The organism is Verrucomicrobiota bacterium (assembly GCA_016200005.1).
In the GTDB taxonomy this organism is placed as follows: Bacteria; Verrucomicrobiota; Verrucomicrobiia; order Limisphaerales; family PALSA-1396; genus PALSA-1396.
In genome coordinates this window covers 1-49129 of record JACQFP010000035.1, presented here as the reverse complement: position 1 = coordinate 49129, position 49129 = coordinate 1, and the positions used below count along the sequence as shown (strand labels likewise).

The window sequence follows — 49129 nt, the reverse complement described above, 5'->3', positions numbered from 1 at the left end:
CGCGTTAGCGAGTTGTCGGCGAGTTACTTCAGTTTCACTCGAATGGTGACGGAGTTCGTCACTCACTGAAGAATCCACTGAAACTCGACCGTTTTTCCTCCAAAATCCCAGCAAAAGGGCTGGAGGCGAGGGTCGGAATCGAACCGACGAATACAGCTTTTGCAGAGCCGTGCCTTACCACTTGGCTACCCCGCCATTCACACGCAGAGCTTAATTAACTCCATCGACGGTGCAAGTCCAAGTTTCAACTCACGCACAGCTCATCCGCCGGCGCCTAAGGCGCGCCGTCTTTGCCAAAGGTCTGCCGGTTTGAAGATCCCTGCCGGTGTGATGATGCCGGTGATGAGCTCAGCAGGCGTGACATCGAAACCGGCGTTGAACGCGCGGCTGCCAGGATTGGCCACGCGCACGTAGGCGCGCCTGCCCGATTTCGGATTTCGAATTTCAGATTTCGGATTTGTCACCACGCCCCACGCGCCGAGCACTTCGCTTTCGTCGCGTTGTTCAATGGGGATGTCGAACCCGGATTTTAAATTCCAATCGATGGTCGAAAGGGGAATCGCCACATAAAAGGGAATCCCGTGACGCCTGGCCAAGACCGCCTTGGTGTAAGTCCCGATTTTGTTGGCTACTTCGCCCGTTCGTCCCAACGTGCGGTCGCTACCAACGATGACAAGATCGATCTCACCACGCTGCATGAGATGACCCGCCGCGCTGTCAGCGATAATCTGGTGGGAAATATTCTGTTGCGCCAGTTCCCACGCGGTCAACGTGGCGCCTTGGGAACGCGGTCGTGTTTCGTCGCAAAAGACATGAAACCTCTTTCCCTGCGCCTGCGCGGCATACATTGGCGCGGTGGCCGAGCCAATATCGACAAATGCCAGCCAGCCGGCGTTGCAATGCGTCAGCAGTCGCATGCCGTTGCGAATCAGTTTTGCCCCGTGCCGGCCAATCGCTGCGCAATGCGCGACGTCCTGATGCGCGAACTCCTCCGCCGCGGCTAACGCCAGCACCTGTCGTTCTTCAACGGTTTTGCCCGCGCGCATCCCCAGGCGCACTTCGTTCATCGCGTTGACGGGATCGATGGCGGTCGGCCGCGCGGCTTTGAGGGTTTGATAGACGGTGGCAAGGTGTTGGGAAAACTGGCTCAGATGTTTTCCGCGGAACGCTCGCGCACCCTGGGCCAGACCGTAAGCCGCCGTGGCACCAATCGCGCCCGCCCCGCGCACGACCATTTCCTTGATTGCCCGCGCTGTCTCACGATAATCCCGCGTAGCGACGACTTGAAATTTGTGCGGAAGCAAACGCTGCTCGATCAACAAAACCGCGTTGCGCTGGCTGTCGAAGGCGACGGTGCGATGATGGCGCGTTCGACCACAGACGGTAACGTTCATGAAATGAAACTAAACGCGGCGTTCGCAAAAACAAACGAAGAATTTCAAACGGACTTGGATCGCAGGCGACGGACTTTGGCTTGAATGCGTTCGTAAAGCGGATGCTCGCGCAACTTTTCGAGGTCGGGGTCTTTGGAAAGCCACTTGAAATCGCGGTAACCAAGACCCAGCGCTTTTTCCAGCGCCGCCACCGCCTGCTGAAATTGGTCGGTGAGCGAATAACTGCACGCCAGGTTGTAGTACACGAGCGAATCATCCGGCCGGAGTTCGGCCAGGCGTTCATCTACCTTGAGACCGGCGACATATTTTCCGCGCCGCGTGTAATCGTCGCCTAGGACCTGCAAGGCTTCGACGTATTGCGGGTCGCGCTTGACGATCCCCTCCAAAAAATTGATTTCGATGTCCAAATCCCGCTGCTTTTGCGTGGCCACCTTTTTCCTGCTACTGCTTTTTTGCTGCATATAACGGGCGCGGTATATCGTTGCGCTCTGTTGAAGTCAAGTGCGCTCGAGCGGCAGGTTCACTCCAATTGTAGCACCCAAGCTAAGGAGGCTTTGTTTAATTTCGGATTTCGAGCTTCAGTGTTCAACAGCCAATCCACGTCGCCGGAGCGTGGACAGCCTTGTCAGCGTGTTTCGTTCACAGTTTCGCGAACTTGCGGACAAGGCTCTCCGCGCTCCGCAGAGACGCGAGCACGAAGCCCGGCAACAAACCGTGGAGTTCTCCTCACGTCGGTGGCTACAAGGTGGGAATTTATTTGAACTGCTCCGGTGAAGAAGGACAATCGGAAGGTATGAACTGTTTCGTCACTGGCGCATCGGGTTTCATCGGCGCGAACCTCGTCCACGAACTCGTAGCGCGCGGACACCAGGTGAAGGCGCTATTGCGACCACAAAGTGATCTGCGCGGATTGCAAGGCGCGGAGTTCGAACGTGTCGAAGGCGACGTGAGCGATTCCGACAAACTGAAGCTTGCTTGTCAGGGCTGTGATTGGTGTTTTCACGTTGCCGCCAGTTACCATCTCTGGCTGCGCGATTACGCGCCGATGTATGCCGCCAACGTCGAGGGAACTCGCAACGCACTCGAAGCGGCGACGAACGCCGGTTGTTCGCGCATCGTTTATACCAGCACCGTCGGCTGCATCGGTTTGCCTAAAGAAATCGAAGGAAAGATTGTTCCCACCGACGAAACTGCGCCTGTTTCAGAAGCGCAGATGAGCAATCACTACAAACTTTCCAAATGGCAGGCGGAACAAGTGGCGCGCGAGCTCGCGGCCAAAGGCGCGCCGGTGATCATCGTGAATCCCACTGCGCCCGTCGGCCCGCGTGATGTGAAGCCAACTCCGACGGGGCAAGTCATCGTCGATTTTCTAAATCGGAAGATGCCCGCGTATCTCGACACGGGTTTGAACTGGGTGCATGTCCGCGACGTTGCCACCGGGCACATCCTTGCTGCTGAGAAAGGCCGCATCGGCGAGCGCTACATTCTCGGCCACGCCGACGGCAACTGGACGATGAAGGAAGTGTTTGCCGTTTTGCAGAAGATCACGGGCATCGCCGCGCCGCGCTTCCAAATCCCCTACTCCATCGCGTTGATCGCCGCGCACGTTGACGAAACCATTTCCCGGTTCACCGGCAAACCGCCGAAAGCGCCGTTGGCCGGCGTACGCATGGCCAAGTACAAAATGTTTTTCAATCCCGCCAAAGCCATCCGCGAACTCGGCCTGCCGCAGACGCCGCCGACGCAGGCGCTCGCTGATGCGGTCGAGTGGTTTCGGGCGAATGGTTACGTGCGAATGAGCCAGTGAAATATATTTGCGCCGGCGGATTCACAATGAGTAATTTGATCGTGCCGAAGTCAGCAACAATTTCAAAAGCCGGATCATTCTCACTTGAAGAGCACTGTGAAGCCTGCCTGCTCGAAATGATGATCCTCCGTGAGCGCGTGGGTCACTCCGCGTTCGCGCATGACCACAAATGACACGCAATCGGTCAGGGTCCATTCCTTGTCTGTGTGCTGGTCATACAACTTCACCGCCCGGTCGAGCAATTCGCGCGACGCTGGAATCACTTCGCAGCCGGGAGCCTGGCGCAGGTGCAGAATAAAATCTCGAATCCTGGAACGACATTCGGATCGGGCCAGAGCATCGGCGACTTCCATCAAGACCCAGTCGGTGGTGAGGATGCGGGAGCGACATTCGCGCGAAAAGGCTACGACACGTTCATGATGTTGATGGGACCGATTGAGCCGCGCAACGAAATAAAACGCATCAGCCAGGACGAGGCTCATTTGCGCGGATGACCGTGAACGTAATGGTCCAGATTCGTGGAGAGATCGGCGGGGAGGTCCTCGGCCATGCCATCAAAATCCTTGAGCGCCTCCCAAAGCGTGGCAGTCTGATCTTCCACCGGTTCAATACGCACCACGGTCCCCGTAGCCCACGGCACATCCTTGGGCAACTTGATCAATCCTTTCTCAACGACGCCGGTTATGCTCATGGCGGAACCATAAACTCACGGCGCGGCAGACGCAAACTTCAGTTTCCATGGCTCAATTTGAAATCAGCCGAAAGATTTGCTGCGGGGCGGTGAGGAGTTTCGCGTAAGGACTCGTCTCGACGGGAAGGTTGGTGAACGGGTCGGTGAGGGCAGACTAGCGTTTGCCGTTCTTCTTCATTCGCGCGTCGTCTAGCGAGACGATGTGCAGCGGGTCAATGCTTACCCCATAGCCGTCGTGATCAATTACGAACACGACGTGTTTGCCAAGCGCGATGAAATCCTGATGCGGAATTGGAAATTTCCGGCCGTCGGAGAGCCGGATGACAAACCGGCCTGCGGTCTTCATGCAGCCGCTTGCGAATGTTTTCCACGTTCATACTCGCTTCTTGCCTTGAAATGGCTCGCTCGTCAAGCCGCCAGAGCAGAGCGAAAGGCAAGTAATCGCGTTCTTGCCTTTGTGCGCTGGGTCAGGAAAAATCCGCGGCCTTATGGGACACGTTAAATTACACATTCCGGGACCGGTCGAGGTGAGCGAGAAAACCTTCAAGGCGTTTTGTTCGCCGATGATCGGCCATCGCGGCCAAGGCTTCAAAGACCTGTACGCGAAGATTCAACCGCAGTTGCAGCAGTTGCTCGCCACCAAACAACTCGTCTACCTCTCCACCTCCAGCGCCTGGGGCGTGATGGAGGGCGCGATTCGCAATCTCGTCACGAAAAAAGTCCTCAACTGCATGTGCGGCGCGTTTTCGGATAAATGGTTTGATGTGTCGAAACGTTGCGGCAAGGACGCCGAGGCGTTGCAAGTGCCGTGGGGTTCGCCCATCCGCGCCGACGCCGTGGATAAAAAACTCGCGACCGGCCAATTCGATGCGCTCACGCTCATCCACAATGAAACGTCCACCGGCACGATGAGTCCGCTGGCGGAAATCGCCGCGCTCAAGAAAAAGTATCCCGACGTGATGTTCATCGTGGACTCGGTTAGCTCGATGACCGCGTTGCCGATCAAGTTCGACGAACTGGGCATCGACGTTTTACTCGCCGGCACGCAAAAGGCTTTTGCCATGCCACCGGGGTTCGCGGCGTTTGTCTGTTCGCCTGCCGCGCTCGCGAAGGCGGCAACCGCGAAGGATCGCGGTTACTATTTTGACTTCGTCGAGTTTCAGAAGAACGCCGAGCAGAACATGACGCCGAGCACGCCGAGCATTTCGCACACTTATGCGCTCAGCTCGAAGCTGGACGAATTCTTTGCCGAAGGTTTGGAGAATCGTTACGCCCGCCATCGCAAAACGAACCAGATGACGCGCGACTGGGCGGCGAAGCACGGCTTCAATCTGTTTCCCGAGGCGGGCTTTGAATCCATCACGCTAACCTGCGTCAACAACGGCGCAAAGCCCGGCGGACGCACGGTGGACGTGGTGAAGTTGCAGAAGCTCACGAAAGACCAAGGTTTCCTCATTGATGGCGGCTACGGAAAAATCAAAGGCACGACCTTTCGCATTTCGAACATGGGCGACGAGACAGAGGCAACGATGAATCAGTTGTTCGCCGCGCTGGACAAGAGCATGGGGCAGCTTTAGAAGCTCCAAACTCCAAGCACCAAGCACCAGAGAAACTTCAAACTCCAAATCTCAAGCAGTGGTCGTACGGCATGGGACTGGAGGGTGAAAATTGCTGCTTCACTGGAACTTGGAGGTTGGTGCTTGGAGCTTTTTTCATCGCTGTTATCCTGCCACCGTGGAAGCAGGTGGCTACAAAATCGTCAGGCTCGCCAATGGCGTGCACAGCGTTCATTCGTTGGCGCATCGCCAGACGTTCCATCCGGTCATCGGCCCGGTCGCTGAGGCCGAGGCGCTTTATGTCAGACAACTGCGGCTCGTGGAACGCTTGCGAGGGCATACCGGTGAATTCGTAATCTGGGACGTGGGACTGGGCGCGGCTGCCAATGCGCTCACGGTGTTGCGCGCCACGAAGGAAATCCCGTCGCTCATCCGGCTGGTCAGTTTTGACGAGACGATTGAGCCGCTTTGCTTTGCGCTCGCACATACCGACGCACTCGGTTATTTCGACGACTATCATAACTGCGCGCAGCACTTGATTCCTCATCAGCGTGTGTCGTTTGTCAACGGCGCACAAACCGTGGAGTGGGAATTGCACCTGGCTCATTTCCCGACGCTGCTCCGAAGTTGGAGTTCACGCTTTAGCGTGTCAGAGCCGAACAAGCTGAAGCTTGGACTCCAACGCGCTCCACACGTCATCATGTTCGACGCCTATTCACCGGCAAAGAATCCGGCGATGTGGACGCTGCCGCTGTTCACCAACCTTTTTCGCCTGCTCGATCCGGCGCGGCCCTGCGCGCTGCCGACGTATTCACGCAGCACGATGCTCCGGGTGACGCTGTTGCTGGCGGGATTCTTTGTCGGCGTCGGCCACGCCACGGGCGAAAAAGAGGAAACCACCATTGCTGCCAACACGCTCGATTTGATTGCTGAGCCGTTGGATTGCCGTTGGCTCAAGCGCGCCTGCAAGTCCACCAGCGCGGAGCCGTTGCGACAGCCGGTGTATCGACAATCCCCGTTGTCACCCGCAACGCGGAACAGGCTGGAACAACATCCGCAATTCAGATGACGCCGCTGGAGTTGATGATTGGAATCACGACTACCAACGCCTCTTTTCCTGGCGGGGTCCCCAATGCGAGCGCCGTTTGCTGAAGCGCGCGATTCAGATTGCCCGTTTCCGGCGGCTCGGTTGAGCGGCGTCGCGGAATGGGATTTGAATTGAGGAGGCAAATCTGATCTTGGGGCGGAACGCTGTCGATTTCAGGAAGCGGATCGCAACGAACCGGGTGCTGATTCCTGCTTGGCGACCGACCCCTGCCGGTCGGTCGTTAGCCTCGAACGTGCAAACGTCCAGGCGAAGGCGGACTTGGTCAAATCCGGCAAGGCCGTGCTGTGAAACAATCTTTTTCATGGGGAGTTCTCCGCTTAAGTATCGGTTTTCCGGGTTTGCATCGGTGAACAAGCTCTCGAAGTGTTTCGGCAACCTTTTGGAACTCGGTGGCTTTTTGAAAAAAGTAGTCGGCGCCCTTTTTCAAGCAGTGCTGCCGGTACACCGCCTCCGAATGATTCGTCAGCATGATGACTGCGCACGATTGTGCTTCGCACTTGATGCGCTCGAGGACCTTGATGCCACTGCCACCCGGCATCTGAATGTCGAGAATCACGGCATCGGGCCGGTTCGCTTCGAACAGCGCCAACGCTTCGTTGGGGTCTCGCGCCAAGCCGACGATCTCCACGCGCTCCACTTCGGAAAGAAGCTCAATCAGATGCGCCCGGATCAGGGTCGAATCATCTACGATCAGGACTTTCAAGCATCTCGGTGCTTTCATAAAAGCGCCCCCAGCTTAGGAGAACGGGTTTGGCCAACAATCGGTCGCCGTCTGATTTTCTTGTAAGGAGTCAGCCGCAGCCGTTGCCGGGTTTAATCCTACATCATGCGTGCTCGGGAAGGCCTGCCAATCGGGAAAAGTTGCAACCGCCTGCGGCTTCCGGCTAGGGTGTGGTCGTGAGTGAAAGCGAACAGTTTCAGAAACTGCTTGAGCGGCCAGAGCCGATTCTCGCGCTCGCTCCCATGCAGGACGTGACCGATCTGCCATTTTGGAAATTGATGGCGGCTTATGGCGGTGCGGACGTTTATTTCACGGAGTATTTTCGCGTCCACGCGACGTCTCACCTGGAGAAATGGATTCTGAAATCGATCACCGAGAATCCCACGGGGCGGCCTGCCATCGCCCAGATGATCGGCAACGACATTTCGTCCCTGGTACGCGCGGCGCAGGAGTTGCAGCAGTATCCGGTCGCCGCGATCGATTTGAATCTCGGTTGTCCGGCGCCCGTCGTTTATCGCAAATGCGCTGGCGGCGGTTTGCTGCGCGAGCCGCAAAAAGTCGATGCGATCCTTGGCGCGTTGCGGGATGCGGTAAAAATCAAGTTCACCGTCAAGACCCGCCTAGGCTTTGATTCGCCAGCCGTGTTTGACGAACTGCTGCCAATCTTTGCCAGACATTCCATCGATCTGCTGACGGTGCATGGACGCACAGTGAAGGAAATGTATCGCAGTGAAGTGCATTACGATTACATCGCGCGCACGGTAGCAGAACTCCCCTGCCCTATCCTGGCCAATGGCAATGTTTATTCCGCGCAAAAGGCCCGGGAGGTTCTGGCGTTGACCGGCGCGCGCGGATTGATGATCGGGCGCGGCCTCATTCGCAATCCGTGGTTGTTTCATCAGATCCGGCAACAGCAGCGCGGCGAACCGCTCTTCCTGCCTACCGGTCACGATGTGCTGAAATATTTGCGCGCGTTATACGAAGCCGTGCGTCCGCCTGAAATCAAAGAAGCCGCCCATGTCCAGAAGATGAAAAAATATCTGAACTACATCGGCCTCGGCATCGAACCGACCGGACAATTTTTACATCAAATCCGCCGCGTTACGACGGAGGTCGAGTTTTTCCGTGTTTGCGAAGAGTTCCTGAACCACGATCAGCCGATGCCATTGGAGCCCTTCTCGCTGGCGTTGAAGGAAACCGATGTGATGGCCGGAGCGCAGTCGTGATGCTATCCGTAGCGATACGGCTTGGACATCGCAAATGTGTTCGGCAGATGGCGCACTTCGCTGACTTCGCCGTCCGCCAGTAACACCTCCACAATATCGAATCGGATTTTGACGGGTGGATTCTTGAGCAACCGCAGATAATCCAATGCGGTTTGCGAAAGCAACCGGCGCTTGCGCGCGTTCACCGCGGCAGCGGGGCGCGTCCATGCCTCCGACGAACGGGTTTTGACTTCCACGAACACCAGGCAATCGCTGTCGCGAAACACCAGATCAATTTCGCCACGCGGCGAACGGAAGTTGGCCGTCAGAAATTTCAGGCCGAGGTTTTGCAGGTGTTTCTTGGCCGCGCGCTCACCGACTTCACCGCGCCGCAAGTGGACAGGTTTGTCATCTTTCGCACGCCACGCTTTGATGCGTTCCAACAAGTTCATTGTTGATCACAACAGTTCTTGTTGCTGCGGCTTCATCGGTGCGAAGCTCCGACGATGAATGGGACAAGGCCCGTGCGCGCTCAACGCCGCCAGATGTTGCGCCGTTCCATAGCCCTTGTGCCCGGCAAAACCGTAAGCGGGCCATTGCCGGTCGTACTCCGCCATCAAGCGGTCACGCGTGACTTTCGCGAGCACGCTGGCCGCGGCGATGGAGTAGCTGCGCGCGTCGCCTTTGACGATGGGTGTTTGCGGAAAACACAGCGAGGGAACGCGCCAGCCATCCACCAACACGTGTTCGGGCGGCGGGCGGAGTTGCGCCAGCGCGGCATTCATCGCCCGATGCGTGGCCTGCAGAATGTTGATCTCGTCGATCTGCGGAGCCTCGACTTGGGCGATGGCGAACCGAATGTCAGCGAGTGACATCACCGCCGCGTAAAAACGTTCTCGCAGGTCAGCGGTGAGTTGCTTGGAATCGTTCAAACCGTTTAGTTCAACCGGCAAACCGGTGAGCAACCATTGCGGCGGAAGGATCACCGCGGCGGCCACCACGGGGCCGGCTAACGGTCCGCGCCCGGCTTCATCCACGCCAGCGACCAGCGTCGCGCCACGCGACCACAGCGGGCGCTCGAACTCGAAGCGGTCAATAAGTGGAGCAGCCATCCACGATCCTTAATTGCCCCGTAGCAGCCGAGGTAACGAGGCTCTCATCCGATTCCGTATTCCGCGTCCCGAATTTAGAAGTGAGCCTCGTTACCTCGTCTCCTACGAGAAGTGTTTCAATGCATCTCGACGGCGCACATGCCGATACCTTTGCGATAGAAATTGAATTGCACGTTCGGGTGATCCGCGAGTAACGACATCGGCACGGAAACGTCCGGAATCTTTTTTGCGATCATCAAGGTGGTCAAGCGTTGGCCGAACGGATTGTCGTGCGTGCCGGCCTGCCAGATGGAAACCTTGTCGGCCTTCCAGGTTTCCACCGGCCCGACCGTGATGGCCTTGGTCGGCACGAGCGTGATGTTGCCGCCGCCGGACGTGCGCGCATTTTGCGCGATGGTGATGGGATGAAGTTCGACCACACGCGTCGTCAACTTCCGATATTCACGCGGCGCAGGCGGATTGAACCGGTATTTCCCCTCGCGTCGCGGCGGGTCATTGAACGCCCAATGTTTGATGTCGCCCTGCCCACCTTGCATGACCGCGCAACGGACGCCGTCCCAGCTCTTGCGATAGATGGCTGTGTCGGCTTTGGGGAAATGGAGATTCTCGTCCGGCATTGCGAGTTCCGGCTTGATGCGATTGAAACACAATTCGCGATCAGCTCTCTCGAACGACAGCGGATGATCCGGCGGCGCTTCCCGGCCGTCGAGATACCATTCGTCCATTCCCCAGAAGTGCGCGGACTTGAGCGAGAGACCGAGTTCGTTCACCAATCGCGCGACCAACGGCAACTGCTCTGTCGGGCCGATCGGCCCGCAAATGCCGACGGGATTGTCCGGCGTCGATTGTTTCCACGCGGTGACGTATTCGAGTGCTTCGGCAAGGTACAAATCTTCCAGCGTGTCATACATGACGACCTTGAAGCCGGGGCGAGATAGTTTGAGCATCGCGTCGGGCGTCAACGCCGCCGCGTCTCGGATGATTTCGTCATCGAGCGTGGTGTAATCCCACCAGTCGGGCGCAATGGAACTGAGTTTGCGGGGCATAGCTTTGATAGTTGACTCGTTAAACGGGTTGAATGGTTAAAAGGTGAAATGGTCTGTGCAACATGGTGGGAGTTTCAACGCGCAGCGAAAGAACTCAATAAGAAATTGAAGCCGTTGTCGCGAAATACTCACCTTGCCTTCCATCGGCTTCGAGGACATAGTGTAACCATGACTGCAGAAAGCCTGACATTACCGTTGGCATCCGATGTCGTCGGACACATGGAAAAGAGGCTCATGAACGAACTCGGCGCCGCAGCGGATGAGTGGAGCGAATGTGCCACTGCCTTGACGCGCTGGGAGGACGAACAATTGCTGGACAATCCTGGCGCGGACTTGCTTCAACGCCACAAAGCCACGACTGAGCGTCTTCTTCGCGTCGGCAAGACCCTCTCCTTGGCCGTGGCTCATCCAGATTTCCCGGACAAAAAACTGGCTGCCATGGTTTCTGCGACTGAACGAATGCTCCAGGACAAGCTCACGATGTGGCATGGGAAAATGAATTCCAAACGGCGTGAGGAGATTCTTCAAACCGCGTTTCATGAGTCCTGAATTGGAGCGACTCTTGACCGCGCTTTACGAGCGCGACACTTGCGAGCCGGGCCAACGCGCCCACTGGGAAGCCACTCTGCAACGACTGATTGCAGACTCGTTGGCCAAACAACCTCTTGTGAGTCGCGACGAATTCATGGAAGCCATTCACGCGCGCTATGTAGAATTCCGTCGCACCAGACGCAAGCCGAGCACCCTTCCACCCAAAGCGTAGTTCACGAACGACCAATTTGCCGGACAGCGCTATACGTCAGGTCCGGCGCGGCCAATTCTGCTCGAGCTGGCCGACGCTGGGCGAGCGGACCAGCAAACGGAAACATTGCCGCCGGTTCGCAGGCTACGAGGGTTTTATGCCTCCGAGCAACGTCGCGGAGGGGCATGCGCCGAGTTAAGTTTCACGCTTTTGAAACCTCTCTGCATATTGCTCCAAGAATTGTAACTGCGGCGCGGTCTCAATCGCGACTTTCTCCGCCGCGCGCACGAGCCAGATAGCTGTCTCGGCGGTCTCACCCTGCGAGATTAAATAGGCCGCGAGCATCGTGCCCGTTCTGCCGAGACCAGCCTCGCAGTGTACTGCAACCGGACGGTGCGCTGCCCGCTGTTCGGTAACGAAACAAACGAATTCAGTTGCTTGCGCTGTCGTAGGTGCGCTGCCATGCGGCACTGGCAGACATTGAAATGTGAAACCCGCGGACTCGTAAACGGGCGCATCACTCGGGATGTTGAGTTGAGAAACGACAGTGCACACTCCCGCTGCGTGGAGTGCGCGCAGTTCATATTCGAACGCTGTCAATGCGCCCCCACCAGCCAAACGCCGCTCCGGGTGGACGAATGGCATGGGCATACCAGCCAGAACGCCGGGAATGACCCACCAAAGCAGATTATCTTTTATTGGTGTGGTCACGTTCAGATTGCATCGAAAGTCAACGAGGTCTCAACAAGCTCGACTTAGACTCCCGTTCGTAAGTCTTGTTCACCAGGTAATTCTTTCCCAGTACTTCGCGCAGTGGATCAACCTCCGTAGCGCTGAAACCGTAATGCAAATGCCGCCGCCAGCCTTCGGCGAACTTGAATTTCTTCGAGAGCTTGCCAACCGCGAGTGCCATCTCGTCGATCTTGTCGCCTATAGAATTCAGTCCCTGGCTCACGTCGAGCCAGTTTTGCTGGCTTTTGTGTTCAGCGAGCGCGGCCCGTTTGATTTCTTGCACAGACGCCGTGTTCACAAACGCGCCCGGCACAACGAGCCGGCGTAGCGGGTCGCGCAGGCTGTGCGGCATGGCGTGATAAACCGTCACATCGTATTCGGCGGTCGGGCGCGGCGGCGCTGAACGAAAATTCGGCATGGCGTGCGCAAACGCGGCGGTGGCGGCCAACCGGCTCGTGTTGGTGTGGTCTTCCATGTAGTCCACCGGCGAGTGCGTGAGGACAATGTTCGGCTTCACCTCGCGGATGACGGCGGCGAGCCGGCGCACGAGTTTCAGATCGTAAAGGATTTCGAGGTCGTTGCAGAAGCTCTCATGGAAGTGTGCGCCTAGGACTTTCGCAGCGTTTTTCGCTTCGGCGCGGCGGACGATGCGGGTCTTCCGGGCGTCATACTGCACGCTGCCGCAACAGCCGTTGGCGACGTTCAAATAATGCGTCGCCCAGCCCGCGCGCTGGAGCAACACGAGCGTCCCGGCCATGTAAAACTCGATGTCGTCCGGGTGAGCGCCAACAGCCAGGGCGACCTGCGAAATGCGATTTGTGATTTGCGATTTTGCAGACACGACCGTTACCTTTGGGCGCTGCGTTTCATCACTTCGGGTGCTTTTTCTGTGCGTGCAGAGCGGCAGAGCGGTCGGCGGCAAAGAGGACGTCGTGTGAATACAAAGCGTCGGTCAGACTCGTCAGCGACATTTCCTTTCCCTTATCGAGGGCCTGAAAGAACGTCTCGAATTGCGTCTGATATGGATGGTCGGAGACATCGCCGGAATCCAGCAGCTTCATCGGCAGTTCGGTCCACTTCGCTTTATCGAGGCCGGGCTGACGCGTTGAATAGAATTTATTGTCGAGCAAACTGCCTTCGCTGCCCACCAGATGAACATGAAAATAATACGGCTGCAAACAGTCGATGACCGATGCGACCTTGCCGACCCGGCCGTCCTTGAATTTCAAAATGGTCACGCTGGTGGTCGGATACTCATAGGCCGCGAAGTCCTTGTTCGACGACGAAGTTGAATAGCTGCTCACGGTCTCGACGTCGTTGCCCATGCAGAGCAGCAGCGCATCGAGCGCGTGGCAGCCGGCCGACAATAAGCTGCTTCCTCCCGCGTTCTTCTTCGTGTTCCAACGATACTGTCCATACCACGGCCCGATGCCGTGATAATAATCCACCTCGCCGTAATGAATCCGGCCAAGCAGGCCGCGATCGATCACGTCTTTGATGGTTTGGAACTGGCTGGAGAAACGGCACTCAAAGCAGACGCAGGCCTTGACCCCGGCGCTTTTCACCGCCGCTTGAACGGCGAGACAATCTTCCCAACTCAATGCCAGCGGCTTTTCAATGATCAGATGCTTGCCCGCCGCCGCTGCGGCCATCGCGTGGGTGGCGTGGTCGTACGGATAGCTGCAAATTGAAACGACGTGTATGTCAGGATTGGCGAGCATCCTTTTGAGATCGGTGTAGCAGGTAATCTTGCCGCCGTGCTGCTTGAGTTGGGCGGCATCGAGTTTCCGCGAGGAACAAACGGCGGTGACCTTGGCGCAGGACGTGGCGTTGATGGCTGCGATATGCGCACCCGCCACCCAACCGTAACCGATGATGCCAACGTTGTATTTCTTCATGTGACTTTTTTTTGCTTTGCGATGCGCGTCATGCCACAACCTTTGTGCAACGTTGTCAAAGCAAAAGGCATTTGGTGAAAGGGGCCAACATCCAGAAAAGCGCCAAACTCCAAGTCTCAAGACTTGGAGGCGAGGTGAGCTGTGGATTTGCCTTATGCTCTTGTTGCTTCTCGCAACCCCTCATCTCAGATAAAAGCTCGCTCGCCTCGACCGTCAACGGCCATTGGGATTTAGTCGTTGTCATTATCAACGGCTTTTTCGTTGCGTTTGAAGGATTACGCCCTCCAATAAGCCGGCGAACTGGTCGCGCCTTTCATCGTACCTGCCGTGAATTCCGCCGGACACACGAACCTGGCGTTTGATGCGGGCGCGATTCGTTTCTGGTTCACGCCGTATTGGTCTTCAGCGTCCGATGTCACCCGATGGGGAAGCGCCAACGGGTCGGTTTTGAAAGCCACATGGATGGTGTCGTCGCTTGACGGCTCGCCTTGTATGGAGCAGTAATCATCCATGCGAACTGCCGAAGCAGACGGGCTTGACTGTTATGAGTGCCAATAAGCCAAACGGAACAGCCGCCCACCGGAGAAAGTTTCAGGGGAGGCTTGACCCGCGCTATGCCCGTCTTGTCCGGCCGCTGCTCTGGGCGCTCGTCATTACCCTGCTCCTGTACGGTCTCGCTGAAATCGTGGAGCGGACCTGGTTGACGGGCGTGGACATGGAGGTGCGGCATGTGGTGCATACGGTGCGGGGGATTTTCTTTTCGCTGCTGGTGGCTGGCGTGGTGGGTTGGATGATTCTGCGGACGTCGCCGGGTTTTCTGGCGGTCGGGCCGGTTGGGGAGGAGTGGGTCCAGCACCCGTGGTTGAGCGAGGCAGACCGGGCCAAGACCTACGCCCAATGGTTTATTGCCATGCGGTGGATCGCGGTGTTGGTCGCCGGGCTGCTCGTGGTCGTCACCGTCAAAATCATGAAATGGCTTCCGGCGGAGGTGTGGTGGCCGCTGGTGCTGACGGTGGTCGCGCTCGCGGTCATCAACGTTCTCTATGTGCTGCTAATTCGGTGGGAGCGCGGCGTCCCCGTTGTCTTGATCGCCCAGGCCTATATCGATTTGGTGATCCTGACCGTGCTCCTGCAATTTTCGGGCGGGGTCGAGAACGCGCTTTCGACGATGATGGTTTTCCACGTCATCATTGGTGGCATTCTCCTCTCGCGGCGCCAGTGTTACGGCATTGCGGCCACCGGCAGCCTGCTGTTCGCGCTGCTGATCTGGGCGGAATGGGCGGAGGTGGTGGGACACTACACGCTGGAGCTTTATCCACATTCTCCTGCGGGGCGGTTCCATCCTGCGCACCACACCCTCTACGTCGTCAGTTCCGGGATCTTCCAGTTTGTGATCCTCTTTTTGACAGCCTATTTCGTCACCACGTTGGCCGAACGCCTGCGTGAGAATGAGCGGCGGCTCGAAGCGATGGCCGGCCGCGCCCTGGCCGACCGCCAGCTTTTGGAACGGTCGCTGGAAACCACCGGCACCGGCCTGCGTGTGCTCGATCCCGATTCGCGACCGCGCTGGGCCAGCAATCGCTGGCAAGAGTGGTTTGTCTCCCAGGAAAGCGTGGTCTGCCCCGGATGCGAACTCCTGGATCGAGAAGATTCCCCGGCGCGCCAGTGTTTGCAGGATGGCCGCATCCGTGTGACGGAATTGACCCTCGATGCGGGGAATTGTCCGTCCAAGTTTTTCCAGCCGGACACCAAGCAGCATGTCTTTCAGATCACCTCCGCGCCGCTTGTGGATGCGGCAGGAAAGGTGCATCAGGTCGTTGAACTGGCACAAGACATCACGCAACAGAAGCAGACCCAGACGCAAATGATGCGGGCCGGGAAATTGGCGGCAGTGGGCGAACTGGCCGGGCAGGTCGCGCACGAAGTCAACAACCCGATCGCGATCATCAGCGCCAAGGCGCGGCTGCTGCTTAGCGATCATCGTGAGGAGATGTCGCCCAAGATCGCGCAAGAGTTGGGCAAAATCACTGACCTGTCGAATCGTGTCGCGCGCATCGCGCAAGGGTTGCTTTCGTATTGCCGGCCCTCGCCGGCGACCCGCGCCCGGCTTGATCTTCGCCAGCCCATTCGCAAGTCTCTGGCGATGGTCGAACAACACGCGCGCGAGATCGGCGTGGCCGTTCAGGACGAACTTCCGGAAACGCTGCCGCCGGTGAAGGCCAACGCGTCGGAGTTGGAACAAGTGTTTTTGAATCTCTTCCTCAACGCGCTCGATGCGATGCCCCAAGGCGGTCGCTTGAAAGTCTCGGCCGCCAGCGATGCTTTGCAGGACGGCCAAGCGGCCGTGGCCGTGGCGGTGGAAGACACGGGCGTCGGCATTCCCGAAACGATTCGCGATCGGATTTTTGAGCCGTTTTTCACCACGAAACAGGAAGGGCGCGGGACGGGTTTGGGCCTTTCGATTTGCCTGGGACTCGTGCGTAGCCATGGCGGGGGAATCGAAGTCAAGAGCGAGCTGGGGCGAGGCTCGCGTTTCACGATCAAGCTGCCGGTGGAGGCGGTCGCCAGGAAGGAGCCACTGCATGGCTAAGGCGCGCATTCTGGTGGTGGACGATGAAGAAGGCATGCTCGAAGTGTGCGCCGACACGCTCAAGAAATTGCCCGACACCGAAATCGTGTTGGAACAGCAAAGCCGGCGCGCGGCGGAACGGGTGGCGAGCGAGAGCTTCGATCTTTTGATCACGGACATCTGCATGCCGGGCGTGGACGGCGTGGCGCTGTTGCGCCTGGCCCGCCAACACGACCCGCAGATGGCGGCGCTGATGATCACCGCCTTTCCCACCGTCGAGACGGCGGTCGAGAGCATGAAGCTCGGCGCGGCGGATTACATCGCCAAGCCATTTCTGCCCGAAGACTTGCTGGCCACGGTGCAACGTCTGCTCGAAGGCAAGTGGCTGCGCGAGGAAAACCGTTTGCTGCGGCGACAGGTCGAGCGCACCTATGCCTTCGGCGAAATCATCGGCAAGAGTCTGGCGATGCAGAAAGTCTTTCAGAACATCCAGCGCGTGGCCGAGACCGATTTCGATGTGCTCATCATCGGCGAAACCGGCACGGGCAAGGAACTGGTTGCCCGCGCGATTCATCAGCGCAGCCGGCGGAAGGAGGGGCCGTTCGTGCCTGTGGACTGCGGCGCGATTCCGGATGCGCTGATGGAGAGCGAATTCTTCGGGCACGAACGCGGCGCGTTCACGGGCGCGCAAACGCGCAGCCTGGGGTTGCTCGAGTTCGCCAACAAGGGAACTTTCTTTCTCGACGAAGTCAGCCAGCTTCCGCCGCGGCTGCAAGCCAAGTTGCTGCGCGTGTTGCAGGAGCGGAAAATCCGCCGCGTCGGCAGCACGAAGGAAACGGATCTCGATTTGCGCGTCATCGCCGCTTCCTCGCTCGGCCTCGAGAACGAAGTCCGCCAGGGCCATTTCCGGATGGACTTCTATCACCGCATCAACGTCACGCGCATTGAATTGCCAGCGTTGCGCGAACGGACGGAGGATATTCCGCTGCTGGTGGATCATTTCCTCCATCGCTACGTGAAGGAACTGGAGAAAGCGCCCGTGGACCTCAGCCCGGAAGTGCTGGAGGTGCTGACGAGCTACTCCTGGCCCGGCAACGTGCGCGAATTGCAGAACGTCCTGAAGCGCGCGCTGGCGATGGGCAACAAACCCGTGATCGCGCTGGAAGATTTGCCCGACGAGATCGTTGCGCGCGCCGGCGAATCCCGCGCCAAGGAAGGCAGCGGATTTTTCCAGCTCCGCGAGCGGAGATTGGTGGCCTTCGAGAAAGAATACTTGCGCAATCTTCTGAGCGCCTGTCGTGGCGACGCCACCTGCGCCTCTCGCGAGGCGCAATTGCCGCGCGGCACGCTGTATCGGCTGCTGAAGAAACATGAGTTGAACCCGGCGGACTTTCGCGCAGGAGAGATCAAAGCCGCCATTTGAAGGGACATCGTCCGCACAGTGCTCGATTCAATCACGCGGTTTCTGACCTGCGTCCTCAGCATGATGTAGGCTAAATGTAGGCTAAAACCGTGTCACATCGACATGAATCTGCCGCCGGCGCTGTCACGCCGATGTGACTACCCACGATTCGGCTTTGCCGCGGGGATTTTCTCGCCAACCGCGATCTCCAGAAAGCGCCCTAGGGCCACAACCGGCTTCCCGCCTGTCACGTCCTCGTGACAAAACCCCAACCCTTACGACGATTCCAGTCCGTGCAGCAGTCGTGCGGTTCATTTTAACTTCTCGTTGGAACACCTTGATTCATTGCCAGTTGTGCCTACCTCCTCGCTTCGCTTCGCTGCGTTCACGGAAACCTTTTGGCTCGCGGGTCAAACGGCATGGTCCGTGCAAGGAGTACTTTATGAATGTGCAAAACAAATCGTTCCAATATATGAAGCTGGCGGTGAGTGTTGTAGCGATTGTGGTGGCCAGCTTGGTTCTCACGACCGCTTCGGCGCAAGATGCTTTGAAAACAGCCACGAACACGTGGACCGCCCCGGCCCGGGCGGCACGCAAAGTGAATCCTATCCCCGCCAATGAACAAACGGTAGCGCAGGGAAAGCAACTTTTCATTGCGGCATGTCTGGCGTGCCATGGTCCGGCGGGAAAAGGGGATGGTCCCGCAGCCGTCTCCCTGGAGCGTAATGGCGTGAAGATCCGGCCCGGCAACCTGTCAGACCCCCGAATGCGGCAGCAGCCCGACGGGGCAATTTTTTGGAAGATATCCGAGGGCAACAGTCCGATGCCCACTTTCGGGGAAGCATTGACTGAGGAACAGCGTTGGCTGGTTGTGACGTATGTTCGCACGCTGGCTCCGCAAACGATGGCGACGGCTAAAGCCGAATAACAATAAAAGCTGGACGGCGGGGCAATTCTTTGGGAATATCTCGAAGCAAACAGTCCGATGCCAGCCTTTCAGGAGGCATACACGGAAGACCAGCGGTGGCGGACTATCAATTACGTCCGCACGCTAGCGTCGGGAGAGGCCACAACAATCGAAGTGGCAAAAACTAACGAACTAGCGCAAACAAACCAAGTCGCAAAAACCGGAGACAACCAATGATGAAAATGACGATGGGTGGAATTGGCATATTAATTCTGGTAGCGGCAATCAGTGGGGCTTACGCCCAGGATCAAAACGCAAACAAGGAGGTCATCACCATTCCCAAGGAGCAGTATCAAAAGATGCTCGACGAGCACCAGAAGCTCCTTGAAGAGATGAAGGAGATGAAAGCTTTCAAAGCCAAAGTCGAGGAGTCATTGAAAAAAGATTCAGCACAGCAAACCGAAACCGACCAGGCGTTGGATGATATCGACAAGCGATTGAAGGACGTTAAGCAAATGGCCAAAGATTCTTTTCCGGGCTCGACCAAACTCCTTTTGGCTGGGTACGGCACTGCTGGATTCACTGCCCAGAATAACGGTGGCAATAACTTTTTCTCGGCAACCTTCAATCCCATCTTCCTTTGGAAACTGAGCGACCGGCTCCTCTTTGAAGGAGAATTTGAAGCCGAACTGGAAGGTCACGACACTAGCCTGGCCTTGGAGATGGCGCAGATTTCTTATCTGTTGAACGATTACATGACGATCGGCGCCGGAAAATTTCTAAACCCGATGGATTACTTCGTTGAGCGCCAACACATGGGCTGGGTCAACAAGTTTCCCGACAAACCGCTTGCCGTCTATGACGGGTTGCTTCCAGAAGCCGAAGTGGGGTTGCAAATTCGCGGTGGGATTCCTGTGGGACCCACTAAGTTTGGTTATGCGATTTATGCTGCCAATGCTCCGGAGCTTAACGTGGACCCGACCAGCATCAGCGCAACCGACCTCGGGACGCTTGAATATGACAACTTCGACAACGTTGGAAAGCATGTTGCCGTCGGCGGGCGGATCGGATTTTTCCCGATTCCAGAATTGGAAATCGGTTACGGACTTCAGTTCTCGGACGTGTCGCCGCCGGGTAGTGGCGGGACCGTTAATGCTTTCCTTCAATCTGTGGATCTGAGCTATGTTCGCGAGTCGGTGGCGCTCAAAGGTATCGTAAACTTGAAAGCGCAATGGGTCTGGTCTCACATTGACCGTTTCACCTATGACCCCGCCGGCACCATTGGCGGCCCGTTCCGCTTCAACAACAACCGCGATGGGGGTTATGTTCAACTGGCTTTTCGTCCGTCGCGATTCGAAAACAACATCCTCAAGAACTTGGAACCGGTTCTTCGCTATGACATGTTGAACCAGGCCAAAACACCAACCGGCGTCGATGAACAACGCTTGAGCATGGGGTTGGATTATTGGCTCGGGCCAAGTACTGTGGTCAAAGTGGCGTACGAGCTTGACCATCAAAACGGCTCCAACGCTGAACGTCACGACGCCATACTGCTGCAATTTGCCACCGGATTTTAGGGAAAGGAAAAATGAATATGAAATCGAAATTGGGCTGGTTACTCATCACCATATCCTCAATTGTCTTCACGGCAATCGGTTTGATCACCACAGGTTGCAAGACAACCACACCGCGCACTGAGGCAGGCCCGGCGACCGCGGACAAATCGCCAGCGGGCAAGGACCCGGCTGCGAAGCAGGGTGGCGCGCAACTTTGGGCGCTCAACTGCGGCCACTGCCACAACATCAGGTCGCCAAATTCGTACAGCGATGCCCAATGGGACGTCGTCATGCTGCACATGCGCGTGCGGGCCAATTTGACAGCGGACGAACACACGAAGATTCTAGCATTCCTGAAATCGGCGCACTAACTGGCCCGTGACAAGCAAAGTGGGATTGAGGTTTTAAATAATTCAGAATCCTTACCCGACGGTTGAAAAAGTAGCCGCTGACGGGAGGAGAACTCCACAGGTTGTTGCCGGGCATCGTGCTCTCGTCGCTGTGGATTCCCCCAAGCAAGTCGCAATCATCTTTCCGCCTCGTGACTTCGGCGCACCTGAAAAGCGAGGTCAAGACAAAGTTTTCCCCGCAACGAAGACCAGAATCTTTCGCTCTTGGCCTCGCCAGACAACCATTCGAACGTTCACGTTACCCACCGACTCTTTCACAATGGAGAGCAGTTTTGGCTTTCCAAGCCCGCAAAATAATGTTTCCCCAGTAGTGGACTTCGCATCGCAAATTGCGGTGAACTTAAATCAGGACACCATCAGTTTTTTCGCACGCTGGTTCTTTCTTTCAGCCAATCGTAGTCGGTGGAGGACGCCGGCAGATACGTGCCCCCTGCCCCACCCTGCTCTGCCGGTTTGCGCGTGTCCTCCATCACCCAGCGATGGGATTCCAAATGGCCGTCGGCAAAAGAAAGATTCGCGGCGCCGTTGTGGTAGGAGGCCGGCAGATTGCCCCAGCGGAGTTCGTCCCAACGGTTCATGAAGAAACCGTCGTTGATCGTGTCCGGGTGTTCGTCGAGGAACACATAAATGCCCGCCGGGTTGCGAATTTCCGTCGATCGGAAAAATTGCACGAGCTGGGGATTGAACCGGTTGGTAAGTTCGCCCGGGTCGCCCACCAGCGAGTTCATCGACAGGCTGCGAATGCGTGGACCATTTTGCGCCACCGACTTGTCGGACGGACATTTGAAAACGGCGGTATTTTGATGGAGGTAGGGCGAGAGTTTGCCGTTGATCAGGAGGGCGAGGTTGGTGTTGCCGTCGCTCGAAAGCCAGTCTTCCAGGTTGTTCACCCAACTTTGCTGGCTGCGAAGGATTTCCAGGGTGCCGTGATTGTTCACCAGCCGGTCGGAATTGTCGTCCACATAGAGCGCCGAGGCCAGCGAGAGTTGCTTGATGTTATTGGCGCAGCCGATTCCCTGAGCTTTTGCCTTGGCCTTGGACAGGGTGGGCAAGAGCAATCCGGCCAACACCCCGATGATGGCAACCACAACCAACAGTTCGATCAACGTGAAGGCGTTTTCATGTTTGTCGTGCAATCTCATGCGACTGCATCCTCACAGAGTTCCAGGGATTCCACCAGCGCCGATTCGGGAAGGTCAGGTCCTGTGTAGCACGGAGCGACGCGTTTACACCGCTTCATCCAATTCTTTCGTCCATGACGTTCGCTTGTTTAAGTGGCCTAAAGGCCGCGCTCCAGCGCGATTGTTTTCAGAGACAATAGCAAGATACGCCCTTCGCCTCTTCGCGTTGGAAGAACAGTTGCTCCGTTCACGCGCAGCCGTCTAAACTGGAGCAACCGAACGAAATGCACCTGCGCGAATTGAAAAGAATTCCCAAACTCCCAAGAACCACGATGGTGCGATTTGTAATTTGCGGACCGGCCGTTCTCTTCTCCTTCGGCACGCTTGCGCTGTCAGCCGCAACCATCGCTTTTCCGCAGTATGGCGACTTGTCAACGAGCGCCTGGCGAACCCAGTTGCTGCCGGGACAACACGAATTTGTTTTCACGATGTATGGGACACCGGGCGAACCGGAACCACTCCGGCAATTGGTTACCGTCATGCGAAAAGAAAAACTGGGCAATGGCTTCGATCCCGGACCGGCGCCCCGACCGGGCGCCAAGCCGCTGTTCGATTATCTGGCGACGCTCGGTTGGCCGGTCATGTGTTATCCCGGTTGTGCGGACATGCAGATCAAAGGCGGTCGCTGCGTTTTGGGTCGCGACGATGAGGCTGCGCTCGCGTCGCTGGATCAGGCGCACGTCTTCAGCACCGTGCAACTGGGCGAGTGGGGCTATTACTTCCACAACCTCTCATCGAATGAACGCTGGTGGCGGGACGTTTATGGGAAGGAGTTCGATGACTTCAAACCTCTGATGAAGCCCGCGGGATTGGCGGGCTACGATTCCCGTCCGTCCAGCCGCCGCGAATGTTACGAAGTTCTGAAAGACTATTTCAGCAGCCGCAATCGTGATTTGCTCGGGCGAACCATCAGTGTCACCGGTCATTCCCATTACGAAGCCTATGCCGCCGAATGGGGGGCGCGCTGCATCGGCTTGGAAGTGGGCGAGAACATCGCGTTCACCCAATCGAAGCTGGCCTTCGCGAGAGGCGCCTCGCGCCAGTGGCAACGGCCGTGGTCGGTGCAGGTCAGTCCCTGGTTTCACGGCGCCTGCACCACGAGCGGTGCGTTGCGTCAGGAGGTGGGCGGCGCCCGCGGCCTCGACGCCGGTCATTCACTGAGTTTCTACGAACGAATGTGGCTGCACGCCTGGTTTGCAGGGACCGCCATGGTCACACCCGAAAACAGCATCGCCATTTTTTTTGAACAAGCATCGGCGCCGTGGACGTTGACCGCGCACGGCCGGAAAGCCGCCGAGCTATTTCAATTCATGCAGGCACATGAGCGCGGCATTCCCTGGACGCCCGTCGCCATCGTCCTCGATCACCTGGCCGGCTATAATGGCTACATGGACAAACCGTGGGGGATTCTTGAACCATCGGCCGGCGACCGGGAGGTGCGGGACTTGTTCGACCATCAACTATTTCCCGGCAGCGATCACATCCACGGCAAACCGGATAAAGAAAACCCCGAAGCCGCCTACTTGCGACCCACCCCATACGGCGAGGTGTTCGACGTTCTGTTGACCAGCGTGCCGCCGGAAATTCTTTCTAGCTATCCGGTCATTTTGCTGGCCGGCGACATTGAATTCGACAATTCGTTTCTTGGTGAACTGGAGAAGGCGCTCCGGCGCGGCAGCCGGGTCTTGCTCGCCCCGCGTCATCGGAAAGCGCTGGACAAGGAGTTTGCGCGATTAAAGCAGCAGGGCGACATCGAGGTGCTCGAGCCTTGGATCAATCCAGCCACACTTCGCACCGCGGCCATTCCGGAGGAGCGTCTTCGCCACGTGGTACAGGACGCGTTGCTTTTTGAAATCAGTGGCGATCCGATCCAGTACCAGATCAATCGGACTCGCACGGGCTGGGTGATCGAGTTGACCAACAACCAAGGCGTCATCAAGAAACCAAACCAGCCCGCGGTGATTCAGACTAATGTCGTCGCGCGGGTGACGCTCACGCCGAAGGTGCCCGTCGCTGCTGCGACTGAATGGCGATCACACATCGTCCATTCGAACGTTGCGCGCATCAATGTGGAAGTGGGCGCCGGAAAAACCGAGTTCGTCGAATTCAGCGACCGCCGATAAGGGTTTCACGACCACACGCCCGAGTTGGAAACTTAAAACTTTCCATCCACCGGCGGAGGCTTTAGCTTTTTGGCACATTGCAAACCAGCGCGGGCCGGCCGGTATGGCGAAATGGCAGACGCACAGGACTTAAAATCCTGGGACCGTAAAAAGTCGTGTCGGTTCGAGTCCGACTACCGGCACCAATTTCGATTCGACCAAGTGCAGTGATTTCCAGAACCGACCTTTACTTCAGCGCCCTTTCGACCATCTTCTTGAAATCAGCCAACGACGTCGTGACCAGTGATTTTGGCCCCGTCATGCGCACGAACACACTCCCCTGCTCCGCTTCGATGATGGCACCGGCCAAGGCGTAATTCGGCATCGGCGTCTGCGGGCCGCCCGGCATGCCGCTTTTGTAAGTGCCTTCCGCTTGAACGTACGTCACCTTGTGTTTGCCAACCGTTGCCTCCTCGGTCTTGGCATTGATCTTCTCGCGCGGCTCCTGGAATTGTCCGAACCACCGATCCACATTGGCCTTGGTGCCGCCGGCGCCCCCCGGTCCAAAGTGAAAGAAAATCACCTCCGCGCTGGCTTTCGATTTTGCGTCCACCACTTTGAGTTGCGCCTTGCGCATCTGCGAAGTCACTTCCACCCATTCCCAATTGGCGGGCCGGGTGAAAGAAAATTCGCTGACTCTGAAAATTGTGGGTGAATCAGCCAGCAACGGGCCGGCGCAAAGCCACGCAATCAACAAACAGAACCGGTTCAATTGAGATGTTTTCATAACGTGTAGGAAAGGTTCACGGTTCTTCGCTTGCTTTTCAATCGAAAAAGCAGTCTTGGCCGTGTCGTTTCAATGCCCGATTGGGCGGGGAGCAACCAACGCTTCGAGTTGTTTGAGGTCGAATGCTTCCAGCAGCCCAAAGCAAAACAGTTCGGGCTTTTGTTCGACTGACCAATTCTTTTCGATGACCTCTTTCAGGCTGCCAAGCGGATTGCGAAGCTCCAGATTATCCACGCCCTGTGGCTCAACTCCTGCGGCGATCAAAGCAATCAGACTGGAGCGCGGCCCAACGGCCACCACGCTGACAGGTTCATGCGCGTGTTGCGTCTTCGACCAGTGGGCAACTGCATTCAATTGACTTGCCTGCAATCCCAATGGTCGTTCGCCCACGGCGGCGACCAACAGCGCAAAGAGATAATCGCGTTGCGCCACCTTCGCTTCGCCGAAATAGAACAGGTCAACAGCCAGCACGCGTTGCCCGCCGGCCACCAGTCTCTCCGCTTCCGCCGCGAGACTTTTGCGTCCTTCGTCGGCGAATAGAATCGTCGTCCCTTTAGGTTCGCCACGCGACAGCTCAACGACGGGCACCGACCAGTCATCACCGAGCCTGAGTTTCCAGAATGACGTGTTCACTCCGTCCTTTTCCTCGTCGCCGGTTTTTGTGGCGGCGACGGAGTAATCTTTCACGTGAACGATGGCGCGGAGTTTTCCGCGGTTCGCTTTCTGCCATCGGCTCAAGGCCGCTTTGCCGGTTGGAATTTCGGGATGGCGCGGCAACTTCCTGCTCAACTCGATCGCCAGCGAATTGAAGTTGGCGTTGTTTTCCGGCAATGGGACTTGCAGTTGCTCCTTGGTCTTGAGCTCGGTTTCGCTGGGAATTTCCATCCGGGCAAAGCCGCCGTCACGGGGATAAAAAGCGTCACCCAGCATGGCGTAATGCGCTTCGCGATTGTCTTTTTCAAAATTGTGTGTGCCGGGATCGTAATTGATGTGAGAGCGGAGGTTTTGCTCCTTAGCGTAAAGTTTGAAGATCGGCAATGCTGCGTCCCAAAGTGGTTGCAAAGCGTGATCGGAAGCGAAGCAACAATCGTCCTTGGCGTTGAATGTCAGCAGCGTCGGACGCGGCGCGCGCATGGCGGTCAAGTGAGTGTAGTCAACGACCGTGGCCAGATCGCACGGCGTTTGTTCGGAATCGCCCAGGTCGCTCACGAATCGCGCGCGCGTGCGGAAACTGGAATAGCCGGCCACGGGATTGGAAAAAGTGACGCGCGAATCGAGTCCGCTGATGAAAATCGTCTGCCAACCGCCGCCCGACAAACCACTAACAGAGACGCGCTGCGGATCGGCGTGTTCCAATGACAACAGCAAATCAATGGCGCGATGCATGGCGAGATAGAACGGCGCGATGCCGCTGGTGCCGCAAAGGTCGAGTTGGTTCATCCGGTAATGGTCGTAGTTGTTTCCCTTTAACTGCCCCATGTTGAACCATTCGACGTTGAGCGCCAGCATTCCGCGCTTCGCCTGATTGATGCAGCGGATTTGTTTGTAGGGCGCGGCCTTGCCGTTGACGTCGTGACCGTTGACATCGAGATTGACCGGCACCTTGCCGGAGAGATTATCCGGTTCGTAAAGCAATGCCGGAATCCACAGTCCCGGCACCGCCTCGAAGCAAAGTTTCCTGATGTGATAACCCGGGCCGCCCTCAATCGTATCGAGCCACTCCACTCTTGTCTTTGCGTCACGCCATTGGGCCGATTCACCGCGGAAGATGACGCGCTGAAGCGTTTCACGGCGCAACCGTCCGGCAATCCGGTCCCATTCCCGAGCGGTGCTGGCTTCGGGCATCAACGGCACCCGGCTTTCCGTGAAGATCTGGACTTCGGACAAAGTTTGAGTTGGGCCGATGATGGGTTGATTGAGCCAGTTTTCCACCGTGCCAGCGGCTTGAAGCGGGGAACAAACACTTACAAGACAGGCGGCGCAGAAAAACTTCCTGATTGAAGAATTCATAGATGAATTGATTGCCGGGAACTAAACCATAGACCCGGGCTGAAGCAAACGTGTTTTTCGCCGAAGCGGCAGCGTGATTGTTTCTCGGCCAGGGCAACGGATAAAAGTTTGCCGTCGCGTGACTTTTGGCTTAAATCAAGCGCGTTCCAACACGGTAATGTTTTTGGTTAAGTCCGGGTGGCATCGGTCTGGGAAAAAATATGCGCGAACTTCAAATCTTTTTTTTGTCCGCATTAATTTGGTTCTCGTCGCCCGTTGAGCGGGTTCGGGCCGCCGGTCTGCCACCGGCCGAGGCGCTGCGGCGGATGAAAGTTGCCGACGGATTCACGGTCAAACTTTATGCAAACGAGCCCAAAATTCGACAACCGCTCACGATGAGTTTCGACGAGCGCGGTCGGATGTGGGTGATTCAATACCTCCAGTATCCGACGCCCGCCGGTTTGAAGGCGGTGCAGGTCGATCAATACCTCCGCACCAAGTACGACCAACTCCCCGAGCCGCCGCCGCGCGGGCCGAAAGGCGCCGATCGCATCACGATTTGTGAGGACACGGATGGTGATGGCCGCGCGGACAAGTTCACGGACTTCGTCACCGGATTGAATCTCGCCTCAGGGCTGGCGCTTGGCTACGGCGGAGTATTCGTGGCACAGCCGCCTTACTTGCTTTTTTATCCTGATCGTAACCACGATGACGTGCCGGACGGAGACCCGGAGGTTTTGTTGACGGGTTTTGGAATGGAGGACGCGCACGCGTTTGCGAATTCGCTGATCTGGGGACCGGACGGCTGGCTTTACGGCGCGCACGGCAGCACGGTGACGGCGAACATTCGCGGCCTTGAATTTCAGCAAGGCATCTGGCGTTATCATCCGTTGACGAAGGAGTTCGAATTGTTTGCTGAAGGCGGCGGCAATACGTGGGGACTGGATTTCGACGAGGACGGCAACATCATCGCCGGCACGAATTACGGTGACACGGTTGGGTTACACCAGGTGCAAGGCGCGTACTATGTCAAAGGCTTCAGCAAGCACGGGCCGTTGCACAATCCTTACACGTTCGGGTATTTCGAACACCTTCCTTTCAAGGGTTTCAAGGGCGGCCACGTGACCGCGGGCGGAATCATGTATCAAGGCGGTTCGTTTCCCGCCCAATTCAACAACCGCTACATCGCCGCCAATCTGCTCGCCAACGCGATCTATTGGCACGTGCTCGAACCGCAAGGTTCTAGTTTCATTGGCCATTTCGGTGGCGAATTGTTGACGACGGACGATCATTCATTTCGCCCGATTGACTGCACAATTGGGCCGGACGGCTCGGTGTTTGTCGCAGATTGGTATGATCAACGCGCGACTCACGTCGATCCACAGGACAACTGGGACCGCGATACCGGACGCATCTACAAGATTGAAGCCAACGGAACAAGACCAGTTTCCAAGTTCGATCTGACCAAGTTGTCGAGCACAGAACTCGTCAAATTGCTGGCCAACCCAAACGATTGGTATGTGCGCGAAGCCCGTTGTCTGCTGTCCGAGCGGCGGGATGCAAAGATAATTTCGACTATTCGCAAGAATATCTTTACAAACAAAAACGACCGGCTGGCTCTGCAATCATTGTGGGCGCTTTACGTCAGTGGCGGCTTTAACGACGCGCTGGCAATCAAACTTCTCGACCACCCGAACAAAAACCTCCGCGCCTGGACGGTTCGGCTGCTGGGCGACGCGCGGACAATTTCTCCGTCCATTGAAAAACGATTGATCGCGCTCGCCCGCACAGAGCCGAGTCCGACTGTCCGCAATCAACTGGCCTGTTCCGCCAAACGGTTGTCGGGCGAACAGGCGCTGCCGCTAGTCCAGGAATTGTTGCGCCGCGGTGAAGATGTTGATGATCCGCAGATTCCACTGTTGCTATGGTGGGCAGTCGAGGACAAGGCAATCTCCAACCGAGCGGAAGTGTTAAAATTGTTTGCCGATGCCACAAACTGGAAACAGCCGCTCGTTCATCAGTTCATCGTCGAACGGGTGGCGCAGCGTTATGCGGCGGAGGCCGACGAGAATGGTTACGCGGCCTGCGCTCAACTGCTTGACCTGGCGCCGGATGAAACCAAAGTCACGCTGCTGTTGCAAGGCATGGAAAAGGCGTTGGAAGGCCGTGGACTCTCAGAGCCGCCGCCCGCGCTGGAAAAATCTCTCGCCAGACTCTGGCGTCAAGGCGCGCCCTCGCTTGCGCTGGTGCGCTTCGCCTTGCGCCTGGGTTATGAAGCGGCAAAGACACGCGCGCTTGCAATCGTCGCCGACCCGAAAGCTAGTGGGCACGACCGCGCCGGTTTGATTGAAATGCTGGGGCAAAGCGGCCACGCCGATTGCGTCCCGATGCTCGAGAATCTGTTGAGCGGGAGCGAATCAAAAACGATTCGCAGCGCCGCGCTCGCGGCTTTGCAACGCTTCAATGACCCACAGATCCCGGAAAAAGTGTTGGAGCTTTATCCGCAATTGCCGTCCGATTTGCGACAAGGCGCGCGTGGCTTATTGTGCAGCCGGCCCACTTGGGCGCTCGCGTTTTTGAACGCGGTCGAAGCCGGAAGAGTTGCCGCCAAGGATGTGCCCGTCGATCAAGTCCGGCAGATTGCGTTGCACCGCGACGCGCGACTCAATCAGCTTGTGGAAAAACTCTGGGGCAAAATCCAGCCGGAATCCGAAGGCGTGAAACGGGCGCGCGTTGGAGGTATCATCAGCATTCTCGGACAGGCGAAAGGCGATCCCGTCAAAGGCCGTGAACTGTTCCTGAAGACTTGCGCCGTTTGTCATAAACTTTTTGGAGAAGGAAACAACATCGGGCCTGAACTGACCGGCGCAGATCGCAAGAACCGCGACTTTCTGCTGACGAACATTGTCGATCCCAGCGCTTACATCCGGGCGGAATTTGTCAGCTACAACGTCGAGATGAAGGACGGTCGCGCGCTCAACGGTTTGATGGCGGAATCCACCCCGACGACGGTGACCTTGCTTGATGCGAACAACCAGCGCACGGTGCTGAATCGGGCGGAGATCAAGGAACTGAAAGCCTCATCCGTGTCATTGATGCCCGAAGGATTGCTCGACACACTGGAGCCGCAACAGATCCGGGACTTGATCAGTTACGTGCAAAGCGATGGAACCAAGTAACCGGGTCACTGTGAAAGTTGTCTCTCAAGCTGGGCGAGGGCGGCTTTGGCTTTGGGATCTCCCCGGTCTGCGCGAAGAATCAGGTCTGCGTAAACTTTCTCGATGGTTTCGTGAACGGCGATGTGTTGCTGGGCGGTGAGGGTCTTTTGCTGTTGCACCGTGTTCAGATAGGTTACCGCACCGACATGATCGTTGTTCTTGAGCGATTGAACCGCGCTATTGACCACAGCATTCACATCCACCGCTTGGCTCGAACCTGGATTGGCGACACTTTCCGGCGCAACGGCTGGGGCCGATTTGGCCGTTGGGAAAGCGTCGTTCAATTTCGAGACTTCGGCCTTCACATTGTTTTTTGAGCCGCAACTCGTCGAAGCCAGACACACCAACCCCGTCAACGCATAAAGATAGAAGTGAGTCTTCATAGGCAATCTGGCGAACCGTTTAATGTCCATCCCTGGAGTTGGGGAAACACCAGAGACTGTTGCGATTGGGATCGGCCACCAGTTGGAAATACGTCTTGTATTTGATGTATCCGGCACTGCCGCCCATAAAACCAATGAGTGCACCGATGGCGTGCCGTTGGGAAAGGCCTTCGCCAGGGGAACTGGCGCCGTCGTTGAAATAATTTGGTATCTTTTCGTCCGTTTCCCAGAGCAGCATGTCCGTCGGTTTGAAGTTGGAAACCCTGAACGTCTTTCCTTGTGCACCTGTGTCCCAGTCGAAGCTGGTGCTGCTGTTGATGATGCATCCGTTCATGACGTAACTCGTAAACTTGATGCCCCGCTGCCGGTAGTACGCGCCGTACGTGCCATTGGTCTTGTCGAGCGGGCACCGGTAAATGCTCCAGTTCTTGAGCGCGGGGTAGAACAGCCCGTGCTCCGGGCCAAAATAGTCTCCGGACGTCGGTTGATTGGGCAGGCACTCCCCAGGTTTATAGAGCCAGCCGGCGGGATACGATTTGGTGGCCGCGCCGCCAGTGCCACCGCAGTTGCAAGGGGCTAACCGGTCATTGTTGTCTCCGACGTACATGATGTGCGCCAGCAACAGTTGCTTGTAGTTGTTGAGACATTGAGTTCGTTGCGCCCGTTCCTTTGCTTTCGCCAGGGCCGGCAAAAGGATGCCCGCCAAAATGGCGATGATGGCGATGACTACCAACAGTTCGATCAGGGTGAAGGCCTTGAGGGGCCTGCCATCGCAAGCTGCCGGACGGAAAGTGTTGTTCGTAATCTGAACGCAGCGGCGGGGGGTTCTCCCTTTTCGATCCTGCCTCGGAATCATCAATGACATTTTCATAAATCTACCCGCGTTAAAATCCATGTCTGGTTTGCTTGCAAACTACCCTAGCAGAATGACATTTGGCAAGTGGGCGTTTCGATGCACACCCGGCTAGGTTTGCGCGAACGTTTCCTGCCCCGAACCGAAGGCATTTCCACAACCTTTTCAGTCATTACCGCAATATGTTCTTGCCGCCCGATTCACGTAGGCGGCATAAATTCTCTCGGCATCACCAAGGCGAGAGTTTAACTTTCCCCGGCTGCACAAAATAATTGAACAATTTATGGCCAACGAACCACTGAACTTAACTCTCGATAAAATCCGCACGTTCATTCGCGAAGAAGCGTTACCGCTGGAGCCGGAATACCTTCATCGCCCATTTCGCGAACTGCTGCCCAAACTTCAAGAGAAGCGGCAGAAGGTCAAGGCGCTGGGCCTCTGGGCGCCGCATCTGCCCAAGGAACTTGGGGGGCAGGGATTCACCCTCCCCGAATTCGCCCGCGTGAGCGAAGAACTGGGCCGAACACCGTTGGGTCATTTTCTTTTTAATTGCCAGGCGCCGGACATTGGCAACACGGAAATCCTCATGGAGTTCGGCACACCGGAACAAAAGGAAACCTGGCTCGCACCGCTGTCACGCGGCGACGTGCGTAGTTGTTTCTCGATGACCGAACCCGATTATCCCGGTTCAAACCCGGCTTGGATGGACACGCAGGCACGTAAAGACGGCAGCGATTACGTCATCGATGGCCGCAAGTGGTTCACTTCCTCGGCCGATGGCGCGGCATTTGCCATCGTAATGGCCATCACCAATCCCGAAGCCGAAAGCCCATACGCGCGCGCCAGCCAGATCATTGTGCCGACGGACACACCCGGCTTCAACCGCATCCGCAACACCCCAATCATGGGTGAAGCGGGCGAGGACTACGCCAGCCATTCTGAGATTGTTTACAAGAACTGTCGTGTGCCGCAGAAGAATTTGCTGGGCCGCGAAGGCCAGGGCTTTGAAATCGCGCAACAACGACTCGGCCCTGGGCGCATTCATCATTGCATGAGGTGGATCGGCATCTGCGAACGCGCCTTTGACATGATGTGTCACCGCGCCGCGACTCGACTCCTCGCGCCAGGGAAACCGCTGGGCAGCCGCCAGATCGTGCAGGAATGGATCGCCGAGAGCCGCGCAGAAATCAACGCCTCGCGCCTCCTTGTGCTGCAAGCGGCGGAGAAAATCCATTGCGAAGGAAGTAAAGCCGCGCGCGAAGAAATTTCCATCATCAAATTTTATGTCGCCAACGTGCTCCAAAAAGTTCTGGACCGCGCTATCCAGGCGCACGGTGCGTTGGGCATCACCGATGATTTGGTGCTCTCGTACTGGTATCGCCACGAACGTGCCGCGCGCATTTACGATGGACCGGACGAGGTGCACAAATCGGTCGTCGCGCGCATTCACTTAAAAAAGCACGGCGTGCAGGTCTCCATCTGAATCGACGCGTGACTATGCCGACCGAACTGCTCGATCAACCGCAGAAGACGCGACCGGGCGAAGAGCTGGACGCCAGCAAGCTGGAAACCTACTTGCAGCACACCCTGCCCGAATTGTCCGGCGACATGGAAATCACTCAGTTTCCAAAGGGTTATTCCAATCTGACCTACCTGTTGCGCGTCGGTGAACAGGAACTCGTTTTGCGTCGCCCGCCGTTCGGCGCAAAAATCAAAACCGCTCACGACATGGGACGGGAGTATCGCATCCTTTCGCATCTCATCGCTGTCTATCCGAAAGTTCCACGTCCCCTCGCCTATTGTGAGGATGAATCCGTATTGGGCGCGCCGTTCTACATCATGGAACGAGTCAAGGGCATCATCCTGCGCGCAAAGCCGCCGGAGGGTCTTGAGTTGACGCCGGCATTGATGCGGCAAATTTCCGAACATTTCATCGACAATCTGGCTCAGATTCACGGTGTCGATTATGTCGCGGCTGGTCTTGGCGATCTGGGAAAACCGGAAGGCTACGTCACGCGCCAGGTCGAAGGCTGGATCAAGCGTTATCTAAATGCCCGGACCGATGATATTCCTGAAATGCAGCGCATCGCCAGTTGGCTCGTCGAACACAAACCGGCGGAGGCCGGCGGCTGCTTGATTCACAACGATTACAAATACGACAACTTGGTTCTCAATCCACAGGATGTATCCCAGATCAAAGCTGTGCTCGACTGGGAAATGGCGACCATCGGCGATCCGCTGATGGATTTGGGTTCGACGTTGGGCTACTGGGTCGATCCCGACGATCCGGAGGATTGGCAGAAGCAATCGTTCGGCATGACGACGTGGCCGGGCAATTTGAATCGTGAACAATTGCTCGAACGCTACGTTCACAAAAGCGGGCGCACGGTAAGCAATGCTGTGTTCTATTATGCCTATGCCCTGTTCAAAATCGCCGTCATCGTGCAACAGATTTACGCCCGCTACAAACAAGGGTTGACCAAGGACGCGCGCTTTGCGAGCTTGATCAATCTCGTTCGCTCCGGCAGCAAGACCGCGTGCCTGGCGATCGAGAAGAAGCGCATCACGCGCCTCGCCCTCAACTGATATGAACATTCCGCTCCTTCCCACAACCATGGTCGGTTCGTATCCGCGACCTTCATGGTTCACTCAACAACTCGCGGGGCGCGATCTGCTCGACGCGCTCAAAGACCGCCGACATCACGAAGCGTTCACCGACGCCGTACGCACCGTCATTGCGGACGAGGAAGCCGCCGGCCTGGACATTCTGACGGACGGCCAGATGTGGTTCGACGACTACAGCATGGGCATCGGCTCATTTCTTTGGTACTGGTTCGAGCGCATCCGCGGCTTTGATCCGGCCAAGCTCCCCCACCCTTCCCGTTCCAAGGCCGCCGGCGTCGATGTGCCGATGCTAGACGAGGTCGGCGGCGTCGCCGTGCTGGATAAGATCCAGGCCGGCCCGTTGCGCCTCGTGCAACTTTACGAAATCGCGCAAGCCTTCACCCAGAAGCCGATCAAATGCTGCGTCGGCGCCGGGCCAGCGCAACTCTCCACCATGGCGCATTTCAAAGGTGGGCCTTACAAGAATTATCACGACCTCGCCTACGCGCTCAGCGAAATCTTCAACGCGGAAATGAAATCGCTCGTTGCTGCCGGGGCGAAACACATCCAACTCGAAGACCTCGGTGCGTGGATTCCCAATCTGACCGGCGAAAAGGATTTCCCCTGGGTGATCGACATCGTGAACCGCACCGTGGCGGGCGTCGAGGCGCGCATCTCCTGGCATTTTTGTCTCGGCAACACCTGGGGCAACATCGCACATGGATTCACCGCCGGCGGCTACCGGAGTATCCTCTATCGCTACTTTGATGTTCACGTTCACGAATACGTCCTCGACTTCGCCTGTCGCGACATGGCCGACACCGACATCCTGCGCGACTTGCCAAAGGACAAATCCATCGCCGCCGGTGTCATCGACGTGCGCACGCTGGAGATTGAAGCGCCGGAACAAGTGGCGGCGCGCATCCGCAAAGTGCTCGAATACGTTCCCGCCGAGCGAGTGACGTTGACCACCGATTGCGGCATGAAACAACTGCCGCGCTTCTGCGCCAGCAATAAACTCAAGTCGCTTGTGCTGGGCGCAAATATTGTCCGCGCCGACTTAGGTTAGTCGCGCGCAGGCTGGAGTTCACGCTTCAGCGTGCGTCCCGAGCAAGCTGAAGCTTGAACTCCAACGCAGTTGCGCGCCTCGTGCGCTTTGCTTCAATTTCACCACACATACCTTGACATTTCTCTCCCATTCCAAAAACTCAAGGCACTATGTCATCTATCCCAGAAGAAATCGCCGGCGTCACCGCCATCACCAAGGCCAATGTTTACTTCGATGGCAAAGTCGTGAGTCACAACTTGTTTTTGCACGACGGCACCAAAAAGACTTTGGGCCTCATCTATCCGGGCAAGTATCATTTCAACACCGACAAGGCTGAGGGAATGGAAATCGTCGCCGGCCAATGCTCTGTGAAAGTTGACGGCCAATCCAAAACAGACCGCTACACCGCCGGTCAAATCTTCGAGTTGCCGGGCCAGTCCGGATTTGAAATCGAAGTCAAATCGGGCCTCTGCGAATACATCTGCACGTTTCTGTAGCAGCAGCGCCAGGCCGAAACAATTTTATGTCCATTGCCGACTTGCGAAGAGAATACGATGTGGGCAGCCTCAGGCGCGCCGACTTGAACCCCGATCCGATGGCCCAATTCGGCAAGTGGTTTCAACAGGCACTGGAGACCAAATCGCCCGCCGGAATCCTCCGGCGCTTCGGGATTGCCACTTACAAATGGTTTCAAGCCGTGCGAGGCGAGACTTCCGTCGAAGCCAATGCCATGACGCTGGCTACGGCGAGCAAGGATGGCCGGCCGGCGGCACGGATGGTCTTGCTGAAAGGTGTGGATGCGCGTGGTTTTGTTTTCTTTTCCCAATATGAAGGTCCAAAGGGGCGAGACCTGGATGAAAACCCACAGGCAGCCTTGGTATTCTACTGGCCGGACCTGGAACGGCAGGTCTGCGTCGGCGGCGTGGTGAGCAAGGTGTCGCGCGCAGAATCGGAGGCGTATTTCAAAACGCGGCCCATCGGCAGCCGGCTCGCGGCATGGGTGTCGCGCCAAAGCGAAATCGTGAGTCATCGGCAACTCCTGGAGGAAAAGTTTCAACAGCTTGCGGCGAAATATCCCAATGAAGACGTGCCGCCGCCGCCGTACTGGGGCGGCTACGTGTTGTCCCCCACGCGCATTGAATTCTGGCAGGGACGTCCGAGTCGGCTGCATGATCGGTTTCTTTACACCAAACAATCCGATGGCCGCTGGTTGATTGAACGCCTGGCACCTTGACGCCACTTGCACAGTGAGGCGAATCAAGCATCAACGATCACTTTTCACGGCGCAATACCATCGTCACTCTGTCGTGAATAAGAAGTGAATAACTTTTTCTTGCTTAAACTCTCGGCGGGTCGAGTTTGCCCTTATTCGTCGTTCACATTTGGCAGCACTCAGAAAAATATCGCGGAAAGCGCAACGTTCCCTGGTTTCAAAAAAAGTGGAAACAAAGCTGGAAGAAAATGCAATTCAGTCCGGGCCGGGCGAGAACTGGGCAGTCGTGGTGGTGTATGAAGACACGGTCACCCGCGACCGGGCGCTGGCGGTGTGCGACGAATTGGTCCAACAATTCTGGGCGGAGGTGGAGTTTGATTTCAATTGGTGGCGCGAAACCTATCTCGCAGATTCGACGATGGCCCGCGAGGCGGCGTGGTCGGCGATGAACGCGGATTTGATTATTTTCTCAACCCATGCCGAAGGAGAATTGTCCGCCACGACGACTGCCTGGATCGAATCCTGGCTGGATCATCGAGACACGCGGGACGGCGCTTTGATTGGATTGATCGGCACGCCCGACGATCGACTCACCGACGCAACCTTGAAACATCGCCGCCTGCGCGAATTCGCAGAGCGTGGCGGGCTGGATTATTTGTCGTCCATTCTGCCCATCACCCGCGACGAGCTTGAGGATGCCATCGAATCCATTCACCACCGGGCCGAGCAAACCACTTCCGTGCTCGACCAGATTCTTCACCAGTCACCTGCTCATCACTCCCAACCTTGGCGAACGCTGTCAGACTGAGAGGCCTGTCAGGCTTCCGGAGTGGCCGCCAGGAAGGCGCGCCAGTCGGCTTCAGTATCCACATCGCTCAATTCACGCAGAACCTGGACGCGCAACCTGGCCGCCTCGGCCCGTTGCAGCGTCTCCCGAAAAACGGTTTCCGTGCTCCAGGCAATGCCATCGAACAATGTCGGCTGTAATTGGCGCAATCCAATCAACCAGTAACCGCCATCACAGGCCGGTCCGATGACGACCTCGCTATCGTGCAAGGCAGTCCAGGCATCGTGAATGTCGTCCGCGGTAATAAACGGACAGTCCGACCCGATGATGACCACGCGCTCAGCACCACGATTGAAGGAATCGGTAAAAGCGGTTTGCAACCGTTCGCCCAAACTCCCCTGCCCTTGCGGTCGCAACTGCCAATTGCTTCGCAGCCACGGTTTGATCTCAGCGCTCGCGTCATCCGGAGTAACACGCAGTTCTACCTCCGGCAATTCGGCCAACTGGTTCAACAACGTATCGACCAACGTGCAGTAAGCTTCGCAAGCGGCCTCATCGCCGATGTCTCTGGCCAGGCGGGTTTTGACCTCGCCCCGCCGTGGCGCTTTGATGAAAATGATGAGTTTTTGCAAATCCACTTGGCCTGATTGCAACACAAACCCGCAAGGTTGCAAAGCGAGTCGTCGCCGCAGCGCTGGAGTTCAAGCTTTAGCTTGTTCAGGAAATCCGCCAACGAAACTCGATCCAAACGGCAAGCTAAAGCTTGAACTCCAACACTGCGGAACAAATCAGATGCATCAGCAATTCCGCTCGTGTATCATTTTGCATTGCCATGAATAAGTTCGACCAAAAACTGGCTGAACATGGATTGACCCTTCAGCGCGCCGCGTTGCAAACGTTGCAACTCAACGTCGGGCGCAAATGCAATCAAACCTGCCGCCATTGCCACGTCGATGCCGCGCCCTGGCGCACGGAGATGATTGACGAAACGACCGCGCATCGTGTGGGCCGCTGGATTCAGGAGCATCGCCCGCCGATTGTGGATCTCACCGGCGGCGCACCGGAGTTGAGCGAGTTCTTCCGTTATTTCGTGGAGACCGCGCGGTCCGTGGGGTCACATGTCATCGACCGCAACAATCTGACCGTCATTGAAACGACCGGCCACGGCTATTTGCCCGAATACCTGGCGGAGCACGAAGTCGAAGTGATCGCCTCTCTCCCCTGTTATTCGAAAGACAACGTCAACAAGCAGCGTGGCAACGGCGTTTTTGAAAAGAGCATCTCCGCATTGCGAAAGCTGAACGCGGTGGGTTACGGAACAAAGCTAACGTTGAATCTCGTCTATAATCCACTGGGCGCAACGTTGCCTGCGCCGCAAACCGAACTGGAAACCGACTACAAGGAAGTGTTGCAGCGTGAGTTTGGAATTGTGTTCAACCAGCTTTACACCGTCACGAACCAGCCGATTGCGCGGTTTGCCGAAGACCTTCGCGAGCAAGGAAAATGGGATGAGTATCTCGAGTTGCTGGCGAACAGTTTTAATCCCGCCACCGTGTCAGGTCTGATGTGCCGCACGACACTGAGCGTCGGTTATCGCGGCGAACTTTACGATTGCGACTTCAACCAGATGCTCAACATGCAGGTGACGAATGGCCGGCCGCTTTATCTGTGGGACGTTTCTCCGACTCAAGTGGAAAACCAGATCGTCCAGACCGGTTTTCATTGTCTGGCCTGCACGGCGGGCGCCGGCAGCAGTTGCACGGGAGCATTGAATTGAGATCATGTTCGTCCTTAGGTTCAGAAAAATAGTTATCCGGCGCTTCGCTGGCTCTGTGTCAATACGCAGGACAGGATCGAACTTTTATGTGGGGCTGCCGCGCTCGGATTCATATTCTATTAGGGGCTTAAATTCCGCTTTCCTGTTCAATTGCGGATACTTCTCAAGCCCACTACGAGTTACTTGCGTACTCGCCACATTGAGATCTTGCAAATTGGTTAGCCCTGCCAAATGAGCCAGCCCGTTGTTTGTGACTCGTGTGCCCTCCAAATCCAGAACCTTTAGGTTGGCTAACCTTCCAAGATGCTCAAGTCCAGCATCGGTGATCTGTGTCTCTGACAAACCAAGCTGTTCCAGATTGACGAGCGCTCCCAAATGCTTTAAACCGGCGTCCGTAACTTTTGTCCGCCTCAAGACGAGATGGTTTAGCCTTGGAAGTTTCGCCAAATATAACAGCCCGTCGTCAGCAACCATCGTATCATAGAGAGTCAACGATCTTAAATTTGTAAGATTCCTCATGTGCCTCAATCCCGCGTCGGTGATTGGTGTAAACGACAATTGGAGCGTTTCCAAATTCGTGAGCTTTTCCAAGCAAACCAAACCTTCATCACTGATTTTTGGTCCTGTGAAAACCAGTGTCTTAAGGCATTTGAGACCTTCGAGGTGCTTCAAGCCGGCGTCGGTGATTTTTCTGCCCGTGACGTGAAGCTCTTGTAAATGGGAAAGATTCTCCAAAGGCTTCAAAACGGTGTCCGACACCTCTGGACCTCCAAGTGCAAGCCCTTGCAAGCGGGTCATATCATGCAGATGGGCCAGACCGTCGCGGGTCGGCTTAACGTTATTTAGCGCGAGCGATTGCAGGCTGGCAAGGCATCGCAGGTGTGCCAGCCCCTCGTAGGTGATTTTCGTCCATGACAGGTCAAGCCATTGCAGACTGGCGAGTTTCCCCAAATGTATCAGCCCCTTGTTGTTGATCCTTGTTCCCGCCAACGATAGCGTCTGTAGGGCGGCCAACTTTTCCACATGCGCGAGCGCGGCGTTGGTGATGCGGGTGTGCTGCAGATCGAGTAATTTCAGGTTACTCAACTTTTCCAGATTAACTGCATCTTCGTCTGTGATCTGCTTCCACTCAAGGAGTAATCTATCTACGTGCGCAAGATCATCTGCGGTAAGTTTCTTTACGGACTTCTTACACATGCTGGCGACGCTTTTGAGAATTATGGATGGCTTCTCCTTTTGAGCTGCTGCATCAGCATCGGGCGCTTTTGGCCTAGTCCATTTCCTTAGATAGCTGATGATTCTCATGGTGTCGTTGGTCTTACTTCCTGTTGGGAAGAAGGAGGTCAGATCAGTAAATACACAAGCTGCATTTCCTTTTGCTTGCAGTCTCCGTTGTGCTCTTCTTGAAAGACTTGGACTGGGTCATGTCGCAGTTGTCTCGGCTTCGCCCTCTTCCTTCTCCTCGCTGATGACCGACGCGATCGCCTGAAGCTTGTCCCCTGAATCAAGGTTGATGAGCTTGACACCCTGGGTGTTTCGCCCGGCCTCACGAATGCCTTGCACCGGAATGCGCACCATCTGGCCGCCGACGGTGATGAGCATGATTTCGTCGGCGTCGCGGACGGTGAGCGCGCCTACGACCGCGCCGGTTTTCTCGCCGGTCTTCATGGTGATGATGCCTTTGCCCCCGCGCGATTGGACGCGATATTCATCGAACGCGGTGCGTTTGCCGATGCCGTTCTCGCCCGCCACGAGCAATGTCGCATCCGGCACAACGATGGCGAGCGCGACCACCGCGTCGCCCTTTTCGAGGTTGATGCCGCGCACGCCGGTCGCCGGGCGTCCCATCGAGCGCACATCCTCTTCCGAAAAACGAATGCTCTGGCCATCGTGGGTGATGAGGACGACTTCGTTGTGGCCGCTGGTCAGCTTCACTTCAATCAGCGCATCGCCGGGGTCGATGCCGATGGCAATGATGCCGCCCTTGCGGATGTTGGCGAACTCGGAGAGCGCGGTTTTCTTGACCGTTCCCTGTTGAGTGGCGAAGAAGAGAAAATCCGGTTGTTCCCAGGTGATGTCTTCGTTGTTCTTGCCGGACTTGGCAACGACGCGAATCAATGCGGCAACTTTTTCACCCGTCTTGAGTTCGAGAAGGTTGGCGATGCTCCGGCCTTTGGCGGCGCGGCCCATGTCCGGAATTTCATGCACGCGCTCCACATAGACGCGACCGGTGTTAGTGAAGAACATTAGGTAATCGTGCGTGCTGGCCGTAAAGAGATGTTCGACGAAGTCTGTGTCTTCGGCGGTCTCGCCTTCGCGCGTGGTCATGCCGATGACGCCCTTGCCACCGCGACGTTGCGCGCGATAGGAACTGACATTCGTGCGCTTGATCAGCCCGTTGTGCGTGAGCGTGATGATGACGCCCTCGTTGACGATGAGGTCTTCGATGGCGATCTCGCCTTCGTCGGGCACGATCTCGGTTTTGCGTGGCGTGGCGTGCTTTGCTTTGATGGCCTGAAGCTCCTGCTTGATGATCGTCATCACGCGCGATTCCTTCGCCAGGATGTCGAGGAGGTCCTTGATCGTTTCGAGCAGCGCCTTGTACTCATGGTCAACCTTGCTGATTTCCAATCCGGTTAGGCGGTAGAGTTGCAGTTCAAGAATCGCGTCCACCTGGCGTTCAGTCAACGCGTAGCGACCGTTGATCAGACGGGCTTCGCTGCGAATCAGGATACCCCACTTCTCGACCTGAGATCGCGCCCATTCAAACGCCAGCAGCTTGATCTTCGCTTCGTCGCGGGTCTTGCTCGAACGGATGATGCGGATGAATTCGTCGAGGTTCGACAGAGCAGCGATGTAGCCCTCCAGCAACTCCGCGCGCTCCTCGGCTTTGCGCAATTCGAAGCGGGTGCGACGCAGGATGACCTCACGGCGATGCTCGATATAGCACTGGATCATCACCTTGAGATTGAGGGTCTTGGGCCGGCCATGATCGATCGCCAGCGCGTTGACGCTGAACGAGATCTCCAGTTGCGTGTGCTTGAAAAGATTCGCGATGACAACCTTCGGGATGCCCTCGCGCTTCAACTCAATCACGAGCCGGCACTGTTCGTCCGACTCGTTGCGCATCGCGGAAATTTCCGTGACGACTTTTTCGTTGACCAGATTGGCGATCTGTTCTTCCAGCCCGGCACGATTCACGTTGAACGGAATCTCCGTGATGACGAGTTGTTCGCGGCTGCCTTTCATCTCCTCGACGCCGATGCGCCCGCGAAGCTTGACGCTGCCTTTGCCCGTCTCGAAATAATTCTTGATCCCCTCCACGCCGCAAATGAAGCCGCCGGTTGGAAAGTCCGGGCCTTTGATGAACTTCATCAACTGCGGGATCGTGATGTCCGGGTTGTCAATCTGCGCGCAGATGCCGTCAATGACTTCGCCGAGGTTGTGGGGCGGCATGTTCGTGGCCATGCCGACGGCGATGCCAGTGCCGCCGTTGACGAGCAGGTTGGGAAACGCGGCGGGAAGAACTGACGGTTCAGTGAGACGCTCGTCGTAATTTGAGACGTAATCCACCGTATCCTTGTCCATGTCTTGCATCAACGCCGCGCCGAGATGCGTGAGCCGTGCCTCGGTGTAACGCATCGCCGCGGGCGGATCATTTTCGACCGAGCCGAAGTTGCCCTTGCCGTCCACGAGCTTCTCGCGCATCGCCCACGGCTGCGCCATGTGAACGAGCGTCGGATAAATCACGGCTTCGCCATGCGGGTGGTAGTCGCCGGAAGTTTGACCACATATTTTCGCGCACTTCATGTGCTTTCGCCCAGGGAAAAGCGAAAGTTGCTCCATTGCGTAAAGGATGCGGCGCTGCGAGGGTTTGAGGCCGTCGCGCACGTCCGGAAGCGCGCGTGAGATGATGACCGACATCGAATAGTCGAGGAATGAATTCTTGATCTCGTCCGCGACGTTGATCTTCGAGATCTTTTCTCCCTGCGAGTAAGCGCCACCGCTAGGTTGTTGCGGCGGCTGATTAGGTTCGGTTTCGTCTGGCATGAAGGTCTAGTCGGTTACGATTTCAGAAATTTCTTCCGGGAAACAGGACACACCCATTCTTTTCGCGGCGGCGCGCAATTTCCCATCCGTGGCGCACATCGCCCCGCGCGGATGCATCATCGCGGTCGCGAGATGAATGGCATCCAGCGAACGCAACGCCACGTCAGGATGGCAAATGGTCAAAAGCCCGGCGGCATGTCGGACCACACCCGAACTCAAGGGATGAAACTGCAGCACTTCGGTATCGTGCATTTCCTCGAAGCGAGAGAAGGCAGATTTCCGTTCGGCCACGGAAACCAGCCCCTTGCGTTCCTTGATCAGAATGGCCGAATGCACTTCGGCCAGCGCCAACTCGGAAGACCACAACTCGTGGTCGCGAACATTGCGGTCGAACCACGGGGAGTCTTCCTCGCGCACAAGCAGCTTCACAATGATGGCGCTGTCGAGATACATCGTCAGGGCCGTGAGTCACGCTCTGCGCGGATGATTTCATCCGCGGTCGGTCCGCCATGCACCGGCTGCTTCAACAGGTAATCTCCCATGCCCGCGAAAACTTTCCTGGGCTTGGACGCTTTGGCGCTGATGAGTTTGGCCTTGGGTTGGCCGTCGCTCGTGATGGTCAACTCGTGTCCGGATGCGACCCACTCCAGCAGCGCCGACAAGTGCGCCTTCGCATCACGGACGGTGACGACTCGCCCCCAATCCGCCACCGCTGCGTCGCGCAAAACCGCCGGTGCGGTTGACTTGACCGGCTTGTATGTGATTCTTTGTTTCACTTTCATGCGAGCAATGTAGTCTCATGTGACTACATGCGTCAACTCTTTTCTCACACGTCCAGATTCCGCACGTTTAGCGCGTTGTCCTCAATGAACTGTCGGCGCGGCTCGACTTCGTCGCCCATGAGGCGCACAAACATCTCCTCTGCTTCGACGGCATCGGTCAGTTCGATGCGAAGCAACTTGCGCTTGGCCGGGTTCATGGTGGTTTCGAACAGTTCTTTCGCGTCCATTTCCCCCAAACCTTTGAAGCGATACATCTGAATGCCTTTCTTGCCCACGGCTTTCACGCCGTTGAGGATTTCGGGAATGGAAAACAAGGGAGTGACCGTCGCCCGCTCGCCTTCGCCTTCGATCAACTCAAAGAGCGGCTTGTCTTGTGCTGAATAATGATCAACGGCCAGGCCTTTCTTCGCGAGTTTGCCGAGCAAGTCCGCGATGGCTTTACTCTCCAAATGCAAATCGGAAACCTTCGCCCGGCGGGTCGGGCCGTCCTTGCGGCGTTCCACCTCCGTATCCGTCCCGAAAAGGTCTCCGTTGGCCAGCTTGAACTCTTCCACTTCCTCGTTGCTCAGAAAATAATGGACGGTCTCGTCGTTGCCCGATCGGACCTTTACCATAAATTGCGGCAGGGTGCCATCTTTCGCGCGTTTCTCGACATAGTCTGCAAAGTCACCGCCGAGCCGACGGATGTAAGTGACATGTTTGTCGAGCGATTCGAGGAGCATGAGTATTTCTTCGAGCTGCTTGGGGGTGAACTCGCGTCCGTCGGCGAGATTCTTCAACTTCACTTCCTCGGTGCCATTTTGCAGCAGGATGCGGTTGAGTTGCACGTCGTCGTCAATGTAGTCGGTGCGCTTCTTGCGCGTGATTGAATAAAGCGGCGGCTGGGCGATGTACACAAAACCCTGTTTCACGAGTTGTGGCATCTGTCGGTAAAAAAACGTGAGTAGCAGCGTGCGGATGTGCGAACCGTCCACGTCGGCGTCGGTCATGATGATGATCTTATGGTAACGCAGTTTTTCCAAATTAAACGCGCCTTCGCCCTCGCCATCACCGATTCCTGTCCCGATGGCGGTGATCATCGTGCGGATTTCATTGTTCTGAAGCACCTTGTCGAGCCTCGCCTTCTCCACGTTGATGAGCTTGCCGCGAATCGGCAGAATCGCCTGAAACTTTCGGTCGCGCCCCTGTTTTGCGGAACCGCCGGCGGAATCACCCTCGACAATGTAAAGCTCCGTGTTCTCCGGATCGCGGTCGGAACAATCAGCGAGTTTGCCCGGCAATCCGCCGCCGGTCAGAGCGCTCTTCCGCACGGCCTCGCGGGCTTTGCGAGCGGCTTCTCTCGCGCGCGCGGCGTTCAATCCTTTGTCCACGATGCGCTTCGCGATGGGCGGGTTCGCGTCGAAGTAGCTCATCAGCCCTTCATAAGCGACCGAACCGACGATGCTCTCGACTTCGGGTGAAAGCAGTTTCACCTTCGTTTGCGATTCAAATTTCGGGTCGCTGTGCTTGACCGAAATCACTGCGGTCAACCCTTCGCGCACATCGTCGCCCGTGATCTGCGGATCTTTCTCCTTCAGCAACTCGTTTGACTTCGCATATTGATTGATCGCCCGCGTCAAGGCGCTGCGGAAGCCGGAGAGGTGCGCGCCGCCGTCGGGATTGTGAATCGTGTTCGTGTAGCAGAGAACCTGGTCGTTGTAGCTGTCGTTGTATTGCATCACGACTTCGACGTGGACTTCAATATCCTTGTCGTCCAATTTCTCTTTCGTCTCTTTCCGAAACGCAATCGGCTTGGGATGCAAAGGTTCTTTGTTCTTGTTGAGTTGCTTGACGAACTCCTCGACGCCGTTCTTGTAATAAAACCGCTCCGGCTCGGCATCGGGCTTGCGCTCGTCGGCAAAAACAATTTCCAGTCCCGAATTAAGGAATGCCAGCTCGCGCAACCGTTGGGCGATGATGTCTGATTTGAATTCAACCGTGTCGCGGAATATCTCCGGGTCCGGCATGAAGGTGATGAGCGTACCCGTGTCCTTGGCTTTGCCGATGACTTCGAGCTTCTTCGTCGTTTTGCCGCGCTCGAATTCCATGTGATGCACCTGCCCGTCGCGGGAGACTTCAACCTCGAACCATTCACTCACTGCGTTGACGCACTTGGCCCCGACACCGTGCGTGCCACCGGAAAACTTGTAGCCGCCCTGCCCGTATTTGCCACCGGAGTGCAATGTTGTCAGCACCATCTCTACGCCGGGAATCTTGTATTGGGGATGAATATCCACGGGGATGCCGCGCCCGTTGTCGTGGATCGAAATTGAGCCGTCCACATGGATCGTCACCTCGATTTTGTCACAGTGCCCGGCGAGATGTTCGTCCACGGAATTATCCAGCACTTCGCTCACGCAATGATGCAAAGCCCGTTCGTCCGTGCCGCCGATGTACATGCCGGGTTTTTTACGGACGGCCTCAAGTCCCTCCAATTTTCCGAGCTGGGCGGAGCCGTAGTCCGACTTCACCGCCGTACTCGACGGTGCTCTTTTCTCTTCGATTACATCAGCATCATTCGGCATAAATTCAATCTCGTCAGCGCCAGATTCTGTCCGCTGACAGGTCGGTGAAAATAGTAAAAAAAACCACCCAAAGGCACAATGTTTATTTCAGCTTTTTCCGGTCTCAAACCACCATTAGTTGGGGTGTATGAAATGAACTGGCTCGCCTTATTGTGGTTGACAATTCTTGAGTAAACGTGGGGAGAAACCCGTTTTCGGAGCCCCTAATCACCAAAGGATGGCAAGGACCGGAGCGCGCCGGTGAGGTGACCTTGCTGTGGGGTGTGATCGCGCGGAGCGTCCAATCACCAAAGGATGGCAAGGACCGGAGCGCGCCGGTGAGGTGACCTTGCTGTGGGGTGTGATCGCGCGGAGCGTCCTTGCCATCCGTTGTTGAACCCGCCCGTCGAAGGTTCGTGCGTCGTCCGCCTTGCCTTTTGCTTTGGCCGTCTGTTTCCGGCCATCGGCGCGTTGGTGGCGCTTTCCGCCGCCGTTGCGTCCCGCCGCCCGGCCTTGCGCTGTTCCAAGGGTCCGTGGCGCGTTGGTTCGTGGCCCCGTCCGCGGTGGCGGACGCTCCGGCGGCGCGGTTTGCGCCCGCGTGAGCACATCCCGCCCGTCCGCGCGCCGCCGCTTCGCAATGACGGCGCCCGTTCCACTCAACTCTCAACTTTCAACTCTCAACTTGCCGCGCCCTCACGGCGGCTTGCGCGCCAACTGGCCGATCAACCTCATCGTTTTCCCGCAGCCCGGACACTGGGGAGGTTGAGCGTTGAGGGTTGCGGGTGGCGGAGCGGGCGCGCGCCAGTCCAGCAGCGCGCCGATGCGTTCGCGCTTGCGCTGCGCCGCGGCGCCCAACCAGCCGTAATGGCGCACGCGTTGAAAACCTTTGGGCAACACGTGTTGCAAAAAGCGCCGCACGAACTCGCCGCCGCTGACGGTGCAACGCTTTGGCGTCCCGCCGTTTTCCCGGTAACGAAACGTCACGTGCTGCGCGTCCCAACTTTCCAACTGGCTTTCGTGCAGCGGCGGGCGGCACAGATACGCCGCCAGGTATTGCAACGCGGCTTCGCCGCTGCCGACGGGTTGAATGTCCGCCACCCATTTGATCCACCACACCTTGGCCGGTACGCGCGCGAAGAGGTCCGGGTGTTGGGCTTGCAACCACGCTTTGAGCCGCCCCTTGAAGCGCGCCGCCAGTTTGACTTGCGGCAGGAAGAACGCCGGGTCTTTGACGCGCACCCAGCGCAGTTGATTGGCCGTCAGCCCGCCGCCGGGCAAGAGCAGATGCACGTGCGGATGATACCGCAAATCCCGCGTCCAGGTTTGCAGCACCGCCGTGATCCCCAGTTCGGCCCCCAGATGTTTGGGCTGTGCGGCCAGGTCCTGCAACGCGCCCGCGCCTTCCTTCAACAGCGCGCCATACCACGACTTCATCGCCGCGCGAATGGGTTCGCGCAGTTGCTCCGGCACGGTGAGCGTGACCAGGAAGTAGGGCACCGGCAACAGGCGCGCGCGTTGTTGTTCCAGCCACGCCGCCGCGTCGTCGCGCCCGCAACGCGGACAGGCGCGATGGTTGCAGGAGTGATAGGCGTAATGCTCCCGGCCGCAGTCGCAGCGATACAACTGCCCGCCCAGCGCCGCCGTGCGACAGCGCCGGATCGCCCGCACCGCCGCGTGTTGTTCGGGTGGGATTGCCCGTCCAAACTGCGCCGCATACGCCGGCCAGTGGGCCGCTAGAATCTCCGCCAGCATGGGGAGCACGGGTTGGAGTGCTGGAGTGTTGGGAACGTCCCCTTACCGCACCCCATCACTCCATTACCCCATCACTCCACCGTCCCTCGCACCGCCCGATGCAAGACTTCCAGCGCCGCCCGCGTGCGCGCCTCGTTCAAGGGCGTCAGGTGCGTGTAGATCAACGTCGTCTCCAGCGACGCGTGCCCCAGATATTGCGAGATCAACCGCAGCGACACGCCCTCCTCCAGCAGATGCGTCGCGTAACAGTGCCGCAACGTATGCACCGTCGCCGCGGCCGGCACTCCGCTCGCCGCCCGCGCCAGCCGAAACGTGTTCTGCACCGCGCTCACACTCAGGTGCCGCTCGGTGCGTTGGGCGGCGTCGGCCGGTTGCGCCCGTTCGCGCCACCCGCTGCTCGGCCCCGGAAAGAGGAAGACCGGATGCTGATGCGTTTTCCACCACGCGCGCAGTTGGACCACCAGCGCCGGGGCCAGCGGCACGTAGCGATCCTTGCCGCCCTTGCCGCAACGCACGTGCAAGCGCGGATGTTCGGTGTGCGTGTCGCGCAGATCGCGCAGTTCAATGCGCACCGCTTCGCCCACGCGCAACCCGGTGCCATAGATCAAGGTCAGGGCCGTGCGATAGCGCGCTTGCTGCACCGCGCCCAGCAACGCCGCCACCTGCTCGCGCGCCAACACCAGCGGCAACGTTTGCGGCGGGGCGATGCGCACCTCCTCGTAACGGACGTACTCGTCCTTGGTGGGCGGGCGATAATCTTTGAGTTGGACAAAGTCCGCGAATTTTGCGATGGAGGGACACGTAGTTTTAGTCATAGGGCGGCGAGTGTGCCCGTGGATGCGGAAGCACGCTCGCCGCCAAATCAAAAAACATCAGAACCACCCGGTGACATGAACTCGCAACGCCCGTCGAACAGCCACCCGGTCCGCCGCGCAGCGGCTGGGTTCAACCATGCGCTGCAGCGAACCCGGCATGGCGCTAGGGTTTGCAATCCACGCGTCCCGTGGGCCGGGTCGCTGAGCTTGGGTCGTTGATATGGCTTAAATCTGTCAAGCGCACAGTTTTTCTGCTCTCCGAAAGTTTTTATTTTTCTTTTCGGCTCTTCTTCCCCCTCCGCAAGCTACGGAGGACGGGTCGCCGCCTGCTTGAGCGAGTCAGAGACAGGAACACTTTTCCTGCGGTGATCAAGGCTGAGATACGTGAG

General features: G+C 57.2%; 46 protein-coding genes and 2 tRNA genes. 22 read left to right on the top strand and 26 right to left on the bottom strand.

Annotated elements, in window-relative coordinates:
* Positions 1-120: 120 nt before the first annotated feature.
* The 3 genes from HY298_13230 to HY298_13220 all read right to left on the bottom strand — a co-directional run bounded on the left by HY298_13230 (position 121) and on the right by HY298_13220 (position 1855).
* A tRNA-Cys gene (locus HY298_13230) sits at positions 121-195 on the bottom strand.
* Between the two features lie 65 nt (positions 196-260).
* A complete protein-coding gene (gene mtnA, locus HY298_13225) occupies positions 261-1394 on the bottom strand; it encodes an S-methyl-5-thioribose-1-phosphate isomerase (GenBank protein ID MBI3851217.1) in 1134 nt (377 codons plus the stop codon).
* Positions 1395-1438: 44 nt separating this feature from the next.
* Complete coding sequence (locus tag HY298_13220) at positions 1439-1855, bottom strand: tetratricopeptide repeat protein (GenBank protein MBI3851216.1); 417 nt, start codon at positions 1853-1855, stop codon at positions 1439-1441.
* Between the two features lie 332 nt (positions 1856-2187).
* Here HY298_13220 and HY298_13215 point away from each other — a divergent pair, with 332 nt between their 5' ends.
* Entirely contained in the window at positions 2188-3201 is a 1014-nt protein-coding gene (locus HY298_13215) for an NAD-dependent epimerase/dehydratase family protein (protein ID MBI3851215.1), read from the top strand.
* A gap of 80 nt (positions 3202-3281) precedes the next feature.
* Here the strand turns inward: HY298_13215 and HY298_13210 are convergent, their stop codons facing one another.
* From HY298_13210 to HY298_13200, 3 genes are all read right to left on the bottom strand, one after another.
* Positions 3282-3683 carry a type II toxin-antitoxin system VapC family toxin gene (locus HY298_13210; protein MBI3851214.1) on the bottom strand — a complete coding sequence of 134 codons (402 nt, stop codon included), beginning with the start codon at positions 3681-3683 and terminating at the stop codon, positions 3282-3284.
* On the bottom strand, positions 3680-3892 hold the full coding sequence (locus HY298_13205) for a hypothetical protein (GenBank protein ID MBI3851213.1): 213 nt from the start codon (positions 3890-3892) through the stop codon (positions 3680-3682). Before HY298_13205 ends, HY298_13210 begins: the two co-directional genes overlap by 4 nt.
* A gap of 154 nt (positions 3893-4046) precedes the next feature.
* The gene (locus HY298_13200; GenBank protein ID MBI3851212.1) at positions 4047-4238 is read right to left on the bottom strand and encodes a hypothetical protein; all 192 of its coding nucleotides are present in this window, start codon (positions 4236-4238) and stop codon (positions 4047-4049) included.
* Between the two features lie 142 nt (positions 4239-4380).
* Here HY298_13200 and HY298_13195 point away from each other — a divergent pair, with 142 nt between their 5' ends.
* Positions 4381-5469 (top strand): alanine--glyoxylate aminotransferase family protein, encoded by a 1089-nt coding sequence (locus HY298_13195; protein ID MBI3851211.1) that lies wholly within the window; start codon positions 4381-4383, stop codon positions 5467-5469.
* 157 nt (positions 5470-5626) lie between these two features.
* Positions 5627-6517: a hypothetical protein gene (locus HY298_13190; protein ID MBI3851210.1), complete on the top strand. Its 891-nt coding sequence runs from the start codon at positions 5627-5629 to the stop codon at positions 6515-6517.
* A 301-nt stretch (positions 6518-6818) separates the two neighbouring features.
* On the opposite strand, the gene HY298_13185 is transcribed toward HY298_13190, so the two are convergent.
* Positions 6819-7259, bottom strand: coding sequence for a response regulator transcription factor (locus tag HY298_13185; protein MBI3851209.1), 441 nt, complete (start codon positions 7257-7259; stop codon positions 6819-6821).
* 260 nt (positions 7260-7519) lie between these two features.
* On the opposite strand from HY298_13185, the gene HY298_13180 reads away from it, so the two are divergent.
* Positions 7520-8503, top strand: a complete 984-nt coding sequence (locus HY298_13180; protein ID MBI3851208.1) for a tRNA-dihydrouridine synthase family protein — start codon at positions 7520-7522, stop codon at positions 8501-8503.
* Positions 8504-8505: 2 nt separating this feature from the next.
* Here HY298_13180 and HY298_13175 read toward each other — a convergent pair whose 3' ends face one another.
* From HY298_13175 to HY298_13165, 3 genes are all read right to left on the bottom strand, one after another.
* Positions 8506-8934 carry a YraN family protein gene (locus HY298_13175; GenBank protein MBI3851207.1) on the bottom strand — a complete coding sequence of 143 codons (429 nt, stop codon included), beginning with the start codon at positions 8932-8934 and terminating at the stop codon, positions 8506-8508.
* 6 nt (positions 8935-8940) lie between these two features.
* Positions 8941-9594 carry a ribonuclease HII gene (locus HY298_13170; protein MBI3851206.1) on the bottom strand — a complete coding sequence of 218 codons (654 nt, stop codon included), beginning with the start codon at positions 9592-9594 and terminating at the stop codon, positions 8941-8943.
* A gap of 116 nt (positions 9595-9710) precedes the next feature.
* Positions 9711-10640, bottom strand: a complete 930-nt coding sequence (locus HY298_13165) for a glucosamine-6-phosphate isomerase (GenBank protein ID MBI3851205.1) — start codon at positions 10638-10640, stop codon at positions 9711-9713.
* A 168-nt stretch (positions 10641-10808) separates the two neighbouring features.
* Here HY298_13165 and HY298_13160 point away from each other — a divergent pair, with 168 nt between their 5' ends.
* Entirely contained in the window at positions 10809-11189 is a 381-nt protein-coding gene (locus HY298_13160) for a hypothetical protein (protein ID MBI3851204.1), read from the top strand.
* Positions 11179-11403: a hypothetical protein gene (locus HY298_13155; GenBank protein MBI3851203.1), complete on the top strand. Its 225-nt coding sequence runs from the start codon at positions 11179-11181 to the stop codon at positions 11401-11403. The genes HY298_13160 and HY298_13155 overlap by 11 nt, the downstream gene beginning before the upstream one ends.
* 174 nt (positions 11404-11577) lie before the next feature.
* Here HY298_13155 and HY298_13150 read toward each other — a convergent pair whose 3' ends face one another.
* The 3 genes from HY298_13150 to HY298_13140 form a co-directional block, all read right to left on the bottom strand.
* Positions 11578-12093, bottom strand: a complete 516-nt coding sequence (locus tag HY298_13150) for a dual specificity protein phosphatase family protein (GenBank protein ID MBI3851202.1) — start codon at positions 12091-12093, stop codon at positions 11578-11580.
* A gap of 19 nt (positions 12094-12112) precedes the next feature.
* A complete protein-coding gene (locus tag HY298_13145; protein MBI3851201.1) occupies positions 12113-12871 on the bottom strand; it encodes a PIG-L family deacetylase in 759 nt (252 codons plus the stop codon).
* 112 nt (positions 12872-12983) lie between these two features.
* Positions 12984-14012, bottom strand: a complete 1029-nt coding sequence (locus HY298_13140; protein MBI3851200.1) for a Gfo/Idh/MocA family oxidoreductase — start codon at positions 14010-14012, stop codon at positions 12984-12986.
* 327 nt (positions 14013-14339) lie between these two features.
* On the opposite strand from HY298_13140, the gene HY298_13135 reads away from it, so the two are divergent.
* The 6 genes from HY298_13135 to HY298_13110 all read left to right on the top strand — a co-directional run bounded on the left by HY298_13135 (position 14340) and on the right by HY298_13110 (position 20817).
* Positions 14340-14516, top strand: coding sequence for a hypothetical protein (locus HY298_13135; GenBank protein ID MBI3851199.1), 177 nt, complete (start codon positions 14340-14342; stop codon positions 14514-14516).
* Between the two features lie 40 nt (positions 14517-14556).
* Positions 14557-16602 carry a PAS domain-containing protein gene (locus tag HY298_13130; protein ID MBI3851198.1) on the top strand — a complete coding sequence of 682 codons (2046 nt, stop codon included), beginning with the start codon at positions 14557-14559 and terminating at the stop codon, positions 16600-16602.
* Positions 16595-18004 carry a sigma-54-dependent Fis family transcriptional regulator gene (locus HY298_13125; protein MBI3851197.1) on the top strand — a complete coding sequence of 470 codons (1410 nt, stop codon included), beginning with the start codon at positions 16595-16597 and terminating at the stop codon, positions 18002-18004. The genes HY298_13130 and HY298_13125 overlap by 8 nt, the downstream gene beginning before the upstream one ends.
* 421 nt (positions 18005-18425) lie before the next feature.
* The gene (locus HY298_13120; protein MBI3851196.1) at positions 18426-18911 is read left to right on the top strand and encodes a cytochrome c; all 486 of its coding nucleotides are present in this window, start codon (positions 18426-18428) and stop codon (positions 18909-18911) included.
* A 212-nt stretch (positions 18912-19123) separates the two neighbouring features.
* A complete protein-coding gene (locus HY298_13115) occupies positions 19124-20467 on the top strand; it encodes a hypothetical protein (protein ID MBI3851195.1) in 1344 nt (447 codons plus the stop codon).
* Between the two features lie 17 nt (positions 20468-20484).
* Positions 20485-20817, top strand: a complete 333-nt coding sequence (locus HY298_13110) for a hypothetical protein (protein ID MBI3851194.1) — start codon at positions 20485-20487, stop codon at positions 20815-20817.
* Between the two features lie 395 nt (positions 20818-21212).
* On the opposite strand, the gene HY298_13105 is transcribed toward HY298_13110, so the two are convergent.
* On the bottom strand, positions 21213-21998 hold the full coding sequence (locus HY298_13105; GenBank protein ID MBI3851193.1) for a type II secretion system protein: 786 nt from the start codon (positions 21996-21998) through the stop codon (positions 21213-21215).
* 263 nt (positions 21999-22261) lie between these two features.
* Here HY298_13105 and HY298_13100 point away from each other — a divergent pair, with 263 nt between their 5' ends.
* The gene (locus HY298_13100; GenBank protein MBI3851192.1) at positions 22262-24160 is read left to right on the top strand and encodes a hypothetical protein; all 1899 of its coding nucleotides are present in this window, start codon (positions 22262-22264) and stop codon (positions 24158-24160) included.
* A gap of 97 nt (positions 24161-24257) precedes the next feature.
* Positions 24258-24345 (top strand) — tRNA-Leu (locus HY298_13095).
* Between the two features lie 41 nt (positions 24346-24386).
* Here HY298_13095 and HY298_13090 read toward each other — a convergent pair.
* Together HY298_13090 and HY298_13085 are read right to left on the bottom strand one after the other, a co-directional pair.
* Entirely contained in the window at positions 24387-24926 is a 540-nt protein-coding gene (locus tag HY298_13090; protein ID MBI3851191.1) for a hypothetical protein, read from the bottom strand.
* A gap of 69 nt (positions 24927-24995) precedes the next feature.
* Positions 24996-26936, bottom strand: a complete 1941-nt coding sequence (locus tag HY298_13085; protein MBI3851190.1) for a hypothetical protein — start codon at positions 26934-26936, stop codon at positions 24996-24998.
* Between the two features lie 224 nt (positions 26937-27160).
* On the opposite strand from HY298_13085, the gene HY298_13080 reads away from it, so the two are divergent.
* On the top strand, positions 27161-30094 hold the full coding sequence (locus HY298_13080; GenBank protein ID MBI3851189.1) for a c-type cytochrome: 2934 nt from the start codon (positions 27161-27163) through the stop codon (positions 30092-30094).
* A gap of 5 nt (positions 30095-30099) precedes the next feature.
* Here the strand turns inward: HY298_13080 and HY298_13075 are convergent, their stop codons facing one another.
* On the bottom strand, positions 30100-30516 hold the full coding sequence (locus HY298_13075) for a hypothetical protein (protein MBI3851188.1): 417 nt from the start codon (positions 30514-30516) through the stop codon (positions 30100-30102).
* A gap of 19 nt (positions 30517-30535) precedes the next feature.
* Complete coding sequence (locus HY298_13070; GenBank protein ID MBI3851187.1) at positions 30536-31372, bottom strand: prepilin-type N-terminal cleavage/methylation domain-containing protein; 837 nt, start codon at positions 31370-31372, stop codon at positions 30536-30538.
* Positions 31373-31652: 280 nt separating this feature from the next.
* On the opposite strand from HY298_13070, the gene HY298_13065 reads away from it, so the two are divergent.
* The 6 genes from HY298_13065 to HY298_13040 all read left to right on the top strand — a co-directional run bounded on the left by HY298_13065 (position 31653) and on the right by HY298_13040 (position 37042).
* Complete coding sequence (locus HY298_13065; protein MBI3851186.1) at positions 31653-32852, top strand: acyl-CoA dehydrogenase family protein; 1200 nt, start codon at positions 31653-31655, stop codon at positions 32850-32852.
* A gap of 14 nt (positions 32853-32866) precedes the next feature.
* Positions 32867-33955 (top strand): phosphotransferase family protein, encoded by a 1089-nt coding sequence (locus tag HY298_13060; GenBank protein MBI3851185.1) that lies wholly within the window; start codon positions 32867-32869, stop codon positions 33953-33955.
* A 1-nt stretch (position 33956) separates the two neighbouring features.
* Positions 33957-35042: a hypothetical protein gene (locus HY298_13055; GenBank protein MBI3851184.1), complete on the top strand. Its 1086-nt coding sequence runs from the start codon at positions 33957-33959 to the stop codon at positions 35040-35042.
* A 149-nt stretch (positions 35043-35191) separates the two neighbouring features.
* Positions 35192-35518: a pyrimidine/purine nucleoside phosphorylase gene (locus HY298_13050; protein MBI3851183.1), complete on the top strand. Its 327-nt coding sequence runs from the start codon at positions 35192-35194 to the stop codon at positions 35516-35518.
* A 26-nt stretch (positions 35519-35544) separates the two neighbouring features.
* Entirely contained in the window at positions 35545-36255 is a 711-nt protein-coding gene (gene pdxH, locus HY298_13045; protein ID MBI3851182.1) for a pyridoxamine 5'-phosphate oxidase, read from the top strand.
* A gap of 205 nt (positions 36256-36460) precedes the next feature.
* On the top strand, positions 36461-37042 hold the full coding sequence (locus tag HY298_13040; GenBank protein MBI3851181.1) for a hypothetical protein: 582 nt from the start codon (positions 36461-36463) through the stop codon (positions 37040-37042).
* An 8-nt stretch (positions 37043-37050) separates the two neighbouring features.
* Here the strand turns inward: HY298_13040 and HY298_13035 are convergent, their stop codons facing one another.
* Positions 37051-37677, bottom strand: coding sequence for a TIGR04282 family arsenosugar biosynthesis glycosyltransferase (locus HY298_13035; protein ID MBI3851180.1), 627 nt, complete (start codon positions 37675-37677; stop codon positions 37051-37053).
* 176 nt (positions 37678-37853) lie between these two features.
* Between HY298_13035 and arsS the strand changes: the two genes are divergently transcribed.
* Positions 37854-38798 carry an arsenosugar biosynthesis radical SAM protein ArsS gene (gene arsS / locus HY298_13030; GenBank protein ID MBI3851179.1) on the top strand — a complete coding sequence of 315 codons (945 nt, stop codon included), beginning with the start codon at positions 37854-37856 and terminating at the stop codon, positions 38796-38798.
* Between the two features lie 84 nt (positions 38799-38882).
* Here arsS and HY298_13025 read toward each other — a convergent pair whose 3' ends face one another.
* The 7 genes from HY298_13025 to HY298_12995 form a co-directional block, all read right to left on the bottom strand.
* Positions 38883-40103, bottom strand: coding sequence for a hypothetical protein (locus HY298_13025; protein MBI3851178.1), 1221 nt, complete (start codon positions 40101-40103; stop codon positions 38883-38885).
* 117 nt (positions 40104-40220) lie between these two features.
* Positions 40221-42848: a DNA gyrase subunit A gene (gene gyrA, locus HY298_13020; protein ID MBI3851177.1), complete on the bottom strand. Its 2628-nt coding sequence runs from the start codon at positions 42846-42848 to the stop codon at positions 40221-40223.
* A 6-nt stretch (positions 42849-42854) separates the two neighbouring features.
* Positions 42855-43301 (bottom strand): type II toxin-antitoxin system VapC family toxin, encoded by a 447-nt coding sequence (locus HY298_13015; protein ID MBI3851176.1) that lies wholly within the window; start codon positions 43299-43301, stop codon positions 42855-42857.
* Between the two features lie 2 nt (positions 43302-43303).
* Positions 43304-43630, bottom strand: coding sequence for a type II toxin-antitoxin system prevent-host-death family antitoxin (locus HY298_13010; GenBank protein ID MBI3851175.1), 327 nt, complete (start codon positions 43628-43630; stop codon positions 43304-43306).
* Positions 43631-43674: 44 nt separating this feature from the next.
* Positions 43675-46194 carry a DNA topoisomerase (ATP-hydrolyzing) subunit B gene (gyrB, locus tag HY298_13005; GenBank protein MBI3851174.1) on the bottom strand — a complete coding sequence of 840 codons (2520 nt, stop codon included), beginning with the start codon at positions 46192-46194 and terminating at the stop codon, positions 43675-43677.
* A 672-nt stretch (positions 46195-46866) separates the two neighbouring features.
* A complete protein-coding gene (locus HY298_13000) occupies positions 46867-47934 on the bottom strand; it encodes a transposase (GenBank protein MBI3851173.1) in 1068 nt (355 codons plus the stop codon).
* Positions 47935-47996: 62 nt separating this feature from the next.
* Positions 47997-48740, bottom strand: a complete 744-nt coding sequence (locus HY298_12995; protein MBI3851172.1) for a tyrosine-type recombinase/integrase — start codon at positions 48738-48740, stop codon at positions 47997-47999.
* Positions 48741-49129 lie beyond the last annotated feature (389 nt).

Bases quoted from the DNA above. Each gene is read 5' to 3' on its own strand.
- HY298_13130 (MBI3851198.1), top strand. From the start codon at position 14,557: ATGAGTGCCAATAAGCCAAACGGAACAGCCGCCCACCGGAGAAAGTTT.
- mtnA (MBI3851217.1), bottom strand. From the start codon at position 1,394: ATGAACGTTACCGTCTGTGGTCGAACGCGCCATCATCGCACCGTCGCC.
- HY298_13060 (MBI3851185.1), top strand. From the start codon at position 32,867: ATGCCGACCGAACTGCTCGATCAACCGCAGAAGACGCGACCGGGCGAA.
- pdxH (MBI3851182.1), top strand. From the start codon at position 35,545: ATGTCCATTGCCGACTTGCGAAGAGAATACGATGTGGGCAGCCTCAGG.
- HY298_13195 (MBI3851211.1), top strand. From the start codon at position 4,381: ATGGGACACGTTAAATTACACATTCCGGGACCGGTCGAGGTGAGCGAG.
- HY298_13115 (MBI3851195.1), top strand. From the start codon at position 19,124: ATGATGAAAATGACGATGGGTGGAATTGGCATATTAATTCTGGTAGCG.
- gyrB (MBI3851174.1), bottom strand. From the start codon at position 46,194: ATGCCGAATGATGCTGATGTAATCGAAGAGAAAAGAGCACCGTCGAGT.
- HY298_13175 (MBI3851207.1), bottom strand. From the start codon at position 8,934: ATGAACTTGTTGGAACGCATCAAAGCGTGGCGTGCGAAAGATGACAAA.
- HY298_13025 (MBI3851178.1), bottom strand. From the start codon at position 40,103: ATGAGAATCATCAGCTATCTAAGGAAATGGACTAGGCCAAAAGCGCCC.
- HY298_13205 (MBI3851213.1), bottom strand. From the start codon at position 3,892: ATGAGCATAACCGGCGTCGTTGAGAAAGGATTGATCAAGTTGCCCAAG.
- HY298_13105 (MBI3851193.1), bottom strand. From the start codon at position 21,998: ATGAGATTGCACGACAAACATGAAAACGCCTTCACGTTGATCGAACTG.
- HY298_13050 (MBI3851183.1), top strand. From the start codon at position 35,192: ATGTCATCTATCCCAGAAGAAATCGCCGGCGTCACCGCCATCACCAAG.
- HY298_13210 (MBI3851214.1), bottom strand. From the start codon at position 3,683: ATGAGCCTCGTCCTGGCTGATGCGTTTTATTTCGTTGCGCGGCTCAAT.
- HY298_13125 (MBI3851197.1), top strand. From the start codon at position 16,595: ATGGCTAAGGCGCGCATTCTGGTGGTGGACGATGAAGAAGGCATGCTC.
- HY298_13090 (MBI3851191.1), bottom strand. From the start codon at position 24,926: ATGAAAACATCTCAATTGAACCGGTTCTGTTTGTTGATTGCGTGGCTT.
- HY298_13085 (MBI3851190.1), bottom strand. From the start codon at position 26,936: ATGAATTCTTCAATCAGGAAGTTTTTCTGCGCCGCCTGTCTTGTAAGT.
- HY298_13200 (MBI3851212.1), bottom strand. From the start codon at position 4,238: ATGAAGACCGCAGGCCGGTTTGTCATCCGGCTCTCCGACGGCCGGAAA.
- HY298_13015 (MBI3851176.1), bottom strand. From the start codon at position 43,301: ATGTATCTCGACAGCGCCATCATTGTGAAGCTGCTTGTGCGCGAGGAA.
- HY298_13165 (MBI3851205.1), bottom strand. From the start codon at position 10,640: ATGCCCCGCAAACTCAGTTCCATTGCGCCCGACTGGTGGGATTACACC.
- HY298_13100 (MBI3851192.1), top strand. From the start codon at position 22,262: ATGCACCTGCGCGAATTGAAAAGAATTCCCAAACTCCCAAGAACCACG.
- gyrA (MBI3851177.1), bottom strand. From the start codon at position 42,848: ATGCCAGACGAAACCGAACCTAATCAGCCGCCGCAACAACCTAGCGGT.
- HY298_13170 (MBI3851206.1), bottom strand. From the start codon at position 9,594: ATGGCTGCTCCACTTATTGACCGCTTCGAGTTCGAGCGCCCGCTGTGG.
- HY298_13075 (MBI3851188.1), bottom strand. From the start codon at position 30,516: ATGAAGACTCACTTCTATCTTTATGCGTTGACGGGGTTGGTGTGTCTG.
- HY298_13160 (MBI3851204.1), top strand. From the start codon at position 10,809: ATGACTGCAGAAAGCCTGACATTACCGTTGGCATCCGATGTCGTCGGA.
- arsS (MBI3851179.1), top strand. From the start codon at position 37,854: ATGAATAAGTTCGACCAAAAACTGGCTGAACATGGATTGACCCTTCAG.
- HY298_13070 (MBI3851187.1), bottom strand. From the start codon at position 31,372: ATGATTCCGAGGCAGGATCGAAAAGGGAGAACCCCCCGCCGCTGCGTT.
- HY298_13010 (MBI3851175.1), bottom strand. From the start codon at position 43,630: ATGAAAGTGAAACAAAGAATCACATACAAGCCGGTCAAGTCAACCGCA.
- HY298_13145 (MBI3851201.1), bottom strand. From the start codon at position 12,871: ATGGCCGGGACGCTCGTGTTGCTCCAGCGCGCGGGCTGGGCGACGCAT.
- HY298_13155 (MBI3851203.1), top strand. From the start codon at position 11,179: ATGAGTCCTGAATTGGAGCGACTCTTGACCGCGCTTTACGAGCGCGAC.
- HY298_13110 (MBI3851194.1), top strand. From the start codon at position 20,485: ATGAAATCGAAATTGGGCTGGTTACTCATCACCATATCCTCAATTGTC.
- HY298_13215 (MBI3851215.1), top strand. From the start codon at position 2,188: ATGAACTGTTTCGTCACTGGCGCATCGGGTTTCATCGGCGCGAACCTC.
- HY298_12995 (MBI3851172.1), bottom strand. From the start codon at position 48,740: ATGACTAAAACTACGTGTCCCTCCATCGCAAAATTCGCGGACTTTGTC.
- HY298_13220 (MBI3851216.1), bottom strand. From the start codon at position 1,855: ATGCAGCAAAAAAGCAGTAGCAGGAAAAAGGTGGCCACGCAAAAGCAG.
- HY298_13120 (MBI3851196.1), top strand. From the start codon at position 18,426: ATGAATGTGCAAAACAAATCGTTCCAATATATGAAGCTGGCGGTGAGT.
- HY298_13065 (MBI3851186.1), top strand. From the start codon at position 31,653: ATGGCCAACGAACCACTGAACTTAACTCTCGATAAAATCCGCACGTTC.
- HY298_13180 (MBI3851208.1), top strand. From the start codon at position 7,520: ATGCAGGACGTGACCGATCTGCCATTTTGGAAATTGATGGCGGCTTAT.
- HY298_13140 (MBI3851200.1), bottom strand. From the start codon at position 14,012: ATGAAGAAATACAACGTTGGCATCATCGGTTACGGTTGGGTGGCGGGT.
- HY298_13055 (MBI3851184.1), top strand. From the start codon at position 33,957: ATGAACATTCCGCTCCTTCCCACAACCATGGTCGGTTCGTATCCGCGA.